A 56,604-nucleotide genomic window follows, 5' to 3' on the forward strand; every position below is an offset into this window, starting at 1 on the left:
ATCCTGAGAGAAAGAATAGGAGATATCCTTTCCTATGAGCCCAAAGCGCTTACTTGACCTTTCTTGTGCGTTTCCCATACCAATCGAGTGCTAAAACGATGAAGATGCCAAATATAATAAAACCAACGGCGATCCAAGTTTCGTTATTCTGCAGTTCTGGAATATAGCGGTGATAATTCTCGATGACCCGCTCTCCAGAAGAATTGATCAAAAAATCACCAGTGGCATTCTTTTTATACACCGTCTCCTTCCATGGCCATACCACACCCAAAGAGCCAGCGATAAACCCCATAATAACGGCAGAGGTTATATGTTTGAAATGTTTTAATACATAATTCAGCAAATGTGAAAGTGTGACAAGCCCGACCGCTGATCCCAGTGTAAAGAAAGAAAGCACCTTGAGCAGTTCTATGCGTTTGGTGTTTTTTGTAAAGCTAAGATCGCCTCTTAAGAGTTCTGCGAAGGTGTCGTAGAGGGCATTTACCGAATCAACAAGCAGCAATACATAATTGCCCAACAAAATAAGTATGAATGATCCCGATAGCCCAGGTAATGTCATTCCAGATACGCTGATAATTCCGCAGAAGAAAACAAAGAGCAAATGATCGTTTTGACGAGCAGGCTCGAGCAGGCTGATGCCCACACCAAAGGCAGTGCCAAAAATAAGTGCAAGGATGGTCTTAGCATTCCAGTGTTTAAAATCCTTTGAGATGTAATAGATGGAACCGATGATCATCCCGAAGAAAACCGCCCAGACATAGAGCTCCTTTTGTTCTATAAAATAGTCAAGTACTTTAGAGACGCTAAAGTAGCTGATGAGCATGCCAAAGATGAGCAAGGAAAGGAATCGCCCGTGGATGTACATATAAAAACTCTTGAATCTGCCATTGATGAGCAATTTAAAGGCCTTTGTATTGATCTTCTGCAGCGCATAGATAAACTCCTCATAAAAACCTGCAACGAACGCTACGATGCCTCCAGAGACACCAGGCACCTTGTTTGCCGCTCCCATGGCAAGGCCTTTGATGACAAGAAATATCTTGTCCTGTAGTGTTCTGGCAACATTATACATTCATCAGTGCTTTTTGGTGGCGAGTCGTTCCAAGATAAAGATAGTCAGAAATCCTGCAATCGCAAGTAGCGCGGCAAACAGTAGTTTAGGGTCTCCTTCAAATGACCAAGGGGAGATACTTTCTTGCAGTACCGGCACCTGTGTGCCGTGAGAATCCACGCGCCAAGTAAGGGTCTCCTTCCATGGCCATATCTTATTCAAGGATCCAATGATGAAGCCGGTCAAAGCGGCCAAGGTCAGGTTCTTATAATTGGTAAAGGTCCATTTAAGCAATTTTGAGAAGCTGAGCAATCCTATAATGGCTCCAGCCCCGACAATGGCGATCGTTTTTAGGTCTTTGTTGTCCACGGCTTCCACAATAGGCTGGTATGCTCCCAATAAAACAAGAATGAATGCTCCAGAGATTCCGGGTAGGATCATAGCGCAAATGGCCAATGCCCCAGCGATGAACAAAAACCACCATGCGGAGGTGTCATTGCTCAAAGGTGGTAAGGTGGTAATATAATAGGCGGTCACCGCTCCGATGATCAGCAGTGCGACCACCCCAGGAGTAAACCTCGTGATTTCTTTCCCCACGTAAATAATGCTCGCCAATACAAGACCAAAGAAGAAGGCCCAAAGAAGAACGGGTTCGTTCTCCAAGAGCCAACGAATGCTACGCACCAAAGAAAGGACGCTGATTCCTATTCCGATAAAAAGGGCCAACAAGAAGTTGCCATTGAGTTTTTTCCAAGCCGCAGCAAGACCTTCGTCTTTTAATACCTTTACGGTTTGTAGGTTGATGTTATTTATCGAATCGATCAGTTCTTCATAGATTCCCGAGATAAACGCGATCGTCCCTCCAGATACGCCTGGCACCACATCTGCGGCTCCCATCGCCATTCCTTTGAGCGTAATGACTAAATAATCGAAAAATGATCTTTGCATACGACTAGATTAAAAAAAACGAATCGTAAAAGTAGGTAATTTTATATGGAAGGTTTCTGAAAAGAAGTGATAATATTCTTTACAGAATTACGATTGTAGACCTTTGGGAATAGTTCTTTGATCAGGGTATGCGATTGATAGTTCTCTCTAAGCGCATTCTTGAGATGAAAGTGTCCTTTTATCGTATCTGATAAGGTGTAGTATAGTCCAGCCAAATGATAGTGGATGTCAGAATTCTCGGGATAGAATTCGAGTGCTTGCAGCAATGTTTGAACGGCACTTTCGATCTCCCCGATCTTGCGTAAAACAATAGCCCAAGAAACCCAGGTATCTAGTTCATAATTGCCCAGTTCTACTGTTTTCTGATAGGCGATATCGGCCTCTTCGTAGAAATTCAACACCTTGTTGATCTCCGCATTGCGTTTCCAATAGAGCACGTTCTCCCCATCGATATTGATGGCCTTATTGATATAATACAAGGCTTTTTGAAAATTCTCTTGTTGAATATAGAAATCGGTGATCGCGATCCAGCCTTTATCTAATAAAGGATCCTCATGGACGGTCTTATAATAGAAATTCTTTGCCAACGAATAGTTGCCCAATCTTTCATGACACTTACCTAGTCTCAGATATGCGAACGAGGTTGGGTCGTCCAATTTGAGCGTGATCTCATAATTCTCGATGGCCTCGTTATAGCGTCCTAGCTTCTCCAAAGATTTTCCTTTCTCTAAATATGCGCCGATGAAGGCATCGTCACAGATGACGGCAAAATCAAAGGCGGCCAATGCTTCCTTGAACATCTTCTTGGAGACAAATTGCTTTCCGAGTTGGTGCCAAGCGACCTCGCTGTAAGGATCTTTATCCAGAAAATCATTCAAAAATGAAATGGCCCCATCATGATCTTCCAAAAAATCAAAACAATAAATTACATTGTACAGCGCAGAATAATCTTCATCATCTTCTTCCAAACATTTTATAAAACACTCCTTGGCCTGTTGATAATCATCTAAGAAGAGGTATTCCATGCCCATCAATGAATATACATCAAGGGGGTCATCGGTGTAGGCCAAAGCAGTTCTAAGCAATTCGATGGCCTTTTTATGTTCGTCTCTCTTAGAAAGGATGTTTGCCTTTTGAATATAGATCTCGTCATTACCAGATTCCAACACATATAATTCGTCCAATAGCGATTCGGCCGCTTCTAACTTATTCTCAAAAATAAGCAACTCGATTTCCAATAACTTAAGCGAACTATTCGAGGGATGTTGTTCCAAACCTATTTTAATGGCCTTGCGCGCAAGGGCCACTTTACCGATCTCTAAATAATGGTGAATAATTTCTTCGAATTCCTCGGAATCAAAAAAGAAAACATCATCGGTCTTCAACATAGATTCGAATCTTTCTAAAGGGAAGTTGTTTTCATCATGCGAATTAAACTGCATAGGCAAGTCGATTTCTGATTTGATGTTATCTAAAAATAGTGTTTGATCCAGTCGGTTTTAGAAAATTTGCACTATTGTTTTCAACAAATTAATTAACAACCTTATTGCAATCTTTGGTCCAAACTATGTACAAGGGGTCAGAAAGTCAGTTAATTTAAAATAAGCTAAATTTCGTCAAGTACCTCAAGAATGATGTGACAGCCCTGTTTTATGTATTCCAAAGGTATGGTAAGCGGTGGTGTAATTCGAACCGCCCTAGGCTCAAATAACAACCAAAATAGGATGAGTCCTTTATCCAAACATTTAAATATGACCTTGTTAACGGTTGCTGCATCCTCTAGAATGATTGCCAGCATCAACCCTTTTCCGCGTATTTCGCATATTTTAGGATGAACCAGCAATTCTCTAAATAGCCGTTCTTTTTCAAGTGTTTCAGCCATAAGGTCGCTTTCTGTGATCTCTTTTAAGGTGGCCAAACAGGCCGCCGCGATCACAGGGTGTCCACCAAAAGTGGTAATATGGCCCAATTTAGGCCGGTCTTCCAGCAATCGCATATGGGCGTTCGATGCCGAAAAGGCACCCACTGGCATACCGCCGCCCATGCCTTTCCCCATGACCACAATGTCTGGCACGATGTCATAGTTCTCAAAACCGAACAATGTACCCGTGCGCCCGAAACCAGGTTGAATTTCATCCAATATCAGTAATGCACCGACCTCATCGCAACGCTGACGCACCTTTTTTAGGTAGTCATTTTCTGGAAGGATGAATCCAGCACCTCCTTGAATGGTCTCAAGGATTACTCCAGCGGTCTTCTCTGTGATCTGCTTTAGATCTTCTTCGTTGTTAAAAGTAATGAAGCGAGTGTCTGGTATCAAGGGGCGAAAGGCCCTTTTGCGTTCCTCATAGCCCATGACGCTCATGGCGCCTTGGGTGTTTCCATGATAGGCATAGTGCGCGGCGACCAATTCTGTTCGGCCGGTGGCCTTTTTGGCCAGTTTTAGAGCCCCTTCGATGGCCTCGGTGCCCGAATTGGTGAGGTAGGTCTTCTCTAAGGGGGCGGGTAGGTACTGCGCCAATGATTTGGCCAGCTCAACGGCTGGCTCTTGAATGTATTCGCCATAGACCATCACATGCAAATACTTATCTAGCTGGTCTTTGATGGCTTTTACCACTTTTGGATGTCCATGACCTAAGCTGCATGCAGAGACGCCGGCAACAAAATCTAAAAACTCCTTCTTATTAGTATCATAAATATGACATCCCTTCGCATGAGAGATCTCCATCGCTAAAGGATGCGGCGTGGTCTGAGCTTGATATTTTAGGAAATCTTCTTTCACCTAAGCTTGAGCTATTGTTCCTTCTTCCGTTTAAGGTCGCTCCTAGATTTGAGTCGTTTCTGCTTCTCTAAGAATCCCTTTTCATCCTTTTTTATCGGTAGTGCGGGCGCTTTATCGGGGTCGGTTTCATCATTTGTGGATTCGAAATCAAAAGGCTGATCAACACCGTAGATCGTTGGAAGTTTAATGTTGTTATCATCTTCATCGAAGATGTCATCTTTTGTTCTGATGCGTTCATCTCCATACCAAACGAACCCGCGTAATCTTCTGGCATTTTTCGGTAATTCCGAGTCTGGATAGATATCTCCGTCCGGCTGCGTGAAAAACGTCATGTCTTCAATTCCTTCATCTCCGATGACAAAATTGATCTTACTGCATACGGTCTTGTCAATACCGATAAACTCATCGTCGTCCGAATACATATAGTAGATCACCTCCGTATTTTTGATCACATCCACGGTACGCAATTCATTATCTTCAAATTTCCCATACAGATTAAGGCCTTTGATCTGATTGTATCCATTTTCGCTAAGACTGTCTTTCTGAATGACAAATGAATTGTTGATCACCTTGAGCGAATCAAGCTTTTCGGTCTTTACATCAGAGATGAGATGAATGGTGTCTCCAGTCATTTGATTCTCTCCAGACCATAGGATGGGACGTCTGATCAGTTGTGTAAGTCCCGTCTTTTGATTCACATGGATCGAATCGCATTTGCCGCTCATATCTTGTTTGTAGAACTTCACATTCTTAAAACCTCTTATGATGCGATCATCTTCAGGGCCGGTGACCATTAAAATATCGCCATGAATGTACATCGAGTCCTTTTCGATCAAGTTGATCGCTACTGCACGTTTTGTGATAAATGCTGAGTCCTTCGCTTTGTAGATTTCGGCATAATGTCCTCGGATGATCGAATTGTTGATCGTGTCGGTGATCTTTATGTTGTTGGTGGCCGAAGCAAAATTGGTTGGGTTGTCAAAATAAAGACTATCACCCTTGATCTCTCGGTTATTGTAGTTGATGGTAGAATTCTTGACAAAAAATCCATTCTCGGACACCGTGTTATAGAAGCCGCGCTCACAATAGATGTCATATTCCGCGCCGACAATGGTAGATGGGCCATACATATAGGCGTGCTTGCTGGTTGTGTAGTAGTCCAATTGAGCAGAGTTCAAGGTGTACTCTGGATTCACCACCTCCACATCAGAGACGAATTGGTATTTTTTACTTTCCATAAAATAACGTCCCTTGTCACTGGTTAGGGTGGTAGCACTGTCCCGAACAACCCCTTTGTTGTTGTAATACGCTTGTTGAATGTTTCTGTCAAAATAGAGCGTATCCGTTGTCAGGGTCTGTTCTGGGGTCTGAAGACGTACGTTCTCCCGGGAAATGGCCATTTTGGTATCGCCATCATATTCTACATAGGCGCTATTCATGGTGACCGTGTCACCTTGTTTGAGAATTACATTTCCGTAAGCTCTAAAGAAGTTGTCCTTTCTTTTAAAGATGGCACGGTCACTCCAAACATCAACACCTTCGTGAAAAAGATGCACCCGCGTGCCGCCTTTCGAACTTAAAATGTCCGAATCTGGAAAGCGTTCTTCATTTCGGTCGTAACCGCCAGCGCTTTTTATCTGTATCGCCTTTTGCTCTTGCGCAAAGCAAGTAATACTTATGAGCAAGAAAAAAAATATATAAAAAGGTTTCAATGTGAGCAATTCTTTGAAATTTGGTTCAAAAATAACGCTTTTTAGAGTTGTGAATTGCGTTTTGGGAGGATTTTAAGGTTCTGAAGTGTTAGGTGTTAGGTGTTGGGTGTTGGGTGTTAGGTATAGGGTATTGGGTGACGGGTGTTGGTTCTCTTTGTCAGTTCGAGTGATCCCGTGGCTATCGGGATCGTATCGAGAACAGTTTTATGTGTTTAGGGTTTATTGTTTGATCTCGTGGTGACGGGTGACGGGTGATAGGTTTTGGGTAATGGGGGTTAGGTGTTGGGTTTTGGTATTGGGTGTTGGGAGTTGAAAGTTTATAGGTTTAAGGTTGAGGGTAGATGGCAAAGATTATTAGCGTATCCTCACTAAAAAGACACCCCGAGTTTCCTCAGGGTTTCTATCTATTGAAATTTCTTAAATCTTAAATCTTAAATCTCAAATCGTGCTTCCTGTCTATCGATGGATGGTCTGCTTTCTATCGGGCCCGACAGAAACGATTTTTATCGGCACTTCCAATTCCTTTTCCAAAAAACTGATATAGGCCATTAGATTCGAAGGCAATTCTTCGGCCTTCGTCATCTTGGTGAGGTCCTTATGCCATCCAGCGAATTCCTTGTAAACAGGCGTTACATTCTCGGCTTCTATATTAAAGGGAAGATGTTCTATAGTTTCACCTTTGTATTTATAGGCTGTACAAATTTTCAGGGTCTCTATTCCAGATAGCACATCGCCTTTCATCATCATCAGTTGGGTCACACCATTTACTTGCACCGCATATTTAAGTGCTACCAGATCCAACCAGCCGCAACGGCGTTTTCGGCCCGTGGTAGCTCCAAACTCTCTACCCACACGCCCCATGGTTTCTCCAACTTCATCAAAGAGTTCGGTAGGGAAGGGGCCACTTCCTACTCTGGTGGTATACGCTTTGAAGATACCCAATACTTCGCCGATCTTTGTTGGTGCCACTCCAAGACCGGTACAGGCGCCGGCCGCTGTCGTATTGGAAGAGGTCACATAAGGATAGGTCCCAAAATCAATATCCAACAATGATCCTTGTGCGCCCTCGGCCAAGATAGTCTTACCAGACTTCATCGCTTGATGCAAATATTCTTCGCTGTCTATGAATTGGAGAGACTTTAAGGTTTCGATGGCCTCAAAGAAGGTTTCTTCAAGTTCTTTCAGGTCATACTGTATCTCTACATTGTAAAAGGCGATCATCGCCTCGTGTTTGTTCGCCAAGGCTCTGTATTTCTCTTTCCAGTCATCTAGTTCGATGTCACCAACTCTAATTCCGTTCCTACCTGTTTTATCCATATAAGTTGGGCCAATTCCTTTGAGTGTGGATCCTATCTTGGCCTTTCCTTTGGCGGCTTCCGAGGCCGCATCTAGCAGTCTATGCGTTGGTAGAATGAGATGTGCCTTGCGCGATATCAGCAGCTTGGAACGTACATTGATATTATACTTTTCCAGGCTATCCAGCTCATTTTTGAAGATCACTGGATCTATGACAACTCCATTGCCGATGATATTTTCTGCGTTTTCATGAAAGATCCCAGAGGGAATCGTATGCAATACATGCTTGATCTCATCAAATTCTAAGGTATGTCCAGCATTGGGCCCGCCTTGAAAACGGGCGATAATATCATAGTTGGCGGTGAGTACATCGACGATCTTTCCTTTTCCTTCGTCTCCCCACTGCAATCCTAGTAGTAAATCTACTGCCATGGTGTTGTGTTGTGTTGTTAGTGTGTTTGTCCTATGGTTAAAACCGACGTCAAAAATACACGCTTCTATCGAAAAGATTCAATAAAACAATCGCTAAGAATTAACAATTAGCTGTTAACTTCCTTCTTTTTGGTTCCGTAGAAGTATAATGAATGGTTATGAATGTCAATGTCGAATATCTCCTCGATGGTCTTTTTGATAGATTGGATGCGGGGGTCGCAAAACTCCATGACCTCACCAGTATCGGTCAGGATCACATGATCGTGCTGTTTGTCGAAATAAGATTTTTCGTAGTGCGCTTGATTTTGACCAAACTGATGCTTTCGAACAAGATTGCAATCCAAAAGCAATTCTATCGTATTATAAAGCGTGGCACGACTTACACGATAATTTTTGTTTTTCATTTTGATATACAATGATTCTATATCAAAGTGCTCTTCGCTATCATAGATCTCTTGGAGGATCGCAAAACGTTCGGGCGTCTTGCGATGTCCATTTTCCTCTAAAAAGGTAGTGAAGACATTCTTCACGATCTCTTGGTTCTTGTTTTCGGCCATCAGGGTTTGATAACGGTTGTTGTACAAAGGTAAGTTTATTTTTGATTCTGCCGACGGCCTATCACTGTCGCATCACTTTTTCGATTCCCTGAATTTTCTTTAGGTTTTCAATCAATCGCTTCAGGATGGTATTGTTCTTTACGATAACGGTTATTTTACCATTGAATATACCTCCATTTGTATCAAAGCTGATATTTCTGATATTCACGTGCATATTGTTAGAGATGACCTTGGTAACATCGTTTACGAGGCCCAAATTGTCAATTCCAGAGAGTTGTATCACGGACGTAAAACCTTGTTGCGAAGAATCGACCCATTTCGCCGACATGATCCGATAGGCATAATTGGATTGTAGGCTGATCGCATTGGGACAATTTTTTTTATGTACCTTAATGCCATCATTGATGGTCACAAAACCGAAAACATCATCCCCGGGTATCGGATTGCAGCATTGTGATAACTTGTAATCCAACTTTTCTTCTTCCTTTCCAAACACTAGAAGATCATATTTGGAGGTGATCTCGTCTTTATCGATATCTACAGGTGTGCCGGGTCTCTTGATCCTGTTCTTGAAAAAATTCACGAACGTATTACTTCTCGAAGCGGCAAAGTCCTTCAACTTTTGATTGTCGATGGTGCCGATACCAACGCGATAAAATAGGTCCAAGCTGGTTTTAAGTTTAAAGTAAACTACCAGATCATTCACCGTCTTTTCGTTCAGTGTAATTTTCAGCTGTCGAAGCTTTCGGCGCAGGATCTCTTTTCCTTCCTCGGCGATGAGTTTTTTCTCTTCTTTAAGCGACGATTTTATTTTTGAACGCGCCCTTGCAGTAGTGGCATAATCCAACCAGTTGGCATTGGGCTTGGCCTTATCCGAAGTAATGATCTCTACCTGGTCGCCACTGTTCAACTCATGACTAAGTGGTACCAGCTTGTTGTTCACTTTGGCACCACGGGTATGCATGCCTACTTCGGTATGTATGCTAAAGGCAAAATCCAAGGGCGTGGCTCCTTTGGGAAGGGATTTTAGTTCGCCATTAGGCGTAAACACAAAGATCTCCTTGGCATAGAGGTTTAACTTGAACTCTTCTACAAAATCGACCGCATTGGAGTCTGAATTTTCTAGGGCCTCTTGAAGCCTGTTGAGCCAAACCTCCAAGCCTTGCTCTTGTTGCTCACCGTGCTTGTACTTAAAATGAGCCGCATATCCCTTTTCTGCGATCTCGTGCATACGCTCACTGCGAATCTGTACCTCTACCCATCTTCCTTTGGGCCCCATCACGGTGATGTGAAGCGCTTCATAGCCAGTAGACTTGGGCGACGAGATCCAATCGCGTAGTCTCACGGGATTGGGTCTAAAGTGATCAGTAACGATCGAATATATCTTCCACGCAAGGAATTTTTCATTGGCAGCGTCCGACTTGTAGATGATTCGTATGGCAAATTTGTCATACACTTCATCGAAGGAGACGTTTTGCTTGACCATTTTTTTCCGGATAGAAAAAATGGATTTAGAGCGCCCTTTGATCTCATAGTTAAGACGTTCTCTGTCTAACGAATCTCTTATAACATCCGAGAATGCCTCGATATAGGCCGTTTGTTCCTCCTTGCTTTCCTCCATCTTGCTCTGAATATCGTTGTAGACATCAGGCTCGGTGTATTTTAATCCGTAATCCTCGAGTTCGGTCTTGATGTTGTACAGTCCGATCCTATGCGCAAGCGGAGCATAAATATACAGGGTTTCCGAGGCGATCTTCACTTGCTTGTGCTCGGGCATGGACTCCATCGTTTGCATATTGTGCAAGCGATCGGCGATCTTAATGATGATGACCCGAACATCGTCATTCAGGGTAAGGAGCATCTTGCGAAAGTTCTCGGCTTGTAAAGAAACGTCCTTGTCTTTCTTTAAATGCGATATCTTGGTAAGTCCGTCAACGATCCTAGCAACGGTCTCTCCAAACATCTGTTCGATATCGGTAAGCGTATATTCGGTATCTTCAACTACATCATGGAGCAGGGCTGCGGCAATCGAAGTCGCATCCAGTCCAATTTCTGAAGCTACGATCTTTGCAACGGCAATGGGATGAAAAATATAGGCTTCGCCAGACTTACGGCGTTGGTCTTTATGGGCATCCACAGCAATATCGAACGCCTGGCGAATAAGTTTTTTATCCTCATCGCTCAGTGTCTGATAGCTTATTCTTAAAAGCTCTTTGTACTGCTTAGCAATTTCTTTATTTTCCTTTTCAACGTCAACCACTGCCATAAACTAAAAATAGGTTAAACTTTATAGCTATGCAACAAAATCTATGCCTTAAGTTTATTTATTCGTCGTAATAATGTAGGGTGGGAGTAATGGGCGAAGACGTAGGCTGGATGGGGCGTGAGATTGCTCAAACTATTCTTAGACAATTTTTTTAAGGAGGTGATGAGCGGACTGTCTGCGTATGTCATTTTTGCATAGTCGTCCGCCTCATATTCGAACTTACGTGAAAAATAATTCATCACGAGTCCCGTGATCGTCGAAATTGGACTATAGAGAATGCCAAAGGCAATAAGTCCCACATGGAAACTGTGATTTTCAACTCCGATTGCTTGCGACAATAATGGGGTGTTGATAAACAGCGATAATAGAAAGAGTGTGAGCCCAGCCAATAAAACTGAGCTAATCAGATTAAAAATGATATGATTTCTCTTGTAATGCCCAACTTCGTGCGCAAGCACGGCAACGATCTCTTCCGTCTCCAAGTCATTGATGAGGGTATCAAAGAGTGTGATACGTTTTTCTCTTCCAAAACCAGAAAAATAAGCATTGGCTTTGGTCGAACGTTTGGACCCATCGATGACAAAAATATTTTTTAATTTAAAACCAACATGTTGTGCATAGGCTTCTATTGCAGACTTCAGTTCGCCAGCTGGCAAAGGGGTCTGTTTGTTGAATAGCGGTACGATCAATCGTGCGTAGAACATGTTCATAAAGATGGAGAATAGTGCCACCGCGCCCCATGCGTATACCCAAAAATTACTTCCCGTAACTTGGTAAAACCAGATGATCAGGGCCAATATTCCGCCGCCGAGAATGACCGTCATGATCCAACCTTTGACCTTGTCCAAAAAAAAGGTCTTCTTCGTTGTTTTGTTAAATCCAAATCGCTCTTCGATAACAAAGGTCCGATAGTACGCAAAGGGCGTGGATAGGATATCACTTCCCAACATGATGATTCCAAAGAATATCAAAGCTATGAATATTGGTTTTTCAGTATATGACCGAGCAATATTGTCCACCCATTCAAAACCATCAAATAAGAAGAAACCCAGGGTCAACATCAATGAAAATAATGAGGTGAAATTACCGAAGCGATAATTGGTCCTTTTGTATGCCTGCGACTTGCTGTATTCTTCGGCATCATAGACGTCTGCCAGTTCTTTGGGAATGGGATCATTGAAATGCTGCGCATTCAGAAAGCTCAGGATCCTGTCGACCAGAAAATTGACTATAAGAATTGCAATTATGATATAAAATAACGTATTCGGATTCATTGGTGTGGCTAATTAAACTGATTAAAGTCGCGTTGTCTCTTTGCTTCAAAGATGATGATCGCAGCAGCGACAGAGACATTCATCGAGTCGATTTCCCCTTGCATTGGGATGATTATATTTTGAGTTGAATTTTCGAGCCATTCGTCATTCAGTCCCGTTGCTTCAGTACCGACCACTATAGCCGTAGCTTGTTTATAATCTTGAGTATGATAGTTACTGGCAGCGGTCAAAGCTGCACAGTAGATGTTGATTCCCTTTTGATGCAAAAACCGTATGATATCACTGGTTTCTCCAATAGCGATCTGATTGGTAAACACGCAACCCACACTGCTGCGAATGATATTGGGATTGTAAAGATCGGTCTTAGGATTTGCAATGATCACTGCGTCAAGGTTTGCCGCATCTGCAGTTCTTAACAAGGCACCAATGTTTCCTGGCTTTTCGGGCGCTTCGGCGACCAATATCAAAGGATTCTCATTTTTAAAACGCAGTGCCTCCAGCGTGTGGCCTTTGCTATTTACCAATGCGATAACACCTTCGGTGGTTTCACGATGTGCCAATTTTTGGTAGACCTCCTTTGAGACCTCAAAGAGTTTTGAGCACGAGGTGTTAAGACCTTCAAGCTGATGCTCTGGAAACAGTTCGGGCTGAAACAACAGGCTATCTATCTCATAATTCCCTTGGATGGCCAGCGCGATCTCGCGAGCACCTTCGATGAGAAATTTACCGTCCTTCTTTCGGTTTCTCGACTTTTCCTTTAAAGTGAAAAGTTGCTTTATAAAAGGATTTTGTGTGCTGCTGATCTGTTTGTGCATCGAATATCATTGAACAATGGCAAAAGTACCACTATTTGCTGTAATTTAGTATTTACAAACTCGACATACATACAAATTAAAATCAACTTTATAATGAAGAAAGTACTATGGGCTGTTTTTATCGCGGCCTTTGTAATATCTTGCAAACAAGACAAGAAATCAGACAAAGAAATTATTGTATTGCCCGAAGAGAAAGCGACCACCGTCGATCTTTCTCGATACCCTGAAAACCTTCAAAAAGTTTTTGCCAGGCACGGTGGACTGGATAATTGGCAAGAACAACAATCGCTTACCTATAAGATCAAAGGAAATGAGATTCACTATATCAATCTAAAAGATCGCAAAGATCGTGTGGACGGTGAAAATTTCAAGATCGGTTTCGACGGAAAAGACGTTTGGTTGCATGCCGATGAAGGTGCATACAAGGGCAATGCGCGCTTTTATCACAACCTGTTTTTCTACTTCTACGCTATGCCGTTCGTACTAGCCGATGAGGGTGTCAACTATTCGGAAGCAACTCCATTGACGTTTGAGGGCACAGAATATCCTGGAATTCGTATTTCTTATGATAATGGAGTAGGAGATAGCCCGGAAGATGAATACTACCTATACTATAATCCAGACACCTATCAAATGGAGTGGCTCGGATATACCGTGACCTATGCTACAGGCGAAAAGAGTGATGATGTACATTGGATACGATATAACGACTGGACAGATCTTAAAGGATTGTTGCTTCCTAATTCCATTACATGGTACGATTATGAAGATGATACCATTAAAGAACCAAAAAGTACGATAGAATTTAAAGAAGCCGAACTTTCTGAAGTTGCTTATGGAGATAATGTCTTTGACAAGCCCGAAGGTGCTACTGTTATAGAAAAATAGCTTATCTACATGTTGAGAAACAAAAAACCTCGAGCCAACAGCTCGAGGTTTTTTCATCTGAAGTTTTGGTTGGTTCCATTATTCAGCGTTACTATATTTATTCATATATCGTTTCCAGAGTTTGGTTTGATGGGTCGCTAAGCTGATCTCGCGACCTTGGATAAAGGCATTTTTGATGATATTGGTTCGCATATCCAACGCATCACCTTCCGAAATAAACAAAGTGGCATCTTTTCCAGCCTCCAGACTTCCTACCCTATCATCAATACCTAGTATTTTGGCGGCGTTCAGGGTGATCATTTGAACCGCCTTTTCTTTGTCAAGGCCATAAGCTGCATAGGTGCCGGCATAGAAAGGGAGGTTTCTTGTATTCATTCGTTCCATTTGACCTTCCATTTCAATGGCGACCATCAATCCATTATCGGTCAATGTTTTTGCTAACTTATAAGGTCCAAGAACATCATCATCCTCGCCCCATGGCAAACGGTGCGCCCTCGGGATCAGTACGGGGATGTTATGTTGCTTTAACAAATTTGAAACTTTATCCGCTTCATTGCCTTGTACCAAGACGATGTCTTCTAAACCCTCTCCTTTCGCCCAGTTCACAGCATCCACAATGCCCTTTTCCCTGTCGGCATGAATATATAATTTTTGGCTACCATCAAACAAACCCTTTACCGCCTGGAATTGCACATTTGTTTCTTCTTGTCCACCTTTTAGATAAGCTTTCGCATTTTTAAAGAAAGTGGCAATCTCCTCGACCTGTTTTTCATAATCCTTGCTCGGCTTAAAGGCAGGGTCCTCTCCAAGCCACCAACGACCTCTTTGGTACACATTTGGCCAATTCATATGTATGCCATCGTCCACCTTTATGGCTGCATCTTCCCAGTTCCACGCATCTAATTGTACGATTGAAGATGTTCCAGAAATGGTGCCGCCGCGAGGAGCGATCTGAGCGATCAATACCCCATTGGGACGCATGGACTCTACCACTTTCGATTCTGCATTATAGGCGATAAGACTTCTGATGTGAGGAAGAAGGCTACCGACCTCGTCGAAGTCTCGAGTGGCACGCACCGCATCGATCTCTGCCAATCCCAAAGAGGCATTGGTGGCAATAAAGCCGGGATACACATGCTTTCCTGATGCTTCTATGATCTTCGAAAAATCGTTTCGATTCACATCATTTGCTCTTCCTACAAGGGTGATTTTTCCATTAACAAAACCGATGGCACTGTCTTGGATGATCTCTCCATTCCCAATATGTGCTGTGGCACCTACGATCAGGATAGACTCGCTTTGCTTTTTTGCGGGTATTTGTTGTCCGTAGGTGATCATTCCTACCAACAAGATCAAAATTCCGAATGATCTGTAAATTGTTTTCATCTTTCTCAAAATTATTGTTGATAGATAAGTGAATCGCAATGCAATTGCTCTTTTTTCTTCTTCTTGGCTGGCTGTGTCTTCATGCCATTATTTTTAGCCTTCAACATCATATTTATAAGCTTATTGCGTTCTTTTTTGATGGCATTTGTCATTGCTGGAAGTTTTTCCAGGTCATAATAGATGGCACCTTCGATCATTGTCTTTTCCGCTTTTGCATAGATAGACATGGGATGGTCTGTCCAAAGGACAAGGTCGGCATCCTTCCCCACTTTGATACTTCCGATCTTATCGTCTAGGTGAAGCATTTTGGCAGGATTTAGGGTTACAAACTTCCAGGCGTCCTCTTCAGAAACGCCACCATATTTTACCGATTTGGCCGCTTCTTGGTTGAGTCTTCTCGACATCTCTCCGCTATCCGAGTTTATGGCGGTGAGCACGCCCTGACTATGCATGATCGCCGCGTTGTAAGGAATAGCGTCATTGACTTCATATTTATATGCCCACCAGTCCGAGAAGGTAGAGCCTGCAACTCCATGCTTGGCCATCTTATCGGCAACTTTATAACCTTCCAAAATATGCGTGAAGGTGTTGACATTAAAGTTGAATCGTTCTACCACTTTCATCAGCATATTGATCTCACTTTGCACATAGGAATGGCACGATATAAAACGTTCTTTATTGAGGATCTGTGCCAAAACCGCGAGCTCAATATCATAGCGTGGAGCGTTGGTCCTGCTTTTAGCTTTGCTGGAAAGATCGTTATAGGCCTTCCACTTTTGGTCATATGCTTTTGCTCTTTGGAAGTAGTCTACGTATACCTGTTCGACACCCATTCGCGTCTGGGGGAAACGCGAGGTGTTGTTGTCACCCCAATTGCTTTGCTTCACATTTTCACCTAAGGCAAATTTTATAAAAGGGTCTGCATTTGGGTTTAGCAAATTCTCTGCGGCTTCGCCCCATTTCAATTTTATGATGGCCGAGCGTCCCCCGATTGGATTTGCAGAACCGTGTAAGATTTGAATAGAAGTGACGCCACCCGCTAGGTTTCTAAATATATCGATATCATCATCGCTTACGACATCCTCAATGGTGACCTCTGCAGAAGAGTTATGACCACCTTCATTGATGGCGGCAGCGGCGATATGCGAGTGTTCATCGACGATCCCTGTGGTTAAATGTTTGCCCGAAGCATCAATGATCCTTGCGCCGCTGGCCGATAAATTCTTTCCAATTTCAGCGATCTTTCCATTTTTTATCAACACATCCGAATTTTGAAGGATACCATCACGTTCATTGGTCCACACAGTTGCATTTTTAAATAGGATATTTTCCTGTCTCGCTTTTTGCTTTAATCCGTAGGCGGTATTTGGAAAGGTTACAGGCAATATTTCGTGGAGGTCATTCTTATCCTTTCCCCCTTTTTCGTTTTCTTCCTCTTTTTGGTCTTCTTTAGTTTTCCAGATGGCAGTCCAATTGATATCGTTCCCATTGGTCAATGTTCCGCGACCGCTTAAATTTTTTGAAGCCGTTGTTACGGCATTGAGCCGAATGAACTCGGTCGCTTTTTCATTTTGTGGTGTAAAGAAGATGTTGATCCAGCCGTTCTTATAGTTGATCTTGCTGGCTATTTTGATGGAATCTTGTTTTAGCTCGATCTTCGGTTTCGAAGGTTCACCAGTGATCGCCATGCTGTATTTCTCACCGGCTACATTAAGGTCATAATTTCCTCTGATATCCTTTAGGTCGATATCATTGATCACATTTTTATTTCCTTGTACCCAGTTCTCGTAAAGAATGGTCTTCTTTTCAAAAAGGTCACCTGAGGTGATTAAAAAGTTGGCTACGGCTCCTTTTTTCAAATTCCCTAGCTGATCGGATTTACCCAATAATCTTGCTGGTACAGTGGTGAGCGCTTCAAGTGCCGTTGTCTTACTCAAACCATAGTCGATGGCTTTCATAAGGTTGGTCTTGAAGTCTTCAACCTTTTTCAACTCGGCTGTTGTAAAGGCAAAGGGAATACCATTCTCAGCAAGTACTTTTGCATTGGTTGGAGCCTGATTCCAATGACGCATGTCCTTTAATTCTACCACCGCAGCGCTTATAGGGTCACTTACATCGTACGGCTTTGGAAAGTCTAAAGGAAGGACATAGCTCGCATTCGTTGCTTTGACCTCGTTGATGCGCGCATATTCGTCACCACCGCCTTTTAAGATGTAGTTCACACCAAATTCGTTAGCGATCTTATCAGCTCGAAGGCTGTTGGCCATACTGCCCGCATCAAAGATCTGTGGTAAGCCTTTATTGCGGTTGAAGGCTTCTAAGGAGCGGTCGTCGGTTTCCGAACCACCGTTCCCATACCATTTTGCATCATGATAGACCTGTCTGATCAGCGCCATTGCACCCATCAGTGAGGTAGGGTAGCTTTGACGAGAACTGTTCCCTTTCCTAAATGAAAAATGCTGCGCTACTTTATCACCGAGGATTCGCTTCTCATTTCCTTCGTGAACATTTAAAGCGATCAAAGTGCTCGTTCCTCTGATGATCCCATCTTGATGATGGGTATTCACTGTTCCAAAACCGGCTTTGACTAATTCTTTCGCCTTATTGTCATCAAACTTTAGCTTTTCAACAGCATTGATCTCCGGTGTTATATGGTCATTCCAATAGTACCCTTTACGACTAGGGCCGTATTGAACACGTTGGTTAAAATTGTTGTTTCTTTTAGGTTTGGTAATACCAAAATCTGAATAGATATCGATAAATGATGGATAGATGTACTTTCCCTCTAGATCGATGAGGATGGCATTGGCTGGAATGGTCACCGAGGTACCAACAGCGATAATTTTACCATTTTGTATCAGAAGCGACCCATTGTCTATGATCTGTGTTGGAGTTGCAAAGATCCTGGCGTTGACGAAAGCGGTGTAATTGTCATTTTCTGTTTTAACGCCATCATTTTTGGGAAAGTAGTCTTGGGCCAAAAGCCCAAAACTGCACATCAGCAAGCTGAGTGCCAAGAATATTCTTCTCATGTGATGTTGGTTAATTTAGTTAGTTATGCTCTGTTAAAGTTACAGCAAGTAACACAAAAGGGGAGGGCGTTAAGAGTTTTTTAACGTTTCTTACAAGTTGTGATCTTCATAATAGTTCACCAATAAGGCGACGATATAGCTATAGCTTTCTATGCCTTTTTCTTGGCTATTCGCTTTTAGATAGGTATCGAATGATTTTTTGAAGATCGGCTCCGCTGGATTTTCATAACTGCGCCAAAAGGCCGTCACTTCTCGATAATTCTTTTTAATGCCCTCATTGATACGTTCGGAGAGGCGCTGATATTCTTCAAGATCTCTACGATACATTTCGCCCAAGCAGTATCGTAGTGCGAAGGTGTATCCTGAATATTTGTAATAGGGGTCGTCGTTATTAATGGTGGCTAGATACCCTATAAAATTTGCTTCATTCTCAGCGGCAAATCCCAATTGATGTGCCTGCTCATGGGCAACGGTCGTGGGAAATTTATAGATGGGCATCTTATAGTTGACCTGGGCCTCGTTGGTAAATGGATTCAGATAACCGCTATATCCCATAAATGTGAGCGGGAGACTCAAGGTAGACATCTTGATGCTGGAATGATCATAAGTCAACAGAGGATATGCCCGCGCAAGGTTTTTATATCCATTTTGGGTGCCATTTAGAACTTCCCACTTGGTAAATGGCATTTCTACCTTTACGCTTTCGTTTGCTACTAATTCTAAGTGGATGGCATTTGATCTATCAATGATCCTTTCAGTAAAGGCTATAAGCTCTTGGGTAGTGTATTCGTCATCGATATCAAAAAACTCATGAAGCTGTTTCCGATGGTAATTCATTCCCCAGGCCAAGTGAAATATCAAATAGGCAATAGAGAACATTGCAAACACTTCTGTAAAGAACTTCCGAGTGGCGTTAAAGAAAAGATGACCTTTTAAAATAAAAAAGCGTATCACCAATAAAATAGCGGCCACATAAAGAAGGTCGCCAAGCGAAAAGGGAATCCAGCCAAGAATGATTCGTGAGATCTTTGACAACCAAAGATAGAGGCCATTGCTATAGAGTGATTCGACCCAGTCGGGACGCGTCTTAAGCAAGTTGACAACGAGTAATTGTGGTATAATAGACAGCGCAATGCCCTGTTTCAAAGTCATTTTCATTGTTCCAAAAATAGAAAAAGGATTCGTTTGCAACTAATATGTTCATTTCTAAATCTCGTAGTACTTTTGTTGCGACAAAAATTTAAACAATGGATAAGGACATCACTCAACTAGAACCAAAGGAAGTTTGGACTCATTTCGCCGCTTTAAACGCCGTGCCGCGCCCGTCGAAGAAGGAAGAACGCGTTATCGACTTTATGATACAATTTGGACAGGACCTTGGACTGGAGACCTTTAAAGATGATGTGGGAAATGTGATCATAAGAAAACCCGCAACTTCAGGAATGGAAGATCGAAAGATGGTGGTAATGCAAAGTCATTTGGATATGGTGCACCAGAAGAATGCCGATACTAGCTTTGATTTTGAAACCCAGGGTATAGACATGTACGTCGAGGGAGATTGGGTAAAGGCACGAGGGACGACACTTGGTGCCGACAACGGACTAGGTGTTGCGACCATTATGGCGATCCTAGCTTCGAAAGATATCGTACATCCAGCCATTGAAGCTCTTTTTACCATTGATGAGGAAACAGGAATGACCGGTGCCATGGGCTTGAAAGGAGGTATTCTCAAAGGTGAGATCTTATTGAATCTTGATACCGAAGAAGACGACGAGATCGGTATAGGTTGTGCGGGTGGTATGGACATCACTGCAACTCGAACGTATAGCGAGGAAGATACTCCGTCCAATGTCATGGCCTTTGAGATCGGCGTAAAAGGACTGCAAGGTGGACACTCTGGCATGGACATTCATAAAGGCTATGGCAACGCCAACAAGATCATGAACCGATTGTTATATGCTTCTAACGAAAAGTTTGGTCTGAGAGTTGCCGAGATTGACGGCGGGAGTCTGCGAAATGCCATTCCTAGAGAAAGTTTTTCGAAGGTGACCGTTGATTTAGAGAAAAGCGATGACTTTATTGCCGAAATCAATGCGAAGGTGAAAGCAATATATAAAGAATTTGCTACTACGGAACCAGATCTGGATATCAGATGCGAAACAACTGCGATCCCATCCAAGGTGATGGAAATCCATGCACAGGAGCAGATTCTAAAGGCATTGTACGCTGCGCACAATGGCGTATATCGTATGAGTGCTGATATCCCAGATCTTGTAGAAACTTCTAATAACATCGCCAGAGTAGTGGTGAAGAAGGGGAATATTAAGGTAGGCTGCCTTACACGTTCTTCTGTAGAGTCTGGCAAGATGGACCTTGCTAATGCCTTGCGAGCTGCATTTGAATTGGCGGGATGCGATGTGGAATTTTCGGGCGATTATCCCGGCTGGACTCCAAATGTGGATTCAGCTATCTTAAAGGTCTTGACCAAAAAATATGAGGCGTTGTTCGATGAAAAACCGAACGTGGCCGCGTGCCATGCTGGTTTGGAATGTGGCATCTTAGGACAGAACTATCCCAAAATGGACATGATCAGTTTTGGACCGACCATCAAAGGAGCACATTCACCAGATGAGCGCGCTAGTATATCTTCGGTGCAGAAGTATTGGAAGTTCGTCTTGGAAATTTTGAAAGATATCCCAAAATAGGGTGCATAAAAAAGCCGAGGATTCAAATCCTCGGCTTTTTTATGATCGTATCGACCTTTATTTACATGGCAGCGACGATCTCTACGTCAAATACGAGGTCTGCATTTGGCGGGATCAGTCCTCTTCCGCCACCTGCCTCTCCAAAGGCCAAATGGGAGGGGATGAAGAAACGGTATTTATCGCCTACATTCATCAGCAGAAGCCCTTCTCTAAATCCTGGAATCAAATTGGTAGCTTCAGGACTGTAGGGCATCGGAGTGGGCTGATAGCCATTTTGCTGTTTTCTCATTTCGTTGAATTTGTTGAAAGCTTTTGCGACATCTTCAATATTGCTATCAAAAAGGTCACCATTGCTCGCAAAATAACCAGCATAATTCACTTTTACCTTGGATCCTATTGCCGGCTTTTCTCCGTCTCCTTCATTCATTACCAGGTACTCCAATCCTGAAGGTAATTTTTTGGCAGTCGGACGCTGCTCGTCAATCGTCTCCTTAGATTTTTTAATATTGCCAGGAGCCGCTGCAGCTAGGCGTTCTCTTTCTGCATTTTTTGCTGCTTGTTCGGCCTCTTGTTCTTTGAAATAATCGGAAAATGTTGCCACGGCATCAAAGCTTTTAGCATCCTTTCCTTCGGCGATGATCTCTATAGTGTTGATCACCACGTCAGTTATCGGTTTATTATTTGACTTGTTGGTCTCGACCTTTGCGATAGAATCTACCACATTCAATCCTTTAACAACCTTTCCAAACACGGTATGCTTTCCATCGAGCCACGGGGTTGCGGTATGGGTGATGAAGAATTGACTACCATTGGTCGCAGGTCCAGAATTGGCCATGGATAAAACACCAATGGTATCGTGTTTCAATTCTGGGTGAAACTCGTCTTTGAAGCGATAACCTGGATTACCGCGGCCCGTACCTTCACCGTCACCTCCTTGGATCATAAAATCTTTCATCACTCGGTGAAATATCACGCCGTCATAAAACTTCTTTCCAGCATATTTACTAGCTACAAATGTATTGGTCCCTTCGGCCAATGTAACAAAATTGGCAACGGTTATAGGTGTTTTTTCATACTCGAGTTGTATAAGGATGTCTCCCTTGTTTGTTTGTATATCGGCATAAAGTCCATCATCTAAGTTGGGGTATTTGCTTTTACAACCAAATAGGCACAAGGCGCTAACAAGAACTAATAGGTGTATCTTTTTCATACGTATGATATAATTTGAATTTGATTATGGTTTTTGCTTTGTGATTTCCTTTAAGGAGACCGTGGCGATCAATGGAACATTGACTCCGACACGCTGATCGTCTCCATGATATCCATATGCGAGGCTTGAAGGAAGATAAAAGGTGGCCGTTTCGCCTGCTTTCATCAACTTAACACCTTCACGTAGTCCTTGAGTAAGGATATTCTCTTTGTCAACTTTGTACTTCACAGTTCCAACCTCCTCCTTACTGTAAATGACACGGTTGTTGAGGTCTCTCAACTCGTATTGTAAAGTGACGACATCATCGGTGATCGGAGACAATTCACTCAATGAATCCTTGACCTGATAGACATACCAAAAACCGCTTTCTGAAGCGATATAATTAGAGATGGAATCTCGTTTAAAGACCTGCATAAACATTTGCTGTTCTTTCTCCAAGATCTTTTGGTTACGCGCAACAGATTCTTTAAAGAACGTACCGCTCGATTTGGTCAATGGTCTTCTCGCATCTGGTTCTCCACAAGCGATGAGCACCAGAAGAAAAGATAGGTATGTGATATACTTTTTCATGAGTTGTTTAGGGCTTCTTTATACTGTGGAAGAAGGTTCACAAAGTATTCTATGGTACGCTGCATATTACGATCACTTTTTCCGCCTGCAGCATTGTCGTGACCTCCTCCTTCAAAATATTTTCTTGCAAATTGGTTCACAGAAAAATCACCTTTAGAACGCAAAGAGATCTTTATGATATTTTCTTGTCTATTTTCTATAAAGATCACTGCAAAATTAATTCCTTTCAAAGATAAGCCGTAATTCACAAAACCTTCGGTATCTCCTTTCTTAAAATTATGTTGATCCAATTCTTTTTGGGACAATGTGATATATGCGGTACTGAACTCATCTAAGGTAACCAGATTGCGTAAGGCGCAACCGAGTAATTGTAATTTACTTAGGGAGTTAGTATCGTATATCATTTGATGGACCGATGCATTATTTGCACCTTTATCTATAAGGTCGGCAACGACACGATGTGTGGTACTGGTCGTAGATGGAAATCTAAAAGATCCAGTATCTGTCATGATTCCCGTATAAAGACAATTGGCGATATCAGCATCGATGGCGTCGACCTCTCCTAACCATGAGAAAAAATTATAGACCATTTCGCAGGTAGAGCCTATGGATGTATCGCTGTACATATAATCGGCATAGTCCTCGGGTTGCTGGTGATGATCGATCATGATAAACGTAGCCTCACTATCCTGCACAACCGCTTGTAATTCTCCTATTCTACCTAGATCATTGAAATCGAGTGTGAAGATAATGGATGCCTCCTTTACTTTTTGGTCAGCGATGTCCTTGTGTTGGTCATATTTCAAAATGGCTTCTTCTGCAGCCATCCACTTAAGAAAATGCGGATAGTCATTAGGAGCAATGACCACTGGTAGATGGCCTTTCTTTTTTAAAAATAAGAACAATGCGGAGGTGGATCCAATAGCATCACCGTCTGGATTCTTGTGTGGAATGATAACGATGTGCTTGGGAGTAGAAAGTAACGCTTTGATTTGGGCGATGTCCTTAGCATTCATAAGGGGCTAATATACGATTAAATCGCATAGACATATACATACATTTCACTAATTTTGGAATAACTATATTCGAATCGGAAATATGAAAAAAGCTTGCAAAATTCTATGTTTTCTAATTTGTGGTTCACTCCATTTCGGGACCTTTGCTCAAGATGTGATGTTCGATTTTGTCATTGCTTTTGGCTCTTGTAATGACGAGAATCGGGAAAATGTATTATGGACACCGATATTGAAGCAACAGCCAAACCTTTGGATCTGGGGTGGCGATAATATATACTCGACCACCGATAATCTGAAGAAGAAAAGAATGGATTACCTCCAACAGTCAGAGAATGGTCATTATGTCAAAGTAAGATCCGCCATGTCCATCATGGGAACGTGGGATGACCGCGATTACGGAAAAAAAGATGGTGGAGGGGATTATGGTATGAAGCAAGACAGTCAGCAGTTGTTTCTAGATTTTCTAGGGTTAGCACCGACACATCCGTTGCGTCAGCGCGAAGGGGTCTACACTTCAAAAGTGTTTGAGACCTCTGGGGGAAGTGTTAAGATCATTATTCTAGACACCCGTTATTTTAGGACTGACCTCAACAAAAGTGATGATGAAGATAAACGCTACGAACCCAATACTTATGGTGAAGGCTCAATTCTTGGGGAAGCACAATGGCAATGGTTGCAAACAGTATTAAGCAATTCTGAGGCGGATTTTAATGTGATCGTAAGTAGCATTCAAGTATTGTCTGGAGAGCATGGTAATGAGACATGGGCCAATTTTCCACATGAGCAAGAAAGATTGTTCAATTTGATACGAACATCTAAGGCCAAAAGAATATTCATCCTTTCCGGAGACCGTCATTTCTCCGAATTCAGCAAGAAGCAACTGGAAGGGATGGCCTATCCCTTGATCGATTTTACCTCTAGTGGATTGACCCATACGCTGCGAAACTTTAAAGGGGAACCCAATCGATATAGGATTGGCGAGCTTATATCTGAAGTGAGTTTCGGTTTGTTGAAATTTGATTTTGAATCGAAGACCGTGATGATGGAAATGCGTGGGAAACACAATGCACTGCTACAAGACTACCCGTGCGAGTTCCCCCAAAATTAACACTAATTTAAAGTTGTCATTCGTATATAAAAATGTACTTTTGCACAAAATTTTGAGATACTATTACATGGCAACAAACAGAACATTTACCATGATCAAACCCGATGCTGTAGAGAATGGACACATCGGAGCGATTTTAGAAAAAATTACCGCTGCTGGTTTTAAGATCGTAGCGATGAAATACACACAGTTGAGTAAGCGTGATGCCGAGGCATTCTACGCGATCCATAGCGAGCGTCCATTCTTTGGAGAATTGGTAGCGTTTATGACTCGCGGACCTATCGTAGCAGCGATATTGGAAAAGGACAACGCCGTAGAAGATTTTCGTACGTTGATCGGCGCCACCAATCCAGAGGAAGCGGCAGAAGGGACCATTCGCAAGTTATATGCGACCTCTATCGGAGAAAATGCAGTGCACGGATCGGATAGCGATGAGAATGCTGCGATTGAGGGAGCATTTCACTTTTCGGGTAGAGAGATCTTCTAAGATTTATAGACATTGATTTTGCAAAAAAAGTGCCTCCAATTAGGAGGCGCTTTTTTTTGTAAAGGACTGCGGCTAGAATCGATACCCAATTCTCAAATGGACATTAAGCGCCCCTTCGCTTATACCATTTGAAACACCAGCATTCTTTACGAAGATTCGGCGATAGCCAAAGCCGATGCCGGTTTCATAGACAAAATGCTTGCCGATAGTTCTTCTCATACCCCAAGTAGGAATGATGGAGATCTGATCCTCGACGTTGAAATTGTCAGTGTTGGAGATCAAGAACCAATCTGGAAGATAACTTGTTTTCAAGGACAGGAAGTTGCCGCTATTGCCCGAGATGTTCTTTGATTTAGAGAGTCGCTTGTCCAGGTTATAATACCATCTTGGCTCTAAAGTAATTACAGGGGCCATCACAAAGGAGGTGTCGTCAAAATTAGAGCCTCCAAAGATGCCGGTATCCAGGCCAATTTCAGTTCGCAACGAGAATTGATCGGCTAATTTCGTCTCGTTGTGAGCCCAAACTCCTAAGAGTCCAGTTTGGATTCCGAAAACAGATTTTTCGACACTTGCATCTTGAGCGGTTAAGGATAGGGAAAGGGCAAACATTGAAAGGGTACACAGAACTCTTTTCATAATAATTGGTTTTAATGTTATGGTTGCGATTTTGTCATCAACAACTATGCCATAAGAACGTTTCTACTGATGAAACTTGTGGTAAACCAATTTATTTCTTTGAAAGGTGATTCTTACTGTTCAATTGTATCCAATATCTTATTGAAATCGTACTGCAAATCCTCGTGTAAGGATATGATGGTTTTTTTTACGCTATGAAGTTGCCGGTCAAAGATATTTTGAAGTACCCTATTCCTATTGATCGGGGGATACATCGATTTTAGTTTTTGGCAAAAGTAGAGGAGGAGAGCGACCTCGGTCTCCTTGTTTTGAGAATAGCGAATGTATCGCTTGACGGTGCGCAATATTTTACGAACACTTTTTTTGATGTAGTAATAGGTTGCCGTGTTTATCTGTTCAAATTGGGCGTCCATCTCGTTCTTCACCGTTTCAATATAGCCTTCTTCACTTTCAGATTCGAAGAGCAGATAGGTAAGCAATTCTTTGTTTTCCTTTTTGAATTTGGACAATCGCAAGCAGAGTTCCATCAGTTCTTCGGGAGAGCGATGCTTCAATTCGTCTTTGAGCTGTTTCACGGAGGCTGCCTTCATGCGATCACCTAAGTATCAACTCTTTTACCAGTTCTTTGCCAAGCTCCTCATTCATCATGTCGATGATCTTATGTTTGCCATAACTAAGCTCTTCGCGTAGCACTGACGAACTCAACCTAACGAGCAAGGTAGTGTCTTTGAGAATGATATCGGAAGTGTAGTTGTTGACGCCCGTCCCCATCAATTTTACCCAAGCATCGCGAACCTCTATCTTGTCCAGTCCTTTTTCAAGATGGTGCTCTTGTACAAATTGCTTTAGTACCTCTCCAAGCGATTGATTTTGAGTGTGTCTTTTGGCCATTATCGATCGATCTTTGTTGGTTGATGGCGTTTGTAGGTGTAAATATTTCTATCTTCATTAATGATGGAAAGACTTTCGGCATCAGCATCCAAAACGGTTTCCTTCCAGCTGTCATATTCATTGGTGTAATATAGGTGAAGGCTATCATTCTCGATCTTTGCAACAACCCTCGCAAGGTCGTTTGAAGTTTCAAAGGTCCCGTCCAATTTTGGCCGTACCTTTTTCCTGAAGCCATTGCTATTCTTGTTCAATTCAAAATAGTCGATATTTTGACTATAGGTATATTCTTTGACTTGCCCATTTGCCAGTTCCACTTGTTCGATCTCCCAATACCCATTTACATGGGGTAATGTGCTATTGGGGTCTGAAGCACAGCCCAAAAATAGCGACAAGCATAGAAATAAGTAGAAAGTAATTCTCATAACTTGAATATCTGATAGGATTGGTGCGTGGCTTTCACCACCGCTTCTGTGCGATCTGCATGTGTGTCGCTTATAAAGATCTGCCCAAAGTTCTCATCGTTCACCAGGGCAATGATCTGCGCTACACGGTGCTCGTCCAGTTTGTCAAAGATATCGTCGAGCAAAAGGATCGGATTTACACCAGCCTGTTCTTTTATAAAGTCGAACTGCGCCATTTTCAAAGCGATCAAAAAAGACTTTTGTTGCCCTTGACTGCCAAATTTCTTTACCGAATGACCCTCGATCTCAAAGTTGAGGTCATCCTTATGGACACCCACACTGGTATATTGCAATGCTTTGTCCTTGTTCAGGGATTCTTCAAAAAGCTCATCGAGACCTTTCTCGAAAAGCTGGCTACTATAAATGAGGCCTACTGCCTCTTTACTATCAGAAATGCTCGCGTATCGTTCTTTAAAGATAGGGACAAATTCGGTCAAAAAAGATTTTCTGGTGTTAAAGATGTTGGCGCCTAGCTCGGACATTTGTTGGTTGTATATCAAAAGTGTGTCACGGTCAAAGGTATTATTCAGGGCAAAATACTTCAACAAGGAATTTCGTTGTGTTAAGACCCTGTTGTAACGGATCAGTTGTGCAAGATACTCCTTGTTCGATTGAGAGATAACGCTGTCTATGAACTTGCGCCTCGTCTCGCTACCCTCGATGATCAGGTCCCTATCCGCCGGAGAGATGATCACCAAGGGAATGAACCCGATATGTTCTGAAAATTTATCATAGGCTTTTCCGTTGCGTTTGATAACCTTTTTTTGACCTCTCTTCAAACTACAAATAACCCTTTCAGCGCGACCTTGTTTTTCGTATGCTCCATCCAAAACAAAAAAGGACTCCCCATGTCTAATATTCTGTGTTGCAACAGGATTGAAGTAGCTTTTCCCAAAAGAGAGATGATAGATGGCGTCCAAGACATTGGTTTTGCCAACCCCATTGGCCCCTACAAAACAATTGATCTTCTCATCGAACTCGAAAGAGACCGAATCAAAATTCTTATAGTTGACCAAGGAAATTTTCTTTAAAAACATGCGTGTTTTATGACCTAAAAAGAATTCGCAAAATATTGAAAAATATCAAATAAATTCCCTTTCACATTAACATAAAAATTATATTTTTGCGCCACTAACATAGAATTTATGGCTACTTATAAGAAAAGAGGGTATAAACCAAAGAATAAGAAAGAAGAGGCGCAGCTAGAGGAGATGGAGAGTACGACCGCAGAGGTTTTCAGTACTTTGGACGAAAGTGCTTCGAAGACTGAAGAATGGGTTGCCAAAAACCAAAATTATATCTTAGGCTTTATCAGCCTGGTTGCATTGGCGGTGTTGGGATATTTGGGCTATGACCAGTTTGTGCAAAAGCCAAAGGAGCTCGAGGCTACCAATGAGATGTACCAAGCGCAGAAATATTTTGAGCAAGCGCTCGCTGGTGCAAATAAGGATTCACTGTTTACCTTGTCTTTAGAAGGTGCAGAGGGCAAGTATGGTTTTTTAGAGATCATCGAGAAATATGCTGGTACTGATGCTGCCAACGTTGCCAACTATTCGGCTGGCATTGCATATTTAAACATGAATGATTACGAGAAGGCTGTTGAGTATTTGAGCGAGTTCGAAAGTGATGATGCGATCCTCGGGGCATTGGCAAAAGGTGGAATTGGAGATGCATTTTCTCAGTTAGGTCAAAATGCGGAGGCATTGGACTATTACGAGCGTGCAGCTTCTCATGACCAGAACGACCTTATCACACCGCGTTATTTGTTCAAGGCGGGTGTTGTTGCCATGGAGTTAGGCAACAAAGATAAAGCCCTTGCACTATTCAACAAGATAAAAGATGAGTACCCCAATTCTGAAGAGGGGAGAACTATAGATATCTTTATAGGAAAGGTCGAAAATCTATAGGAATGGCCACATCAAATAAGAATTTATCGGAGTACGATAAAGCGACGATCCCAAACGCGAAGGACTTTCGGTTTGGGATCGTTGTTTCAGAATGGAATGAAACGATCACCGAAGGACTTTTCAAAGGAGCCGAAGAAGCGCTCTTGGAGAATGGTACCCTAGCTGAAAACATCATCCGATGGGACGTTCCAGGAAGCTTCGAACTCACTTACGGCTGTAAGCGCATGATCCAAACGCAAAAAGTTGATGCGATCATTGCCATCGGTAGTGTGATCCAAGGAGAGACCAAACATTTCGATTTTGTATGCGGTGCAACTGCGCAAGGCATCAAGGACCTGAATGTACTTCATAATGTGCCTGTGATCTTTTGTGTGCTTACCGATAACAACATGCAACAAGCCATCGATCGATCCGGCGGAAAACATGGTAATAAAGGTACCGAAGCTGCGATCGCGGCCATTAAGATGGCGGCCCTCAAAGGGAAAGATAAAGGGGGTGATATTGGATATCATTGAATATTCTTGAAAAGCACCTTCACCCTTCTATAATTCTTGAAGAATTTTAAATAGATCTTACAAATTAAGTTGTCTCCTCACTGTTAACAATTTTTATGAGGCTGGCTTCGGCATTGTTTTTGTTTTTGAGTAACTTTGAAACACAATAACTATGGGAGCACTATTTAAATCAAGAAAGAACAAAAGGTTCAATTATCAACCACGCTATTACGAGCACGACGGTGAAGGAAGCCCATTTTCAATCGACTCTAGATTTGCCAAATATCGAAAGACACTGGATAACGGTGGAGGACTTAAGGAAAAATTTAGTCGTGCCTATTCCGAAATGAAAGAACCGGCAGATCGCAATGTGACCAGAAGATTGGTGATCATTATAGCCATTTTATTGTTCCTCTTCCTATGGTTCATTGATTTCGATTTATCTATTTTCAGCTTAACTATCTAATGGCGGACATCATTCAGCTTTTACCCGATCATGTTGCTAACCAGATCGCGGCAGGGGAGGTCGTACAACGGCCAGCTTCAGTTGTGAAAGAGCTGTTGGAGAATGCCATCGACGCTAAGGCCGATACCATTACGCTGGTGGTCAAGGATGCTGGAAAGACCTTGGTGCAGGTCATTGATAATGGCATTGGAATGAGCAATACCGATGCTCGACTCTCGTTTGAGCGTCATGCCACTTCAAAGATCAGGGTTGCCGAAGACCTATTTCATTTAAATACCAAAGGTTTTAGAGGAGAGGCCTTGGCCTCGATCGCAGCTATCGCTCATGTTGAATTGATCACGAGACGTGAAATGGACGAATTGGGCACCCAAATAAAGATCGAGGGTAGCAAAGTTATTTCCCAAGAAGTGATCACTGCCCCATTTGGAACGTCGATTGCCGTAAAGAACCTTTTTTATAATATTCCCGCCCGACGTAACTTCCTTAAATCGGATGCGGTAGAATTGCGTCATGTGATCGACGAGTTTCATCGCGTTGCTTTGGCGCATCCCGATATCGCATTCACACTCTATCATAACAACGGAGAGCTCTTTAACCTTCCGGCTTCGAATTTACGCCAGCGCGTGGTCAATGTCTTTGGAGGTAAGACCAACGAGAAGTTGGTACCTGTTAATGAAGAAACCGAAATCGCAGGAATTACTGGTTTTGTGGGGAAACCTTCATTTGCACGAAAAAGTAGAGGGGAGCAGTTTTTTTTCGTCAACGACCGGTTTGTGAAAAGCAGCTATCTTCATCATGCGATCACCGCTGCTTTTGAAGGGTTATTACCACAAAAATGTCATCCTACTTATTTCTTGTATTTCAATATCGACCCAGAGAAGATCGATATCAACATACATCCCACCAAGACCGAGATCAAGTTCGAGGATGAGCATTCGCTCTATGCGATCCTACGTTCTGCGGTAAAACATAGTTTGGGGCAATTTAACGTGGCTCCGGTGCTAGACTTTCAACACGATTCCAATATGGACACTCCATATTCTTACAAGAACAGGGAAGCTGCGGTTCCAAAAATTCAGGTCGATCCTACCTTTAATCCTTTCAAAGAGGATGGCCCAGTAAAGAAGACGTTTTCTGGTGCTGGATACAAGAAAGAGAGCGGATCTTGGGAAAACCTCTATGTAGGATTGGAGTCCAAGGTAGGGAAACAAGAACTTGGAGTTTCGACGATCTCCTTTGAATCCGAGGAAGTCACTGGTCATTTATTTACCGACAAAGAAAAGGAAGAGCAGCAGGCAATTACTACGTATCAGCTGCATTCTAAATATATCGTCAGTACCATCAAGTCTGGAATGGTGGTCATCGACCAATATCGGGCGCATCAGCGTGTGCTCTATGAGCAATTATTGGCCAATATGACCATTAAGGATACTGTGAGTCAGCAGTTGTTGTTTCCATTACAGCTTAATTATACCAGCGCTGAAGTTTCATTGCTAAAACCTTTGAAGGATGATTTGGAACGGGCAGGGTTTGTGTTTACAGCTGTCGAAGAAAACAACGTAGAAATAACAGGAATACCGATCAATGTCACTGAAAGTGAGGTCACGGCCATATTGGACGAGCTGCTATCAGATTTGCAGCAAGAAGTCCCAGATACGGGATTCAGTCAAATCGACATGTTGGCCAAAAGCATGGCCAAGAGCATTGCTGTTAAAGGGGGCATGCAGTTAGAGACCATGGCGCAAGAACGACTGGTAAATGATCTATTTGCTTGCAAGGAACCTTCGGTCTCACCATTTAACAAGCCTACCTTCATCACGATTTCGGTAGCAGAATTGGATAAAAAATTTTCATAGATGTTCAAAGTAACAGAAACAGTAAAGCATATAATAATCATCAACGTGATCTTGTGGATCGCTACGCTATTATTAGTCAATAGGGGAATTGACCTGAGCGATCTTCTTGCGTTATATTATCCAGAAAATGAGAATTTTGGCATTTGGCAGATCCTCAGTCATATGTTCATGCATGCCACTTATTCGCAAACAGGAAGTATCGTTATATTTCACATACTTTTCAATATGTTGGGATTGTGGATGTTTGGGTCACCTTTAGAGCAGATGTGGGGCCGAAACAAGTTCTTGTTCTTTTACTTTTCTGCCGGATTGGGAGCCGCAGCATTGCATACGTTTGTCAATTATTTGCAATTTAATGGTGCCTTGGATGATCTAATATCGTCGGGATTCGAAAGAGAGCGCATCTTGTCACTTTTGAATAATGGGTCCTACGATACACGCTGGGAGAGTGTGATCGGGGCGGATAGCGTTAGTTCGATGGTTCAATCTTTCATTATCCCTGCCGTCGGTGCGTCTGGCGCGATCTTTGGAATTTTGGTCGCATTTGGAATGGCGTTTCCCAATGCAGAACTAATGCTCATATTCTTACCGATCCCTATCAAGGCCAAATACTTTATTCCTGGTATTCTGGCATTAGAATTATTTTCGGGAATCACTGGGGTGTCTATTTTTAGCCCGAGCAACACTGCTTATTTTGCCCATATTGGGGGAGCCATTGTTGGTTTCTTGATCATGTGGTATTGGAGGCGAAGTCAATTCAAACCTAATCTTTAATATCAAATGGGTTGGTCAGATGACATAAAATATCGTTTAAATAGACTAGATGTCGTTGGAAAGTTGATAGTGGCCAATATCGTCATGTTCATAGTTCCCATTATTCTGCGATCTGTGTTTGGGCTGTTCAAAATTCCATTTGTAAATATCGTAGAATGGTTAGAGCTGTATCCTAGTTTTGAGCGATTGCTCTTTCGGCCTTGGACCTTGATTACCTACGGATTTTTACATGCTGACATATGGCATATTTTCTGGAATATGTTCATTCTTTGGTTTGCAGCCAAAATGATCTTAAATCTTTTCAATGGGAAGCGATTTTTAAATATTTACTTTCTCGGGATCATCGCCGGCGGTCTAGCTTTTATGATCAGCTACAATATCTTTCCATTCTTCGAAAATAAGTTTGGCCCGATCGTGGGTGCTTCGGCAGGAGTAATGGCGGCATTGATCTTTATTTGTACCTATCTTCCAGATAAGGAAGTACGACTTATTTTCTTTAATGTAAAGCTATGGTACATCGCTGCTTTCTTTGTTATCAAGGACCTCATGCTTCTATCATCGGATAACGGTGGCGGAAGCTTTGCGCATTTAGGCGGTGCTCTGCTAGGATTTATGTATGCAAGGCAGCTGGCAAACGGGAAAGATATCGGTGCTGGCTTCGGGAAAATGATGGATGCCATATCAAATATGTTCAAGCCACGTACTAAAAGTCCCTTAAAGACCGTTCATAGAAAGACGAAAACAAATGTACCTTTTAAAAAGAGTACTACTGTCAAATCTGCGCAGCAGCAAAAGATAGATGCGATATTGGATAAGATCAGTAAGTCTGGCTATGAAAGCCTCACCAAGGCGGAGAAAGATTTCTTGTTCAAAGCTGGCAAAGAGGACTGACTTTTCGCAAGGTGCTTTCATCATAGAACAGTTGGAATAGGGAGCTATCATACTAATCAAAAAACCTTGAACCACTTTTGAAGAACCTTAGTTTTTTAGATAAGATCATATTTTTGATCAACTCCTTGTTTGCAGCCCTGTTGCTGTTGTCTTATGGTTTGCCCTATGTGTTTCCAAATGCTTTTCCTGTTCTGGCGGTACTTAGTCTTACAGTTCCCGTACTGATCTTGGTGAATCTATTCTTTGTGGTCTATTGGGTCATTAGGTTAAAGCGACAACTCCTGCTCTCGGCACTAGTACTTTTATTGGGATTTGGTCATCTCAATTCGCTTTATCGATTTTCGAACAAGTCATTCAAAAAGAATAGGGAAGACTTTTCAGTGATGAGCTACAATGTGCGGCTTTTTAATCTGTACGAATGGATCAATGATAAACGAACCGAGGATAATATTGTAAGCTTTATCGAGAAGAAGAACCCTGATGCACTCTGCTTACAGGAATTTCATTTAAGAAAGGAGGACGCTTTTTCTTCGATGTATCCCTATCGATATATAAAATTGAAAAGCCAAAACAATAAAGCGGGTCTCGCTATATTCTCTAAGTTTCGGATCGTAAACTCTGGGTCCTTAGATTTTCCAGATACTTATAACAATGGTATCTATGCAGATATCGTGAAAGGTACTGATACCATAAGGGTCTATAACTTGCACCTGGAGTCTTTGCGTATCGATCCCTATAAAGAAGAACTAACCCAAGAAAATTCCGGACGATTGCTGAAAAGGATGAGCAGGTCCTTTGTGAAACAGCAGTTTCAGTCCGATATTTTTGCCTTGCACCAGAAGGGACACAGATTTCAAAGAGTGGTCTGCGGTGATTTCAATAATACCCAATACAGCCATGTTTATAAGGAGATCAAAGGCGATATGATGGATGCCTTTGATGAGGCTGGAAGTGGTTTTGGGCGAACCTTCAAATTCAAATTCTTTCCTTTGCGCATAGATTTCATCTTTGTAGAAAAGCATATGAAGGTGAAGGGTTTCGAGACCTTTAAAGAGGAGTATTCCGATCACTATCCTGTGATGGCGACACTGAAGATTTAATTCAATAAAATCAATAGTTCATCATCCAACAATCCAATTGGTCGGCGAGGATATGTAACATCAATCCGACGCCTATGATTCTTGTCCACTTCGGAATAAGAAGAATAATATATACTGCTATGGCATAATACGAATGTAGCGGATGAAAATTGATACTGCATCGACTAGCATCAAAAATGGGGGTCGCCAACAGATGATCCAGGTCTATTAGCATAGCAGCCAAAAATAACAGATAGGCGGATTTCCATCGGGTCCGATAGCATAGCAGGGCAATCAGCAATGGGATCACGAAATGAAATCCATAATGAACGAGCATTCTTCCCATCAGAGGTGCAAATGTTGTGCTTGTAGATAGGTAAGCGCGTTGGTTCCCTCATTAAAAAGCAGGTCCAAGATGCTTAGGTCGTTCAAAAAGCCATGCTTTGTTCCAAATACTTGGGTGTAGGGCTCTAAGGACGTATGCTCTTTCTTAGCATTGACGAGATATCTCGCATCGACGCCAGAGCTAGAATTTAGTTCATACCTGCTCGTCTTTGTAATATTGGTATCCAATTGTAGCAAATCGTTGATCGTCTCGATGCTCTCCATGTTCAAGTCCAGAAGATACCTATGTTGCTTTTTAAAAATAGGGGCGATGTCATCTTCGTAAAATTCAAAGAAGGGCGATGTCCTGTAAGCTGTCTGCAACGATTTCCAATGCTGTTTTTGCCAAGGAAAATCGTTCTCTATCTTCACCTCCTTGTACTTTTGGTGCCCGGCTTTTTTGGTATGTTTAACAGGTATGTTCAGCGACAGTTTTCCATTGGCACCATAGACATACATTCTGTTGCGATAGGTTTGCTTTTGATAATTGTCCTCCATCTCAAAAACAACGTCATTCATTTGCGCTATAGCCACATAGTGCGATATCGAAGGAAAATAGGTTGGATGGAGCAATACGGACATATTTAGGCCGCTTTTTTACTCCTTCGTTTTTTCCAGACGTAGCTACCAACGATCCAAAGACCAATGACCACAAGAAAATGAATGAGGTAAGATCTTGGTTCACCATCACCACCGACCGTTGTAAAGATGCGATCCTTACGTATCTTCCATTGACCTATGGGTTTGCCGCTATTGGATCCGATACCATCTATACTCATCCAGATGAAGACGGGTTTTCCCACAATATGATCCTCAGGAACGAAACCCCAAAAGCGCGCATCTTGTGATTGGTGACGATTATCACCCATCATCCAGTAATAATCCTGTAAGAAGGTATAACGATCTGTGGTGACTCCATTAATTTTGATCTGATTACCCTCTACGGTAAGCGTATTGCCTTCATATTCGGTGATGATTCTATGGTAGATCGGTAGGTTTTCTATAGTGATTTGTTGTGTAGCTCCAGCAGCAGGCATGGTTATAGGGCCAAAGTTATCATTGTTCCCTAGACTTGCACCAACTGGAAAGAAAGCTGGGTCCGTTCCCTTTTCCGCAAATTTCTCTATGCTTTCGACCGATGGGTCGACTCTGAGTTTTTCCGCTTCTTCTTCCGTGATATTAAATATATAGGTGTCGGATACTGGAGATATTTTCAATGCCTGATTTACATTGGATGTGAACCCACCATTGAAATATACAGCTGTGGAATCTTCTTTGAAGAGTTTGAAATAACCAGCTCCTTTTGCGACCTCTTGCCGTATCAAATTCTTCGCATCCGTTCTATCGTATATCGACCTTGGCATCGAAGCAAGACTACTGATCAAGTTATCTTGCCCAATCTTATTTATCAGACCCGTTGTGATCCTCCCTTTGGTTTTTATGACATGATAGAATAGCGGCTTTGCTCTGTCTGGAAGAATACTTCGCTCCCCATTGATATAGATATAGCCATCTTTAATTTCCATTGTATCACCAGGAAGTGCCACGCAACGCTTCACATAATTAGTTCTTTTGTCGATAGGTTTATGTACCGGCGTACTTTTCGGGTCTAAGATATTGGTAAGGGTGTCGGTGGGCCAACTGAACACGACAATATCATTTCGTTCTATTTCTTCAAATCCTGGCAAGCGCAAATAGGGGAGTTGAGGTTTCTTCAAATAGGAACGTTGTTTCACCAATGGTAGGCTGTCATGGACCATAGGAAATGATATGGTCGTCATTGGAATACGCGCGCCATAATGGAATTTACTCACAAATAAGAAATCCCCTGTCATTAATGTTTTTTCCAATGATGAAGTTGGAATTACATAAGGCTGAATAAAATAGGTATGTACAAATGTTGCAGCTACTACTGCAAATAGAATGGAACTTACCCACTCTCCCGAGGAACTCTTAGGTTTGGTAGAGCGATTTTCCACATAGCTTACATCTGCGACATAATTAAGATAGTAATTGTAGAAGCCGAGAGTGATAACGGCCAAAAGTGTATCCTTTATGGTATTCTTGCCAAAACTCCGTGCAGTTTCTACCCAAATGACGGTGAACATGATGAGGTTAATGATCGGAATAAAAAGTAGTAATACCCACCAAACCGGTCTGTTGATGATTTTCATCAGGACTACTGCATTGTAGATGGGTACTGCAGCTTCCCAAGCCTTACGTCCTGCTTTAATATATAACTTCCATGTTCCAGCAAAATGTATGATTTGTAATACTAGAAAAAAAATGAACCACTGCGTAATTGTCATGATATCCTGTAAATTTTTACTTGTTGGTTTGTTTCAAATATATTTTGAATGTTACAAAGGTGCTGGCAATTAACCTAGGTTTAACACATCGCGCATGCTAAAGACGCCTGTCTTTCCTACGAGCCACTCCGATGCCACGACCGCACCAAGCGCAAATCCTTTTCTGTTATGCGCGGTATGTTTTATCTCTAGCGTATCTACTTCGCTATGATACATCACTGCGTGTGTGCCTGGTACTTCTGGAATACGTTTCGCAACGATAGGGATCTCATTAGCTTTGGCCACTTCGAGCGCCCATTGTTTATACGCTGAATTTTCAATGATACCCTCGGCCAGTGTTATTGCAGTTCCACTTGGCGCGTCCAGTTTATTGGTATGATGGATTTCTTCCATCGAGACCTTATACTGTTCTAGAGGGGCCATCATCTCGGCCAGTTTTTTGTTTAGCTCAAAAAAGATATTGACTCCCAAGCTAAAATTGGAGGCGTAGATAAAAGCACCTTTGCGCTGTTTGCAAAGAGTCGTAATTTTTTCGTAATCTGCCAACCATCCAGTAGTGCCAGATACTACCGGAACTCCGTTGTTCAGACAGTTTGCGATGTTGCCAACTGCAGAAGCAGGCACACTAAAGTCGATAGCGACATCTGCTTCGGTGATGTCGTATTCGATAGTATCCTTGTCAACCTTCAAGACTATATTGTGCCCACGGGAAATTGCTGCTTTCTCAATTTCTTTACCCATGCGTCCATAGCCTAAAATTGCTATATCCATTAATCAAAGTTAAATCTAAGCCTAAGCCCAGCGTTAGTGTTGTTGTTATTCGGATTCTGTTTAAAATAAGGGTCGATCGTCAAGGTAAGGTCTTCTCCTACGTTAAATTGCTTTAAATGCGCATCCACATTGGCGTCGATGATGTTCAACACATAGAGGCCTACGGTGATCAACATGGACAGGTCCCTATTCCTTCTGAAAAATTCTTGTGCATCGATCAGCCCCTGATTTGATATGATCTCTGTTTGTGTCTCTTGGTCAAAAAATTCATCGTCTCTGAAGCCCGCCAGTCGACGTTTGTACGCATCTCTGTATCGATTATACTCATTGTTGTTATCCACATAGAAATAAATGCTAGTTCCCATGGCGCCATAGACAATGGGGATCTTCCAATAACTCTTGTTGTATGCTTGACCCAGACCAGGCAATATGGCCGAATAGAAGGCTGCTTTGGAAGGCGCTAGTGGGTCTAGATGGATCTTTTTGTTCTTCTTATTGGCCTTTATGGTGTCTTGCTCGATGATCACCGTTTCCTGAGCATATAGGAAAGAAGAACAACTCACAAAAAGCAACAAGAAGCAGAATGAAAAATTACTTTTCACGCTTCATGAGTTTTTTCAATCGGGCAAAGTCATTTTCAGAATTGAACGGAATGATCAATTTTCCTTTGCCATTCTTTGCTAATTTAACGTCAACGTCTGCCGAAAAGTATTCTCCAAGCTCTTTGATGCCTTTTTTAATGAACTTCGGAGTTGTTTCCTCCTCTTTAGAAGGAATCTCAACATTGCTGGTCTCTTTATATTTGCGAACCAAATTTTCGGTCTCCCTTACGGAGAGTGAGTTGGAAATGATCTTTTGATAGATATCTAATTGATCGGAGGCATCTTCGATATTGATCAAAGCCCGGCCATGTCCCATACTTACAAAACCATCCCGCATTCCGGTCTGAATGATAGGGTCTAACTTAAGTAGACGTAGATAATTGGCAATGGTGGATCGTTTCTTACCAACGCGTTCGCTCATCTGCTCTTGTGTAAGTTTTATCTCATCGATAAGTCTTTGGTAGGAGAGCGCGATCTCTATCGGGTCCAGATCCTGACGTTGAATATTCTCTACCAAAGCCATCTCTAAGGACTCTTGGTCGTTGGTGATCCTAATATATGCGGGAATCGTATCTAGCCCCACAAGTTTTGACGCTCTGAAGCGTCGTTCTCCCGAGACCAGTTGATACTTGTTGAATTCTAACTTGCGAACGGTAATAGGTTGGATCACGCCTAGTTCACGAATGGAAGAAGCCAGTTCTCTCAATGTTTCCTCATTGAAGTTGGTCCTTGGTTGGAACGGATTTACTTCGATACTTTTAATATCTAACTCTACAATATTCCCGACAACCTTATCCGCATTTTTATCCGCTGCAGATTTTATGTCATTGTCTGGATCTTTCAGCAATGCAGACAGTCCTCTTCCTAGTGCTTGTTTCTTTGTTGCCTTCGCCATGCCTTATGCCTTGTTTTTCTTAATAATTTCGTGCGCCAAATTTAGATAATTCGTGGCACCCTTGCTACTCGCATCGTAATTGATGATGGTTTCTCCGAAACTCGGAGCTTCACTCAATCTGATGTTCCGTTGTATGATGGTCTTGAAAACCATATCGTTAAAATGCTTCTGCACTTCTTCCACGACCTGGTTAGAAAGTCGAAGCCGCGAGTCGTACATGGTCAATAGCAGTCCTTCGATATCCAATTCTGGATTGTGGATCTTCTGAACGCTTTTGATCGTGTTCAATAACTTACCGAGTCCCTCGAGGGCAAAATATTCGCATTGGATAGGAATGATGACCGAATCAGCGGCGGTCAGTGCATTCAAGGTGAGCAGGCCTAGGGAAGGTGCGCAATCGATCAGGATATAATCGTAGGTATCCTTTAGAGAGGTGATCGCCTTTTTCATCATGTATTCCCGCTGGTCCTTATCCACCAACTCAATCTCTATCGCTACAAGATCGATATGCGCCGGAATGATATCTAAATTTGGGGATTCGGTGGCGATGATCGCATCCTTGGCTCCGATCGTATGCTCCAAAAGCTGATAGGTACCAACTTCAACACCTTCTACATCTATTCCTAGACCAGAGGTGGCGTTTGCTTGGGGATCGGCATCTATGACCAGCACTTTCTTTTCTAATACGCCCAGTGAAGCTGCTAAATTAACGGAGGTGGTCGTTTTTCCAACACCGCCTTTTTGGTTTGCAATAGCAATGATTTTGCCCATGGATGAAGTAAGTTTAAGCGATAAAAATACAACTATTTGTGGGTTTTAAAAATGAATTTTGTTAACAACCGACTCTGCGAAAAATAGGCGCGTCGCCATAGTTGCCGCCGTTCGGATCATAGCCGATCATCAATTTTGAATCAAAGGTGTTGATGCTGTCCAAGATGATGAATAAACAATAAAATTGTTTCGCGCTTTTTAGATAATAGGTTTCCTACAGATTGCGATTCATTTACTTCATTCATCGATCAACATGACAGAAAGAATTCTGATCATCCCTACATGGTTGAATAACAGAACATTTTTCTTTTAATCGGCAACTTTTTTTCTGTTAAATGCTAGAGAAGTCTTATATTAGAAGACGCAAAATGCAGTTATGAAATACTTTGCCCCTTTTTTCATGTTCTCATTTTCGATGCTTTATGCTCAAAATGTCCCAAAAGAACCTACTTTTCCGCTACCTGAAAATCGATTCTATCAATTTTTGAACGACCCAAAGATCTATGACCCCAGTAAATTGGATGGAAATCCAAGAGAGGTTGTAAAGACTTTCGTTAGGTTCAATGACTTTGAACGTGTCGCCTATTCCGAAGTTACGAGAACGACATTTTCCAAAGACGGAAAGATCAATTCGCACAGAAAACAAGTCAGTGTGGGAGAGGGAAATTATACCCCTTTTGAAAAACCACGGCCCGATGTGGAAGTGGATAGCGTGGACAATTTGAGACGAGTTACGTTGACACAGGCAGGCGTTGATGATGTGGTGCAATTCTTATTCAAAAGCGACACCTTGGTGCGTATGTTGATGGATAGCGAGGAATATTTCGAAAAAGACTTTAGCTACAATGAACATCTTCAGCTTTCAGAAGTGAGGACCTACAAGCGAGATATCATGTATGATAAGGAAGGAGATGAAAGCACAAGGTACCTTGGGGATCGAAGAAATACGGAAGTTTTAAGATTTACCTATGATTCGCTTCAAAGAATGAAGGTCAAAGAGCGGCATTTGCTTTGGTTTGAGACCGTTAATGTGTATAAGACGGAATATAATTACGAACCCGATGGTGATATTTATTGTTTTTCCAGACACTACAATCGTTTCATGGCAGATAATATCGACCATAGCCTACCGATCGATGCGCACGAGTTTGCAGATTATGATGTCGTGGCAGGAGAGGAGACCTTTGTCGATGGTTATTTCTACTACGACGATAATGGAGATTTTGAGAGCTATCAGCTCGAGGACACCAAAGGTAATTTTGAGAAATTTAAGGTCTTTAGAACAGCACGGCTGATGAAAGTTGATGGTGATATGTTGATTCAGAATGAGAACGAAACGATTCGCAAGCGCGTTCTTCATTTGTATACTTATGACGATTTTCATAATCCGACTGAAATCCTATCGTATTTTTGGGATGGGGATATTAGACGTTTGGAAAAGAAGACGAGTATCGACATTGCCTATAAATTAAAGAGTGAAGAGAAAGAAATAAAGAAGAACGAAACAAAAAGACAACGCCAACGACGCATAAGACGCGAGCGCAGAAGGGTGCGAAAGGGTTATGCGACCAATAGTTATTGATCATTATGTAAACCTTTTACTACACTCGAAGATGACTCCTCAACATGAAGATGGCACGGGGTTTCGAAATGATTTCTTCTAATACTAGTCAAAAACTTTTACTTTTTGTTCTTAGAGCGGATCATCGCTTCTAGCATATCCCACATTTCTTTGGGTACTTGTTCTAGCATATTGAATTCTCCAGCGCCTTGCAACCATTCTCCACCATCAATCGTAACGACTTCACCGTTGACATAGGCCGAAAAGTCAGATACCAAATAGGCGGCAAGGTTGGCAAGTTCTTGATGCTCTCCAGCACGTTTGAGCGGTACTTTTTTAGTCAGGTCAATTTTTTCTTTGAGATCTCCAGGTACTAAACGATCCCATGCACCCTTGGTGGGGAAGGGGCCCGGAGCGATCGCATTAAAGCGCATACCGTATTTTGCCCACTCTACGGCCAAACTTCTGGTCATGGCCAGTACGCCAGCTTTTGCTGTGGCCGATGGCACGACGAAACCCGATCCTGTCCAAGCGTAAGTCGTTACAATATTTAAGACATTGGTGTTTTCTTGTTTGGTGTTAATCCAATGTTTTCCGAAGGTCAAGGTGCAGTTTTTGGTTCCCTTTAAGACAATATCGATAATGGTGTCAAAGGCATTTGCCGATAATCTTTCGGTGGGCGATATAAAGTTTCCCGCAGCATTGTTCAAGAGGATATCTACCTTTCCAAAAGCATCGATGACGGTCTTGTGCATGGCCTCAACTTGATCGATATGCCTAACGTCGCATTGTACAGCTAGGCAAGTTCCACCAGTTTCTGTTTCCAGTTCTTTGGCAGTTCCTTGCAACTTTTCTAGGTTTCTTGATGTAATGGCCACCTTGGCGCCCAACTCCAAAAAATATTTGGTCATTGCTTTCCCAAGACCGCTACCACCTCCGGTAACCACAATGTTTTTACCCTTCAACGCATCATCGCGAAGCATTTTATCTGTATATCCCATAGTCATTGATCAGTTAATTGTTCGAAATGTAAATGTAACGAAAATCCTAACTATTATGCATGCATAATAAGAAGTTATTCGTTGCTATCGATAAGAATATCGAGTATCTTAATAGCGGCATCGCTTATTCTGGTGCCTGGACCAAAAACGGCGACGGCACCAGCATCGAAAAGAAACTCATAGTCTTGCGCGGGTATGACCCCACCCACGATGACCATAATATCATCCCGATCGTATTTTTTCAATTCTTCGATGACCTGTGGAACCAGTGTTTTATGCCCTGCGGCCAAGGAGGACACTCCAAGTATATGTACATCGTTTTCTACGGCCTGTTTCGCTGCTTCGGCGGGCGTTTGGAACAGAGGACCGATATCGACATCAAAACCAACATCGGCATAACCCGTCGCCACCACCTTGGCACCACGATCATGACCATCCTGTCCCATTTTGGCGATCATAATTCTCGGACGACGTCCTTCGATCTCCGCAAACTTGTCGGCCAAATGCTTTGCTTTCTCAAAGCTTTCATCGTTTTGTATCTCTTTGCTGTACACGCCTGAAAATGATTGTATTTTAGCTTTGTATCTTCCGAATACCGCTTCTAAAGCATCCGATATTTCTCCGAGTGTTGCTCGTTCTCGTGCTGCTTCTACTGCTAAAGCTAGTAAATTTTCCTTTCCCGATTCGGCAGCCTCGGTCAACTTCTTCAGTGCCATGGCCACCTTTTCCGAATTTCTTTCGGCCTTTAGTTTTTCTAACTGTAGAATTTGTTGCTTGCGCACGGTTTGATTATCAACTTCTAAGATATGAAGTGGATCTTCCTCTTTCAATCGATATTTGTTAACGCCTACAATAATGTCTTGTCCACTATCTATGCGAGCTTGTTTTCGTGCGGCGGCCTCTTCGATGCGCATCTTTGGGATTCCCGCTTCGATGGCCTTGGTCATGCCACCCAATTCCTCTACCTCTTGGATCAGCTGCCAGGCTTTATGGGCGATCTCATTGGTCAAACTTTCTACATAGTAGCTGCCGGCCCATGGGTCGACTGTTTTGGTGATCTTGGTTTCCTCCTGAAGGAATAACTGTGTGTTTCTTGCAATTCTTGCAGAAAAATCAGTAGGAAGCGCTATTGCCTCGTCTAGGGCATTTGTATGTAGCGATTGTGTTCCGCCGAAAGCCGCCGCCGCCGCTTCGATACAGGTTCGCGCCACATTGTTGAAGGGATCTTGCTCGGTGAGACTCCAACCACTGGTCTGGCTATGGGTTCTCAGGGCCAATGACTTTGGATTCTTTGGGTTGAATTGCTTTACGAGCTTGGCCCACAGCATCCGCGCTGCGCGCATTTTAGCTATTTCCATAAAGTGATTCATCCCAATGGCCCAAAAAAAGGAGAGACGAGGAGCAAACGTATCGATGTCCATTCCTGCTTCTAGCCCCTTTCGTATGTATTCTAAACCATCTGCTAGGGTATAGGCCAGTTCGATATCGCAGGTGGCCCCAGCCTCTTGCATGTGATAGCCCGAAATACTGATACTATTGAATTTCGGCATTTCCTTGCTTGTATATTCAAAGATGTCCGAAATGATCTTCATCGAAGGGGTGGGAGGATAGATATAGGTATTACGGACCATAAATTCTTTGAGAATGTCGTTCTGGATGGTACCTGCTAATTGCTCGGGTCTTACCCCTTGTTCCTCGGCGGCAACGATATAAAAGGCCATGATGGGTAATACAGCGCCATTCATGGTCATAGAGACCGACATCTTATCTAACGGAATTTGATCGAAGAGCACCTTCATATCTTCAACCGAGTCGATGGCCACCCCAGCCTTTCCGACATCGCCGACCACACGTTCGTGGTCACTATCATAACCTCTATGGGTGGGAAGGTCGAACGCAACAGATAATCCCTTCTGTCCAGCGGCTAGGTTACGACGGTAGAAGGCATTGGATTCTTCGGCAGTGGAGAAACCAGCGTATTGCCTGATGGTCCACGGACGACGCACATACATGGTGGAATAAGGGCCGCGAAGATTGGGTGCTATCCCGGCTACAAAGTCCAAGTGCTCTACTTGATCGACATCTTCCTTGCTGTATTGGGATTTTATTTCAATACCTTCGGCGGAGGAGAAACTAAGGGTTTTCTTGGCCATTGATTTGTCGCTATCGGATTTCTTTGCAGTGATGTGTTGGATGTCCTTTCTCATGGTCAAGGTCTAATCTATTCTTTTTTTAATCGTTCCTGTTCTAATTTTTCCGTCAGACGTTTTTCGATTATGGGGACGATCGCCGTCTTTCTCGGATGCTTTTTTACAAAAGGATAGAGTTCTAGGTCATCCTTCATACGATCTTCTTCGTTGGGGTACTTGTTAGATCCGATCAACACCTCTTCATTTTTGTCAAAGGCATCTTGCTCCTTATCTGCATGCTCTTTGATCTTTCGTTGGATGGTCCCTTCTTTCAATTGCTTTAAAAATCCGCCGTTAGCTTCAATATCTTTAAATAGTGCCAATGCCTTTTCTGCTAATTGCTGAGTTAATTCTTCAATATAATAGGCACCATCAGCTGGGTTGTCCACTTTATCAAAATAACTTTCAGATTTTAGGATCAGCAACTGGTTGCGAGAGATCCGTTCGCCAAACTCATTGTCTTTGTGATATATGGCGTCGTAGGGAAGATTGCAAATGGTGTTGGCCCCTCCCAAAATAGCACTCATACTCTCTGTCGTGGTGCGAAGCATGTTCGTATTGTAGTCGTAGAGCGTTTTGTTTCGTCTTGTTGGAGTTGCAAGAATATGGCATTCAGGATGGAAGCCAAACTCCGTCGCTACCGAATGCCAAAGCAATCGTAGCGCTCGCAATTTGGCAATTTCAAAGAAATAATTAGTGCCTACAGCCATTTTAAAAACCACCGTACTATTCAATTTGTTTTTGGCATTACCCAGCACGTTCATGTATTCTGTTGCATGGGCGATCGAATACGCCAATTGCTGCACCAGGTTAGCTCCCGCATTTTGATAGAGGGTAGCGTCGATGGCGAGTGTGGGTAGATGACCGAATGCGGTCGTCAAAACATCGAGATCTTTTTTCTCATCGTGAAACCAATTTCCGCTTCTTGCAAGATTACCGATGACGTCGTTATGGATATAAAATGACGTGTCTTTTAATGCCAAGGACTTTATTTTTTCTGTGAAGTCGGCAGACACATATTGCGGTTCCAAATGTATCGAAACCTTGTTGAGATCGATGTCTTTAAAGAGCTTTAAGAGATCAATGCCCTCAGATGGTAAGACAAACCACAGGCTTTCGGCACCGCGAGATAATATATCAGTTGCCTTTCTATTGGCGCCCATTTCATCTGCCACATAGATTTTTTGGCAAACTTCCCAGGCGGTTGCATTGGATTTTATGCCTTGTGGGGTTTTCTGATCATCACCATGATAAAATGGTTTCACATCGATTCCTTCTAAGGAATTCCAAATGAGGGTGTCGTTGTAATCTGCACCTTTCAGATCGAATTGTATTTTCTGCTTCCACTCCTTCGCAGAGACGGCATTGAATTCCTTAAATAATTTTTTTGTCATTATTGGTTGGTGTTTAGGCTATCTTCGTATTCTATGATATAAATTTCTTCACCTTCCTTTTTCATATAATAGCGCTCGCGCGCATATTTTTCTAATTCCTTTGGGTCTCTCAATCGATTCAGTGTTGCTTTATCCTTGAGGATCTCTTCCTTGAGATGCCTTTTTTGTTGCTCCAACTTTTCGATCTCCTCATTAAGCTCTTTGTGGGTGAGCCACGAGTTGGTATCTAAAAAAAGCATCCAGATCACAAATCCTGTAACAGTGAGTACGTAGACATTACTTATGATGGCGAACCATTTCTTTTCTTTTAGCCTTTGATAAAACTTCATCTAACTCGATTCTAAATAGCGTTAAAGCCGTTCATTGATAATAGTGCGTACAATATCAACAGCTACCGTATTGTATTTATTGTTAGGGATGATAATATCGGCGTATTCTTTTGTGGGTTCTATAAATTGTTGATGCATTGGCTTCAGCGTGGTTTGGTAGCGATTTAAAACTTCATCTATATCACGTCCCCGCTCATTGATATCTCTACGAACCCTTCGTATCAAACGTTCGTCAGAATCCGCATGCACAAAGATCTTTATGTCGAACATGTCTCTGATCTCCTGATTGGTGAGGATCAAAATGCCTTCGATGATCATCACTTTTCTCGGATGTGTAAGTACGGTATCTTTTGTACGATTGTGCTGCACGAAAGAATATACGGGTTGATGAATGGGCTCTCCGTTTTTAAGCATTTCTAGATGCGAGGCCAAGAGGTCGAAGTCGATAGCTCTTGGATGGTCAAAGTTGATCTTTGTCCGTTCTTCGTAAGAAAGGTTTGAAGTGTCTTTATAATAAGAATCCTGCGATATGACTCCAACTTCGTCCGGAGGAAGTTCATTGATAATTTGGTTTACCACAGTGGTTTTTCCACAACCAGTACCACCGGCAATTCCTATGATCAGCATGCGCGATTACTTTTTGACAAATTTAGGGATTTGACTTCTATTTAAAAGTGATATTTGTCAAGGATATTTTTATGCTTAGTTAATGACAATTTTATTACGGCCTTCATTGTAGGACCAGGACCAAGGACAAGGGCTGACCTAAAGTCGGGTCTAGCGGTTCTAAAATTTCGATGGTGGAAAGCCCGATTTTAGAAACACCCTCTATCCAATCGCAAAATGTTCTAGCATACAAAATATGTCCATCCACGAAATTACCAGCTAACCCCTTCCAGGAGTCGTGGATCCATTGGCTTTTATATGATAACCGTTGGGAGATCAAAAAAAAGGGGTGAATGGTTTGTATGAAAATCTTTCCTTTCGGAGCTAGGGTATTCTTGATCGCAGCTAATAGTTGAAAGGTCTTTTCCTGTTCATAAAGGCTGAAATTAAATACAACTGCATCAAAAGGACTGGAAGGAATCATCGTTCCTCCAATGATTTCCTCGTAAAGGAGTTTGTAGTAATCTTGATTCCCTTTTGTCTTAGCATTTTTCACTAATTCATCTGTTGCGTCAATTCCTACGGTAAAAATACCCCGGGAAGAAAGCTCTCTGGACAACCAACCCTCACCGCAACCGACGTCGAGCAATTTACTAGGATTATGCTTCAGAATAGTATTTACAATGACTTTATTGGTAACCGCTCTTGAGGGAATCAATTGTTTGTCAATTGTATTGATCCATTCTGAAGCATTTATATTCCATGAGTCTAAAATATTTTTCATAGATTACTTATATACTTGGATCATTTGGCGTATTTGGATTGCTATTTCTCTCATTATCCGGGTAGGGATAATAATTACGGTTGCGTTCTTCGTTATATTGCATAGCGGCGCCACTAGGTTGTGGACGCCCAAATCTTCTGCTATCCTCTAGACTCATCCCGGTAAGGAACAGCTCTGCTCTTCTATTTCGATACACTTCTAAAAGAAGTGCATCCACGGTGGTCGCCCCTGCGTACGCACCCACATTGGCATTAATTCCGAAGGGGTCACTATTATCCGTAAGCACATCATTAATCGCATTGATCGCTGCAGACGTATCTGGGGTTGCTTTCCGCAAATTGGCTTCAGCGATGATCAGATTCATCTCATCGGGAATATAGACAGGGATATCTTCGGTATTTATATCAAAGAAACCTGCTAGATCTTCTATAGGCAAACCGTTTTGATTGGTCTGGCTCAGTGGAATCAAATAAAACCCTGATCGACCATCCATTGTGTCATAAACAAAAGTGCTAGGTAAACCAAAATTATCCCGAGGCTTAAAATTTGGCGCACTGTTTTGATAGACTCTGGCCCAAATAGGATTTAAGTTTTGAGTGTCGTATTTAAAAACCGAGGTACTGCTTTGATCAACATTGTTTGCGGCGGTTATCGCGGCGTCATAATTACCTGCAAAGAGATAATACCGGGCCAAAAAGGCCTCGATGATATTTTGTAGGTCGATGTCTCCTTTGGTGATTTCCTGTTCAAACTCTTGAGAGACAGGTGTGGCCACTATCAGTGCCTTAGCCTCATTCAAAAGCTCTATTGCTCTTTCAAAACCAGCTTGTTGAGGTACGAACGAAGCATTATTATCCTGATTCGTCTCAATTACGACCTGCTCATAGTTTTGTGCTAAACTACCGATGCATAAAGCCCTATACAATTTGGCATAGGCCGTAAGTCCGCTTTTTGTGCCTGGAGCAAGACTGATGCCGGGTGTGCTAGACTCTACATCCTCGGCTATCTTCATTATTCTCAGCATCGTGGCCCATAGCCCCCTTACGTTGGAATTGAAATTTGGAAGGTCTGCACCTCCATCCTCTAGTTCGATCATATTTTGAAAGGTAGTGGTAATTCCGCCCTCTCTTGTCGTGATGGCAGGTGTTTCAACAATCCACCGGATTCCTGTAGTTGAGTATAGCTGTTGCATTCCAACGGTAGCTGCCAAAATACCTTCTCTAGATGAATAGGTCTGTTCATCTGTAGCGGCGTTTGGATTATCAAAGTCCGTCTCACATGAAACCAAGAAAACCAATAAGATAAGTCCTTTGACTCTGAGATTTTTAAAGTTGAATATATTTTTCATCGTTGTAGATTTTAAAAGTTAAAAGGATACATTGATTCCAAACTGAAAGGTTCGAGGAATAGGTACGGCTGCAAAGTCAAAACCGCGTACATTACCTTGGCCACCAGTGTTGACCTCTGGGTCCCAGCCACTATAGTCATCCCAAGACACTAGGTTTCTACCGACGAGGCTCAGTTTGATATTATCAATTGCTTTAAACGGGGTTTTTATATTATAGCTGAGGGAAACCTCTCTTAATTTAATAAAAGAACCATCTTCTACAAACTCTTCGAAGATACCTGCTTGGGCACCGCCAAATCCTTTAGGGCGATTGCCCAATAATTCTTCACCAACATTAGAACCACCACCAAATATAACATTGTCTAACAAACGTCTGTTCCAATTGAACACATCAAATCCTTGGACAGCATCGAACTGTATGCGAAAATCAAAGTTCTTGTAACTGAATTCGTTGATCAGCGAGCCATACCAGTCGGGATTTGGATCTCCCAAGACCTTTGAAGATTCGCCATCGGCGGTAACCCCTCTAAAGGGATATCCGTCCGCATCCAGTGCAATATCACCATTGGCTTCTCTAGCGTAAAATTGACGATAGAATACTCCCAGCGGTTGCCCTTCTATGACGAAGTTGGTAGAAAAACTTCCTGCAAGCGCAAATTGCTGACCGGCAACATTGGTGATCACATTGTCATTGCTTGTATACGTCGCGGTGATGTTCCACGAAAAATCGTTCGTTTTAATTGGGGAAGCCCTAAGTAAAACTTCTATTCCCTCATTTTCCAAGGTGCCGACGCTTTCAAATCTTGAACCGAACCCAGACGATGGTGACAGCTCCCTCTGAAGGAGAAGGTCTGAAACCTCCTGTTTGTAATAGGTAAATTCAACACCCAACCGTCCATTGAGGAAGCTAGCATCGAATCCCAATTCAAATTCCTCTTGTCGTTCAGGAGCGGCATCGGAATTACCTAACAAGGTACTCGGTATAAGGCTTGTGGATCCATTGATGGCACTTGGGGAAAAGTTAGTAAAACGAGAGAATTGGGCTAAAGCATCCAATCCGCCAGATTGTCCCCACGCTGCGCGTAATTTCATTGTTTCAAAAATATCTCCAAAGGTGTTTTCCCAAAACCCTTCTTCCGAAACAACATAAGAGATGCCTGCTTTTGCATATAATTGATCTCGCTCATCTTGCCCAAATGCAGAGGATCCGTCAGTACGTAAGGCGCCATTGATAAATAGTTTGTTTTTGTACCCAAAGCTTTGCTGAATAAAACCACCCCATAGCGCGAAAGGAATTCTTGTCTCGCCTTGCTCCAAAATACTACCCGAAGTTGCAGTTTCTACAATTGGGGGCAAACCGAGGGCTTGGATACCTATACGTTCTGTTTCTTGAAACTGATAGGTACCTCCAATAGTTGTCGTACTTTCGATATCGGGAGTGATAGTGGTTCTATACGTTATATTTAGGTCGCTGTTATATTGAAAATTGTTCGCATCGCTCCTTCTTGCAAAGCCGTCACCATTTGGGGAGGTGTTGTTTATTGGGATGAAAGCGGTTCCCGACTGATTGTAATAATCTATTCCCAAAGTGTATGAGGCCGTAAGTCCCTTAAAAATTTGGGCGTCTAATTTGAAGCTGGTAATGAAACGATTGGTCTTATTTCCAAACTCGAAACGGTTTACTGCTTCTGCAGGATTGGTCCTTGGAACCAATAAGGAGGTAACTGGATAGACACCTGATGAATCGGGTGTAGGGTTGATAGAGTTGTCACTAAAGACAAAGCCTGTAATCGCGCCATAGGCCGAATTGATACCACCATTAGGGATGTCACTGCTAACGCTTCGCGTGAAGTTAAAATCACCTGTGATATCCAACCAGTCAAAAGTTTTGAGACTTACATTCGTCTTAAAACTGGTTCTTTTGAAGTTGGTATTCTTTATGATGCCCTCATTGGCAAGGTGCGAAGCAGAAACGTAATAGTTTACATTTTCCGAACCGCCGCTCACAGATAGGGCATTTTCAAAACCATATCCCGTTTCAAAAAATTCTTCTTGATAATCATAACGTGTTACCGGGATGGTGGCTAGGTTGTTTCTATCAAAGGGATCGACCCAGGCAAGACCAACAGTGTTATAGTCGATCTTTTTGCGTAACGAATTGCTTCGAACATTTGTGGTGAAGTTGAATTTGGGTTGGCCGATGATTCCCTTTTTAGTGAAGATCTGTATCACCCCATTGTTCGCCCTAGACCCATAAATTGCCGCTGCTGCTGCTCCTTTGATCACCTCTATCTTGGCAATATCATTCGGGTTGATATCGGCTAACCTGTTTTGAGTATTTCCGCCAATGTCCACCAATTCATTGCTGGCATTGTTGATGATAACACCATCGAGAATATATAAAGGCTGATTGCCTCCTAAGGAGCTAGAGCCTCTCAACAATACGGAAATGCCGCCTGCTGGGTCTCCAGAGTTTTGGGTCACTAAGGCTCCCGTGATTTTTCCCTGTAGTGCCTGGTCTACTTGTGTGGAAGAATTGTTGGTCAGTGCTTCGGCATTTACCGATGAGATATTGTTGCCCAAAGCTCGTTTGTTTGCACCGATGACATTTCCGGTGACGACTACTTCATCTAAATTTAGAAGATCGTCAGAAAGCGTGAAGTCTATTGTGATCGTATTGCTATCAGCTGTATTAAAGGTAGCTCTGGCAGTAGTATATCCCACATAGCTGGCGATAAGGAGATACGAGCCGGCGTCCAATATAGCTGTGAATTTATAGTTGCCGTCAAAGTCAGAGATGCCACCGTAAGAGGTACCATCGATAAGTATTGAAGCGCCGGGAAGGGGTGTCCCACTCTCCTCGTCTGTAACGGTCCCTGAAATGGAATAAGTGTTCTGTGCTTTTATAGAAAAACACATCAACAAGGTAAGGGTCACCAAGAAGAGATGTCTCGGTCTCCATTCCTCATTTCTAATTGCGTTGAGAAATACTGTCATAATGTTTTAATTGGGTTGATCTATTATTATTATACCTTATCAAAAATGATATCTAACAAATCCTTCAACAGCCTCATATTCGGCAAGGCCGAGCTGATCGTATTTGTTGGCAGTCTCTCGGTTACGCTGTTCAGCTCTTTGCCAAAACTCTCGTTCATCGGCACCTGGGAACATCGCTTTGTCCTTTTGAGATTGATGTCTAAAGATGGCGTTCCGCTTTCTTTTCATGTCTTTGGGACCGATTGGGACGGCCATTTCCATGTCGGCAATATCCCATTCTTGCCACGCACCTCTGTATAGCCAGAGATAAGTGTCTTTCAGCCAATCGATATTTTCACTAATTAGTTGTTCAACAGAATTGATTATAATTTGCAGGCACACACGATGCGTGCCGTGAGGATCGGAAAGGTCGCCAGCGGCGAAGATCTGATGTGGTTTTATCTCGTTAAGAAGCTTTAAGGTGATATCGATATCTAGTTGAGAGAATGGTTTTTTCTTAACCGTTCCTGTTTCGTAAAAGGGGAGATTAAGGAAGTGCATATTTTTTTCATCAATCCCACAATAGCGGCCTGCAGAGAGTGCCTCTCCTTTTCGTATTAGGCCTTTGAGCTCTAAAATTTTTGGAGGATCCAAGTCACCTGCATGCTTTTGTCCTATGAAAAATTGTGTTTCCTCAAATAGCTTTTTAGCTTCACTTTTTGCCTCATCATGTTGAATCGCTTCGTGGGCGAAGTCTAAAAAACGCAGCACATCATCATCGAATACGGCTATATTTCCTGAGGTTTGATAGGCAACATGTACATCATGTCCTTGGTCCACCAACCGCATCAAGGTGCCTCCCATCGAGATCACATCGTCATCGGGGTGTGGACTAAAGATGAGTACTCTCTTTGGATAGGGAGAAGCTCTTTCAGGTCTTTGAGAATCATCGGCTTTAGGTTTACCTCCTGGCCATCCACTAATGGTGCTTTGCAACTGGTTAAAGACCTTAAGATTAATTTCTTCGGCTGAACCGATTTCAGCGATAAGGTTGCCCATACCATACTCGTTGTAGTCTTCATTTGTGAGTTTTAAGATGGCCTTATTTGTTTTGCCTGAAAGCCAAATGGTCGCTTTTTTGATCAACTTTTCATTCCAACTACATTCAGATACCAACCACGGTGTATCAACTCTAGTTAGCTGTGATGCTGCTGCTTGATCCAGAACGATTTCGCAATTTGAATGTTGCTGAAGAAAGGTGGCCGGGATAGATTCCGTGACTGGACCTTCAACCGTCTGTTTAATGATCGCTGCTTTGCCTTCACCCCAAGCCATCAAATAGATCTTTTTAGCTGAGAGTATTGTTCCTACGCCCATGGTTATTGCCCTAGCTGGAACGTTTTCTTCTCCAAAAAAATCACTTGCCGCATCTAAAATGGTTACTTTGTCCAATCGAATTAATCTTGTTCGGCTGTTGATTGAAGATCCTGGCTCGTTGAATCCCACATGACCAGTTCGACCGATGCCCAATAGTTGAATATCAATACCTCCTATTTTCTCAATTTTTTGTTCGTACGTTCTGCAGTATTTTTGGACCTGTTCTTTGGTTAAAGTACCATCAGGGATGTGAATGCTCTCTCTGGCGATATCAATATGGTCGAACAGATGTTCGTTCATGAATCGAACATAGCTATGAATAGAATCTGGAACCATGGGATAATACTCATCAAGATTGAATGTGACTACATTCCTGAAACTCAATCCTTGATCTTTATGGAAATGCACAAGATTCTCGTATACTTTGATCGGACTAGATCCAGTAGGCAAGCCTAATACTGCGGGTTGACCCTTCTTGGTCTTCTCTTGAATTAGGAGGGCAATTCTTTTAGCAAGATAGTAAGAAGCCTTGTTAGAATCCTCATAAATTCTGGTATGAACCTTTTCAAATTTTCTGGATTCTGAATAAGCAGGGTCATACACTTTTTCTTTAGCAGCTTGATCCAGCATGGTGGTTGGTCTTGGTTATCTCTACTAAAGATACTAAAAAGTTATGTTCTAGATGTTTAGAGCTTCTTATTCGTATTGAAGATACGTCGCTATATCGAAGTTATGGTGACCACTTTTTCGGTCCCATATCTTTGCATGATCCTTTAAAAAACCTTACTCTGGAACAATTTTGAGGATACCCTTGTTTTCTACCGCCACATAAATATAGCCATCGGGTCCTTGCCGTACATTTCTTACCCGTCCGACACCGTCGAAGAGTTTTTCTCTATAGGTCACTTGATCCTCTTTTAACTCAAGTCGTTCCAGATATTGGAAGGCTAATGAACCAACCAGCAAATTGCCTTTCCAGGCGGGATATTTGTCAGAGGTGACAAAGACCATTCCGCTCGGCGCGATCGACGGGGTCCAATAATGGATGGGTTGCTCCATCCCTTCCTTTTCAGTGAGCTCGGTGATTCTAGTACCACTATAATTAATACCATAGGTGATCACCGGCCATCCGTAATTTCTTCCTTTTCGCATGATGTTGAGCTCGTCGCCGCCACGAGGTCCGTGTTCGTGCGTCCAAATTTCACCAGTCAGGGGATGTTTGACCATGCCTTGAGGATTTCGATTCCCATAGGTAAAAATGGCCTTTTTTGCATTGGGGCTATCTACAAACGGATTGTCTTTCGGGATTCGCCCATCATCATGAATTCGATATACTTTGCCACAATCCCTTGTGATATCTTGTGGATTTTCATCCCTATTGCCACGGTCACCGATCGTAAAATAAAGATATCCATCATTATCGAACTCTAGACGACATCCAAAATGTTGCCCTCTATTGCTGTTGGGAGTAGCTTTATAAAGCACTTCCTTATCGCTGAGTCGACCTTCTGTAATTTTCGCTCTCATTACTGCTGTGTTGGCCCCATTTTTTGGACCTTCAGACGATGCGTAGGATAGATACAACCAACCATTCTCTTCGTAATCCGGATGTAATTCGATATCCATAAGGCCTCCTTGACCAAGAAGTGCTATTTCTGGGAGATCTTGTATTTCTTGTTTTGTGCCATTTTTGAAATGGATAAGCTTTCCAGATTTCTCTGTGATCAGCATGCTGCCGTCAGGCAAAAAGGTCATGCCCCACGGAATATACATGTCATCTACAACCGTAATGAGTTTATAGTTTTGAATGGGGCTTGATTGTGCTTTCAACTTACTTGGCTGTTGTTTTGCACAAGCAAAAAAGGCTAGGCAAATTAAAGTGTACAAGATTCTCTTCATGACCAATAGATTAATATCTGAAATTACAAATTATTCTTTATTACAATTAAATAAAAACTATATATTTGCAATCCTTAATTTGGGAGGGCAATATACATTACACTTAAGTTATAAGCTTCTCCCAACATGGGGCCTACTAGGTTTTGGAGTAGTTATTGAAACTTAGTATTTGGTATTTGACATATTGTTTTATTTACACCATTCGGGGTGTAGTACCGCAACAAGTGCGGGACAGGCTCCGCTCGGTATCGCGCCTTGGCGCTGCAGGTTTCATTCTTTTGGAATTTGCCATTTGAAATATTGATTATTTCACTATTCGGGGTGTAGCGTAGCCCGGTCATCGCGCCTGCTTTGGGAGCAGGAGGTCGCAGGTTCGAATCCTGCCACCCCGACCAACAAAAGCCAGACACACTGTGTC

51 protein-coding genes and 1 tRNA gene (1 of these 52 running past the window's edge) are annotated in these 56,604 nt (G+C 42.5%); 13 read left to right on the top strand and 39 right to left on the bottom strand.

Annotated features, from left to right (window positions below; genetic code table 11):
• The 11 genes from ACFQ1M_RS03770 to ACFQ1M_RS03820 form a co-directional block, all read right to left on the bottom strand.
• Nucleotides 1–78, bottom strand: partial view of a shikimate dehydrogenase family protein gene (locus ACFQ1M_RS03770; protein ID WP_386404092.1) — the 5' end (the start) only. Its footprint begins 681 nt before the window's first position; 78 of the gene's 759 nt are visible here — the first part of the coding sequence; its start codon is at nucleotides 76–78; its stop codon lies off the left edge, out of view.
• Nucleotides 50–1,072, bottom strand: a complete 1,023-nt coding sequence (locus ACFQ1M_RS03775; protein WP_386404095.1) for a DUF368 domain-containing protein — start codon at nucleotides 1,070–1,072, stop codon at nucleotides 50–52. The genes ACFQ1M_RS03770 and ACFQ1M_RS03775 overlap by 29 nt, the downstream gene beginning before the upstream one ends.
• A gap of 3 nt (nucleotides 1,073–1,075) precedes the next feature.
• Nucleotides 1,076–1,999: a DUF368 domain-containing protein gene (locus tag ACFQ1M_RS03780; RefSeq protein WP_386404097.1), complete on the bottom strand. Its 924-nt coding sequence runs from the start codon at nucleotides 1,997–1,999 to the stop codon at nucleotides 1,076–1,078.
• Nucleotides 2,000–2,040: 41 nt separating this feature from the next.
• Nucleotides 2,041–3,441, bottom strand: coding sequence for a tetratricopeptide repeat protein (locus tag ACFQ1M_RS03785; RefSeq protein WP_386404100.1), 1,401 nt, complete (start codon nucleotides 3,439–3,441; stop codon nucleotides 2,041–2,043).
• 164 nt (nucleotides 3,442–3,605) lie between these two features.
• Nucleotides 3,606–4,781, bottom strand: a complete 1,176-nt coding sequence (locus tag ACFQ1M_RS03790; protein WP_386404102.1) for an aspartate aminotransferase family protein — start codon at nucleotides 4,779–4,781, stop codon at nucleotides 3,606–3,608.
• A gap of 11 nt (nucleotides 4,782–4,792) precedes the next feature.
• Entirely contained in the window at nucleotides 4,793–6,466 is a 1,674-nt protein-coding gene (locus ACFQ1M_RS03795) for an OstA-like protein (RefSeq protein WP_386404105.1), read from the bottom strand.
• A gap of 483 nt (nucleotides 6,467–6,949) precedes the next feature.
• Entirely contained in the window at nucleotides 6,950–8,221 is a 1,272-nt protein-coding gene (locus ACFQ1M_RS03800; protein WP_386404108.1) for an adenylosuccinate synthase, read from the bottom strand.
• A gap of 107 nt (nucleotides 8,222–8,328) precedes the next feature.
• A complete protein-coding gene (locus ACFQ1M_RS03805) occupies nucleotides 8,329–8,778 on the bottom strand; it encodes a Fur family transcriptional regulator (protein WP_386404111.1) in 450 nt (149 codons plus the stop codon).
• A gap of 61 nt (nucleotides 8,779–8,839) precedes the next feature.
• Nucleotides 8,840–11,044 (bottom strand): RelA/SpoT family protein, encoded by a 2,205-nt coding sequence (locus tag ACFQ1M_RS03810; RefSeq protein WP_386404113.1) that lies wholly within the window; start codon nucleotides 11,042–11,044, stop codon nucleotides 8,840–8,842.
• Between the two features lie 41 nt (nucleotides 11,045–11,085).
• The gene (locus ACFQ1M_RS03815; protein ID WP_386404116.1) at nucleotides 11,086–12,318 is read right to left on the bottom strand and encodes a M48 family metallopeptidase; all 1,233 of its coding nucleotides are present in this window, start codon (nucleotides 12,316–12,318) and stop codon (nucleotides 11,086–11,088) included.
• Nucleotides 12,319–12,326: 8 nt separating this feature from the next.
• Nucleotides 12,327–13,133, bottom strand: a complete 807-nt coding sequence (locus ACFQ1M_RS03820; protein WP_386404119.1) for a TrmH family RNA methyltransferase — start codon at nucleotides 13,131–13,133, stop codon at nucleotides 12,327–12,329.
• A gap of 93 nt (nucleotides 13,134–13,226) precedes the next feature.
• On the opposite strand from ACFQ1M_RS03820, the gene ACFQ1M_RS03825 reads away from it, so the two are divergent.
• Entirely contained in the window at nucleotides 13,227–14,021 is a 795-nt protein-coding gene (locus ACFQ1M_RS03825) for a DUF6503 family protein (protein WP_386404121.1), read from the top strand.
• Nucleotides 14,022–14,099: 78 nt separating this feature from the next.
• Here ACFQ1M_RS03825 and ACFQ1M_RS03830 read toward each other — a convergent pair whose 3' ends face one another.
• The 3 genes from ACFQ1M_RS03830 to ACFQ1M_RS03840 all read right to left on the bottom strand — a co-directional run bounded on the left by ACFQ1M_RS03830 (nucleotide 14,100) and on the right by ACFQ1M_RS03840 (nucleotide 19,597).
• Complete coding sequence (locus tag ACFQ1M_RS03830; RefSeq protein WP_386404124.1) at nucleotides 14,100–15,407, bottom strand: amidohydrolase family protein; 1,308 nt, start codon at nucleotides 15,405–15,407, stop codon at nucleotides 14,100–14,102.
• A gap of 11 nt (nucleotides 15,408–15,418) precedes the next feature.
• Nucleotides 15,419–18,439, bottom strand: a complete 3,021-nt coding sequence (locus ACFQ1M_RS03835; RefSeq protein ID WP_386404127.1) for an amidohydrolase family protein — start codon at nucleotides 18,437–18,439, stop codon at nucleotides 15,419–15,421.
• Between the two features lie 90 nt (nucleotides 18,440–18,529).
• Nucleotides 18,530–19,597 carry a DUF3810 domain-containing protein gene (locus tag ACFQ1M_RS03840; protein WP_386404130.1) on the bottom strand — a complete coding sequence of 356 codons (1,068 nt, stop codon included), beginning with the start codon at nucleotides 19,595–19,597 and terminating at the stop codon, nucleotides 18,530–18,532.
• Between the two features lie 89 nt (nucleotides 19,598–19,686).
• Between ACFQ1M_RS03840 and ACFQ1M_RS03845 the strand changes: the two genes are divergently transcribed.
• Nucleotides 19,687–21,144: an aminoacyl-histidine dipeptidase gene (locus tag ACFQ1M_RS03845; RefSeq protein ID WP_386404133.1), complete on the top strand. Its 1,458-nt coding sequence runs from the start codon at nucleotides 19,687–19,689 to the stop codon at nucleotides 21,142–21,144.
• Between the two features lie 61 nt (nucleotides 21,145–21,205).
• On the opposite strand, the gene ACFQ1M_RS03850 is transcribed toward ACFQ1M_RS03845, so the two are convergent.
• From ACFQ1M_RS03850 to ACFQ1M_RS03860, 3 genes are read right to left on the bottom strand one after another with little or no spacing between them, the layout of a single operon-like run.
• A complete protein-coding gene (locus ACFQ1M_RS03850; RefSeq protein WP_386404136.1) occupies nucleotides 21,206–22,354 on the bottom strand; it encodes a peptidylprolyl isomerase in 1,149 nt (382 codons plus the stop codon).
• A gap of 24 nt (nucleotides 22,355–22,378) precedes the next feature.
• Nucleotides 22,379–22,924 carry a gliding motility-associated peptidyl-prolyl isomerase GldI gene (gene gldI / locus ACFQ1M_RS03855; RefSeq protein WP_386404139.1) on the bottom strand — a complete coding sequence of 182 codons (546 nt, stop codon included), beginning with the start codon at nucleotides 22,922–22,924 and terminating at the stop codon, nucleotides 22,379–22,381.
• Nucleotides 22,921–23,940, bottom strand: coding sequence for a DHH family phosphoesterase (locus ACFQ1M_RS03860; RefSeq protein ID WP_386404142.1), 1,020 nt, complete (start codon nucleotides 23,938–23,940; stop codon nucleotides 22,921–22,923). The genes gldI and ACFQ1M_RS03860 overlap by 4 nt, the downstream gene beginning before the upstream one ends.
• Nucleotides 23,941–24,022: 82 nt before the next feature.
• Between ACFQ1M_RS03860 and ACFQ1M_RS03865 the strand changes: the two genes are divergently transcribed.
• Together ACFQ1M_RS03865 and ACFQ1M_RS03870 are read left to right on the top strand one after the other, a co-directional pair.
• Nucleotides 24,023–25,048: an alkaline phosphatase D family protein gene (locus ACFQ1M_RS03865; RefSeq protein WP_386404145.1), complete on the top strand. Its 1,026-nt coding sequence runs from the start codon at nucleotides 24,023–24,025 to the stop codon at nucleotides 25,046–25,048.
• A 67-nt stretch (nucleotides 25,049–25,115) separates the two neighbouring features.
• Nucleotides 25,116–25,535, top strand: coding sequence for a nucleoside-diphosphate kinase (locus tag ACFQ1M_RS03870; RefSeq protein ID WP_386404148.1), 420 nt, complete (start codon nucleotides 25,116–25,118; stop codon nucleotides 25,533–25,535).
• 72 nt (nucleotides 25,536–25,607) lie between these two features.
• On the opposite strand, the gene ACFQ1M_RS03875 is transcribed toward ACFQ1M_RS03870, so the two are convergent.
• From ACFQ1M_RS03875 to recF, 5 genes are all read right to left on the bottom strand, one after another.
• Complete coding sequence (locus tag ACFQ1M_RS03875) at nucleotides 25,608–26,171, bottom strand: hypothetical protein (protein WP_386404151.1); 564 nt, start codon at nucleotides 26,169–26,171, stop codon at nucleotides 25,608–25,610.
• 113 nt (nucleotides 26,172–26,284) lie between these two features.
• On the bottom strand, nucleotides 26,285–26,761 hold the full coding sequence (locus ACFQ1M_RS03880; RefSeq protein WP_386404154.1) for a hypothetical protein: 477 nt from the start codon (nucleotides 26,759–26,761) through the stop codon (nucleotides 26,285–26,287).
• Between the two features lie 4 nt (nucleotides 26,762–26,765).
• On the bottom strand, nucleotides 26,766–27,062 hold the full coding sequence (locus tag ACFQ1M_RS03885; RefSeq protein WP_386404157.1) for a DUF721 domain-containing protein: 297 nt from the start codon (nucleotides 27,060–27,062) through the stop codon (nucleotides 26,766–26,768).
• Nucleotides 27,062–27,484 carry a lipocalin family protein gene (locus tag ACFQ1M_RS03890; protein ID WP_386404160.1) on the bottom strand — a complete coding sequence of 141 codons (423 nt, stop codon included), beginning with the start codon at nucleotides 27,482–27,484 and terminating at the stop codon, nucleotides 27,062–27,064. The genes ACFQ1M_RS03885 and ACFQ1M_RS03890 overlap by 1 nt, the downstream gene beginning before the upstream one ends.
• A complete protein-coding gene (gene recF, locus ACFQ1M_RS03895) occupies nucleotides 27,481–28,560 on the bottom strand; it encodes a DNA replication/repair protein RecF (protein ID WP_386404163.1) in 1,080 nt (359 codons plus the stop codon). Before recF ends, ACFQ1M_RS03890 begins: the two co-directional genes overlap by 4 nt.
• A 108-nt stretch (nucleotides 28,561–28,668) precedes the next feature.
• Between recF and ACFQ1M_RS03900 the strand changes: the two genes are divergently transcribed.
• From ACFQ1M_RS03900 to ACFQ1M_RS03930, 7 genes are all read left to right on the top strand, one after another.
• Complete coding sequence (locus tag ACFQ1M_RS03900) at nucleotides 28,669–29,430, top strand: tetratricopeptide repeat protein (protein WP_386404166.1); 762 nt, start codon at nucleotides 28,669–28,671, stop codon at nucleotides 29,428–29,430.
• 2 nt (nucleotides 29,431–29,432) lie between these two features.
• The gene (ribH, locus tag ACFQ1M_RS03905) at nucleotides 29,433–29,945 is read left to right on the top strand and encodes a 6,7-dimethyl-8-ribityllumazine synthase (protein WP_386404169.1); all 513 of its coding nucleotides are present in this window, start codon (nucleotides 29,433–29,435) and stop codon (nucleotides 29,943–29,945) included.
• 151 nt (nucleotides 29,946–30,096) lie between these two features.
• Entirely contained in the window at nucleotides 30,097–30,390 is a 294-nt protein-coding gene (locus tag ACFQ1M_RS03910; protein WP_386404171.1) for a riboflavin synthase subunit beta, read from the top strand.
• Nucleotides 30,390–32,246: a DNA mismatch repair endonuclease MutL gene (mutL, locus tag ACFQ1M_RS03915; RefSeq protein WP_386404174.1), complete on the top strand. Its 1,857-nt coding sequence runs from the start codon at nucleotides 30,390–30,392 to the stop codon at nucleotides 32,244–32,246. The genes ACFQ1M_RS03910 and mutL overlap by 1 nt, the downstream gene beginning before the upstream one ends.
• Nucleotides 32,247–33,020, top strand: a complete 774-nt coding sequence (locus tag ACFQ1M_RS03920) for a rhomboid family intramembrane serine protease (protein ID WP_386404177.1) — start codon at nucleotides 32,247–32,249, stop codon at nucleotides 33,018–33,020.
• 6 nt (nucleotides 33,021–33,026) lie between these two features.
• On the top strand, nucleotides 33,027–33,911 hold the full coding sequence (locus ACFQ1M_RS03925; protein ID WP_386404180.1) for a rhomboid family intramembrane serine protease: 885 nt from the start codon (nucleotides 33,027–33,029) through the stop codon (nucleotides 33,909–33,911).
• Between the two features lie 77 nt (nucleotides 33,912–33,988).
• On the top strand, nucleotides 33,989–35,011 hold the full coding sequence (locus ACFQ1M_RS03930) for an endonuclease/exonuclease/phosphatase family protein (RefSeq protein ID WP_386404183.1): 1,023 nt from the start codon (nucleotides 33,989–33,991) through the stop codon (nucleotides 35,009–35,011).
• A gap of 10 nt (nucleotides 35,012–35,021) precedes the next feature.
• Here ACFQ1M_RS03930 and ACFQ1M_RS03935 read toward each other — a convergent pair whose 3' ends face one another.
• From ACFQ1M_RS03935 to ACFQ1M_RS03965, 7 genes are all read right to left on the bottom strand, one after another.
• Nucleotides 35,022–35,336: a DUF6122 family protein gene (locus tag ACFQ1M_RS03935; protein WP_386404186.1), complete on the bottom strand. Its 315-nt coding sequence runs from the start codon at nucleotides 35,334–35,336 to the stop codon at nucleotides 35,022–35,024.
• Nucleotides 35,336–35,956 carry a WbqC family protein gene (locus ACFQ1M_RS03940; protein ID WP_386404189.1) on the bottom strand — a complete coding sequence of 207 codons (621 nt, stop codon included), beginning with the start codon at nucleotides 35,954–35,956 and terminating at the stop codon, nucleotides 35,336–35,338. Before ACFQ1M_RS03940 ends, ACFQ1M_RS03935 begins: the two co-directional genes overlap by 1 nt.
• 2 nt (nucleotides 35,957–35,958) lie before the next feature.
• Nucleotides 35,959–37,683 carry a signal peptidase I gene (gene lepB, locus ACFQ1M_RS03945; protein WP_386404191.1) on the bottom strand — a complete coding sequence of 575 codons (1,725 nt, stop codon included), beginning with the start codon at nucleotides 37,681–37,683 and terminating at the stop codon, nucleotides 35,959–35,961.
• Nucleotides 37,684–37,752: 69 nt separating this feature from the next.
• Nucleotides 37,753–38,454 carry a 4-hydroxy-tetrahydrodipicolinate reductase gene (gene dapB / locus ACFQ1M_RS03950; protein ID WP_386404194.1) on the bottom strand — a complete coding sequence of 234 codons (702 nt, stop codon included), beginning with the start codon at nucleotides 38,452–38,454 and terminating at the stop codon, nucleotides 37,753–37,755.
• On the bottom strand, nucleotides 38,454–39,056 hold the full coding sequence (locus ACFQ1M_RS03955) for a DUF5683 domain-containing protein (protein ID WP_386404197.1): 603 nt from the start codon (nucleotides 39,054–39,056) through the stop codon (nucleotides 38,454–38,456). Before ACFQ1M_RS03955 ends, dapB begins: the two co-directional genes overlap by 1 nt.
• On the bottom strand, nucleotides 39,046–39,951 hold the full coding sequence (locus ACFQ1M_RS03960) for a ParB/RepB/Spo0J family partition protein (protein WP_386404200.1): 906 nt from the start codon (nucleotides 39,949–39,951) through the stop codon (nucleotides 39,046–39,048). Before ACFQ1M_RS03960 ends, ACFQ1M_RS03955 begins: the two co-directional genes overlap by 11 nt.
• A gap of 3 nt (nucleotides 39,952–39,954) precedes the next feature.
• On the bottom strand, nucleotides 39,955–40,722 hold the full coding sequence (locus tag ACFQ1M_RS03965; RefSeq protein ID WP_386404203.1) for a ParA family protein: 768 nt from the start codon (nucleotides 40,720–40,722) through the stop codon (nucleotides 39,955–39,957).
• A gap of 376 nt (nucleotides 40,723–41,098) precedes the next feature.
• Between ACFQ1M_RS03965 and ACFQ1M_RS03970 the strand changes: the two genes are divergently transcribed.
• A complete protein-coding gene (locus tag ACFQ1M_RS03970) occupies nucleotides 41,099–42,304 on the top strand; it encodes a hypothetical protein (RefSeq protein ID WP_386404206.1) in 1,206 nt (401 codons plus the stop codon).
• Between the two features lie 98 nt (nucleotides 42,305–42,402).
• Here the strand turns inward: ACFQ1M_RS03970 and ACFQ1M_RS03975 are convergent, their stop codons facing one another.
• From ACFQ1M_RS03975 to ACFQ1M_RS04020, 10 genes are all read right to left on the bottom strand, one after another.
• Nucleotides 42,403–43,284 carry an SDR family oxidoreductase gene (locus ACFQ1M_RS03975; protein ID WP_386404209.1) on the bottom strand — a complete coding sequence of 294 codons (882 nt, stop codon included), beginning with the start codon at nucleotides 43,282–43,284 and terminating at the stop codon, nucleotides 42,403–42,405.
• Nucleotides 43,285–43,358: 74 nt separating this feature from the next.
• Entirely contained in the window at nucleotides 43,359–45,491 is a 2,133-nt protein-coding gene (gene scpA / locus ACFQ1M_RS03980; RefSeq protein ID WP_386404212.1) for a methylmalonyl-CoA mutase, read from the bottom strand.
• Nucleotides 45,492–45,505: 14 nt separating this feature from the next.
• The gene (locus tag ACFQ1M_RS03985) at nucleotides 45,506–46,867 is read right to left on the bottom strand and encodes a methylmalonyl-CoA mutase subunit beta (RefSeq protein ID WP_386404215.1); all 1,362 of its coding nucleotides are present in this window, start codon (nucleotides 46,865–46,867) and stop codon (nucleotides 45,506–45,508) included.
• Nucleotides 46,867–47,196, bottom strand: coding sequence for an FtsB family cell division protein (locus tag ACFQ1M_RS03990; protein WP_386404218.1), 330 nt, complete (start codon nucleotides 47,194–47,196; stop codon nucleotides 46,867–46,869). The genes ACFQ1M_RS03985 and ACFQ1M_RS03990 overlap by 1 nt, the downstream gene beginning before the upstream one ends.
• A gap of 21 nt (nucleotides 47,197–47,217) precedes the next feature.
• Entirely contained in the window at nucleotides 47,218–47,823 is a 606-nt protein-coding gene (udk, locus tag ACFQ1M_RS03995) for a uridine kinase (RefSeq protein ID WP_386404221.1), read from the bottom strand.
• Nucleotides 47,824–47,926: 103 nt separating this feature from the next.
• Nucleotides 47,927–48,586, bottom strand: a complete 660-nt coding sequence (locus ACFQ1M_RS04000; RefSeq protein ID WP_386404224.1) for a class I SAM-dependent methyltransferase — start codon at nucleotides 48,584–48,586, stop codon at nucleotides 47,927–47,929.
• 7 nt (nucleotides 48,587–48,593) lie between these two features.
• On the bottom strand, nucleotides 48,594–49,934 hold the full coding sequence (locus ACFQ1M_RS04005; protein WP_386404226.1) for a hypothetical protein: 1,341 nt from the start codon (nucleotides 49,932–49,934) through the stop codon (nucleotides 48,594–48,596).
• An 18-nt stretch (nucleotides 49,935–49,952) separates the two neighbouring features.
• Nucleotides 49,953–52,931: a SusC/RagA family TonB-linked outer membrane protein gene (locus ACFQ1M_RS04010; protein WP_386404229.1), complete on the bottom strand. Its 2,979-nt coding sequence runs from the start codon at nucleotides 52,929–52,931 to the stop codon at nucleotides 49,953–49,955.
• A gap of 39 nt (nucleotides 52,932–52,970) precedes the next feature.
• On the bottom strand, nucleotides 52,971–54,917 hold the full coding sequence (nagB, locus tag ACFQ1M_RS04015) for a glucosamine-6-phosphate deaminase (protein ID WP_386404232.1): 1,947 nt from the start codon (nucleotides 54,915–54,917) through the stop codon (nucleotides 52,971–52,973).
• A 153-nt stretch (nucleotides 54,918–55,070) separates the two neighbouring features.
• Nucleotides 55,071–56,186: a PQQ-dependent sugar dehydrogenase gene (locus ACFQ1M_RS04020; protein ID WP_386404235.1), complete on the bottom strand. Its 1,116-nt coding sequence runs from the start codon at nucleotides 56,184–56,186 to the stop codon at nucleotides 55,071–55,073.
• A 317-nt stretch (nucleotides 56,187–56,503) separates the two neighbouring features.
• Between ACFQ1M_RS04020 and ACFQ1M_RS04025 the strand changes: the two genes are divergently transcribed.
• A tRNA-Pro gene (locus ACFQ1M_RS04025) sits at nucleotides 56,504–56,581 on the top strand.
• Nucleotides 56,582–56,604 lie beyond the last annotated feature (23 nt).

Source organism: Sungkyunkwania multivorans (assembly GCF_042675645.1).
In the GTDB taxonomy this organism is placed as follows: Bacteria; Bacteroidota; Bacteroidia; order Flavobacteriales; family Flavobacteriaceae; genus Sungkyunkwania; species Sungkyunkwania multivorans.

Excerpts from the sequence above, each read along its gene's own strand:
- ACFQ1M_RS03775 (WP_386404095.1), bottom strand. The coding sequence starts at position 1,072 with ATGTATAATGTTGCCAGAACACTACAGGACAAGATATTTCTTGTCATC.
- ACFQ1M_RS03780 (WP_386404097.1), bottom strand. The coding sequence starts at position 1,999 with ATGCAAAGATCATTTTTCGATTATTTAGTCATTACGCTCAAAGGAATG.
- ACFQ1M_RS03785 (WP_386404100.1), bottom strand. The coding sequence starts at position 3,441 with ATGCAGTTTAATTCGCATGATGAAAACAACTTCCCTTTAGAAAGATTC.
- ACFQ1M_RS03800 (WP_386404108.1), bottom strand. The coding sequence starts at position 8,221 with ATGGCAGTAGATTTACTACTAGGATTGCAGTGGGGAGACGAAGGAAAA.
- ACFQ1M_RS03805 (WP_386404111.1), bottom strand. The coding sequence starts at position 8,778 with ATGGCCGAAAACAAGAACCAAGAGATCGTGAAGAATGTCTTCACTACC.
- ACFQ1M_RS03810 (WP_386404113.1), bottom strand. The coding sequence starts at position 11,044 with ATGGCAGTGGTTGACGTTGAAAAGGAAAATAAAGAAATTGCTAAGCAG.
- ACFQ1M_RS03815 (WP_386404116.1), bottom strand. The coding sequence starts at position 12,318 with ATGAATCCGAATACGTTATTTTATATCATAATTGCAATTCTTATAGTC.
- ACFQ1M_RS03820 (WP_386404119.1), bottom strand. The coding sequence starts at position 13,133 with ATGCACAAACAGATCAGCAGCACACAAAATCCTTTTATAAAGCAACTT.
- ACFQ1M_RS03825 (WP_386404121.1), top strand. The coding sequence starts at position 13,227 with ATGAAGAAAGTACTATGGGCTGTTTTTATCGCGGCCTTTGTAATATCT.
- ACFQ1M_RS03830 (WP_386404124.1), bottom strand. The coding sequence starts at position 15,407 with ATGAAAACAATTTACAGATCATTCGGAATTTTGATCTTGTTGGTAGGA.
- ACFQ1M_RS03835 (WP_386404127.1), bottom strand. The coding sequence starts at position 18,439 with ATGAGAAGAATATTCTTGGCACTCAGCTTGCTGATGTGCAGTTTTGGG.
- ACFQ1M_RS03840 (WP_386404130.1), bottom strand. The coding sequence starts at position 19,597 with ATGAAAATGACTTTGAAACAGGGCATTGCGCTGTCTATTATACCACAA.
- ACFQ1M_RS03845 (WP_386404133.1), top strand. The coding sequence starts at position 19,687 with ATGGATAAGGACATCACTCAACTAGAACCAAAGGAAGTTTGGACTCAT.
- ACFQ1M_RS03850 (WP_386404136.1), bottom strand. The coding sequence starts at position 22,354 with ATGAAAAAGATACACCTATTAGTTCTTGTTAGCGCCTTGTGCCTATTT.
- gldI (WP_386404139.1), bottom strand. The coding sequence starts at position 22,924 with ATGAAAAAGTATATCACATACCTATCTTTTCTTCTGGTGCTCATCGCT.
- ACFQ1M_RS03860 (WP_386404142.1), bottom strand. The coding sequence starts at position 23,940 with ATGAATGCTAAGGACATCGCCCAAATCAAAGCGTTACTTTCTACTCCC.
- ACFQ1M_RS03865 (WP_386404145.1), top strand. The coding sequence starts at position 24,023 with ATGAAAAAAGCTTGCAAAATTCTATGTTTTCTAATTTGTGGTTCACTC.
- ACFQ1M_RS03870 (WP_386404148.1), top strand. The coding sequence starts at position 25,116 with ATGGCAACAAACAGAACATTTACCATGATCAAACCCGATGCTGTAGAG.
- ACFQ1M_RS03875 (WP_386404151.1), bottom strand. The coding sequence starts at position 26,171 with ATGAAAAGAGTTCTGTGTACCCTTTCAATGTTTGCCCTTTCCCTATCC.
- ACFQ1M_RS03880 (WP_386404154.1), bottom strand. The coding sequence starts at position 26,761 with ATGAAGGCAGCCTCCGTGAAACAGCTCAAAGACGAATTGAAGCATCGC.
- ACFQ1M_RS03885 (WP_386404157.1), bottom strand. The coding sequence starts at position 27,062 with ATGGCCAAAAGACACACTCAAAATCAATCGCTTGGAGAGGTACTAAAG.
- ACFQ1M_RS03890 (WP_386404160.1), bottom strand. The coding sequence starts at position 27,484 with ATGAGAATTACTTTCTACTTATTTCTATGCTTGTCGCTATTTTTGGGC.
- recF (WP_386404163.1), bottom strand. The coding sequence starts at position 28,560 with ATGTTTTTAAAGAAAATTTCCTTGGTCAACTATAAGAATTTTGATTCG.
- ACFQ1M_RS03900 (WP_386404166.1), top strand. The coding sequence starts at position 28,669 with ATGGCTACTTATAAGAAAAGAGGGTATAAACCAAAGAATAAGAAAGAA.
- ribH (WP_386404169.1), top strand. The coding sequence starts at position 29,433 with ATGGCCACATCAAATAAGAATTTATCGGAGTACGATAAAGCGACGATC.
- ACFQ1M_RS03910 (WP_386404171.1), top strand. The coding sequence starts at position 30,097 with ATGGGAGCACTATTTAAATCAAGAAAGAACAAAAGGTTCAATTATCAA.
- mutL (WP_386404174.1), top strand. The coding sequence starts at position 30,390 with ATGGCGGACATCATTCAGCTTTTACCCGATCATGTTGCTAACCAGATC.
- ACFQ1M_RS03920 (WP_386404177.1), top strand. The coding sequence starts at position 32,247 with ATGTTCAAAGTAACAGAAACAGTAAAGCATATAATAATCATCAACGTG.
- ACFQ1M_RS03925 (WP_386404180.1), top strand. The coding sequence starts at position 33,027 with ATGGGTTGGTCAGATGACATAAAATATCGTTTAAATAGACTAGATGTC.
- ACFQ1M_RS03935 (WP_386404186.1), bottom strand. The coding sequence starts at position 35,336 with ATGGGAAGAATGCTCGTTCATTATGGATTTCATTTCGTGATCCCATTG.
- ACFQ1M_RS03940 (WP_386404189.1), bottom strand. The coding sequence starts at position 35,956 with ATGTCCGTATTGCTCCATCCAACCTATTTTCCTTCGATATCGCACTAT.
- lepB (WP_386404191.1), bottom strand. The coding sequence starts at position 37,683 with ATGACAATTACGCAGTGGTTCATTTTTTTTCTAGTATTACAAATCATA.
- dapB (WP_386404194.1), bottom strand. The coding sequence starts at position 38,454 with ATGGATATAGCAATTTTAGGCTATGGACGCATGGGTAAAGAAATTGAG.
- ACFQ1M_RS03960 (WP_386404200.1), bottom strand. The coding sequence starts at position 39,951 with ATGGCGAAGGCAACAAAGAAACAAGCACTAGGAAGAGGACTGTCTGCA.
- ACFQ1M_RS03965 (WP_386404203.1), bottom strand. The coding sequence starts at position 40,722 with ATGGGCAAAATCATTGCTATTGCAAACCAAAAAGGCGGTGTTGGAAAA.
- ACFQ1M_RS03970 (WP_386404206.1), top strand. The coding sequence starts at position 41,099 with ATGAAATACTTTGCCCCTTTTTTCATGTTCTCATTTTCGATGCTTTAT.
- ACFQ1M_RS03975 (WP_386404209.1), bottom strand. The coding sequence starts at position 43,284 with ATGGGATATACAGATAAAATGCTTCGCGATGATGCGTTGAAGGGTAAA.
- scpA (WP_386404212.1), bottom strand. The coding sequence starts at position 45,491 with ATGAGAAAGGACATCCAACACATCACTGCAAAGAAATCCGATAGCGAC.
- ACFQ1M_RS03985 (WP_386404215.1), bottom strand. The coding sequence starts at position 46,867 with ATGACAAAAAAATTATTTAAGGAATTCAATGCCGTCTCTGCGAAGGAG.
- ACFQ1M_RS03990 (WP_386404218.1), bottom strand. The coding sequence starts at position 47,196 with ATGAAGTTTTATCAAAGGCTAAAAGAAAAGAAATGGTTCGCCATCATA.
- udk (WP_386404221.1), bottom strand. The coding sequence starts at position 47,823 with ATGCTGATCATAGGAATTGCCGGTGGTACTGGTTGTGGAAAAACCACT.
- ACFQ1M_RS04000 (WP_386404224.1), bottom strand. The coding sequence starts at position 48,586 with ATGAAAAATATTTTAGACTCATGGAATATAAATGCTTCAGAATGGATC.
- ACFQ1M_RS04005 (WP_386404226.1), bottom strand. The coding sequence starts at position 49,934 with ATGAAAAATATATTCAACTTTAAAAATCTCAGAGTCAAAGGACTTATC.
- ACFQ1M_RS04010 (WP_386404229.1), bottom strand. The coding sequence starts at position 52,931 with ATGACAGTATTTCTCAACGCAATTAGAAATGAGGAATGGAGACCGAGA.
- nagB (WP_386404232.1), bottom strand. The coding sequence starts at position 54,917 with ATGCTGGATCAAGCTGCTAAAGAAAAAGTGTATGACCCTGCTTATTCA.
- ACFQ1M_RS04020 (WP_386404235.1), bottom strand. The coding sequence starts at position 56,186 with ATGAAGAGAATCTTGTACACTTTAATTTGCCTAGCCTTTTTTGCTTGT.